Here is a 52,575-nt window from a genome sequence, read left to right as displayed (position 1 = left end):
GCCCCATCAACACCTCAACTTGCCGTAACTTCGAAACTATCTCTTCCGGCTTCGGTCGCTTGTTTGCCATTCTTGGTCCTCCGTTTCCTAAACATAGGGGCGGACCAGTTCAGTTGGGGAGGCTCAGGACAAAGAGCGAAAACACCTTTCCCAGAAAGGAGGTTATTGGGATTGTACAAGAAAAGACTGGTGTGAGCCACAAACAGGCTCTCAATGCGGTGGACAAGGCTTGGCTGTACGTGGTTCGTGGACGTTCAAATGGAACGAAGTGATCTTTGAGGTTCTACCGTTCCAGGACCGAACCTCAAAACACGGCAACGCACGCCTACTTTCTTCAACCGAAGGAACTCGGTGCATCGAAAAATGAAGAAGGTATACCTAATTTCACAAGGCTTTAGTCGAACGGCTGACCATCACGTGCGACATGTCGCTCAAAACGCTCATTTGTGGCGGTGAATAGCCTTCCAATTCTATCCTTTGCACCGTCGGTCATTACGGCACCCGGATCAGTTCCCATTTTTCTTAGGAAGAGCCGCATGGGGCGGGTTTTGTTGAATTCCAGGCCAACTTCCTGGAAGGCTTGTTCCATTCGTTTCGCCAAGCGAGGGATCCGCTCGTTGATTTTCAGAGTTTTTCCTTGAAGTTCCTTCTCGTAGCTTTCCCTAACGAGGGCCTCATATACTGCAGCATCCAGAAGATCCTCTACGTCTGCCTCATTCGGACGGCTCTCTTCCAGGAATGCATCAGCGATCGACACGACGTTCTGATCTCTAAGTAGTTTGCCTTTGATCAAGCCATTCTTGGTCGCTGCGGCATCCTTTTCATGATCAAGGAGAACTATGACGTCGAGGTTTTCAGAGACGAGCAAAGAGACCATGTATGGGATCTTTTGTGCACCTCCTGCGGGTGTCAGAGTGAGCCTGGAATCGAGCCCAACGCCACCAATCTCGGAAAGGTATTCAGATGCTGCTGACAACAGCCAATAGTCGGTGACGCCCTCAACTACCAGATTGGCACCGCCAAGAAAAAGGCTTTGCGCCAGATCGTATCCAAGCGCGGCTTGTAAAGGAAACAACGTACGAGCATCTCCAGTGGGATCGTTCGTAACCGACGTGCCCTTGTCGACGCTGATATTTACGGTGCGCACCCAGTCGAGATGGTGCGTCGGTACCATAAAGGGCGAATGCGTCGTATAGAGGATCTGGTTCTTGAAATCATTTTCCAAGTGTCGCAGCAGATCCCCTTGAGATTTGGCGTGAAGATAGAGGCCTGGCTCATCGAGCAACAAAATGGCGCCGTCTTTTTCGCCGCCCTGAGTGTCGGCCGAGAAGATCATGTAGAAACCGAAGAACCACTGGAAACCTCTACTGCGCTCATCAAGGTTGACCTCAACGTCATAGTTATCGGTTACCTCGGAGACCATGGTTTCCAAGTGATTGCCATCTGGATTGAAGCGGACCTTGAGCTTTCTATCGGTCCAAAGGCTCTGAAGTTCGCCAGAAATGACGGCACTTGCACGGTTCGCCAGCTGGTTGCGCTCCTCGGTGTTCGAGTTCACCAACTCTTGCAGGCGCTCCGGATCAAGGTCGGCAACTCTGCACATCTTTTCGAAATTGATGTCCGCATCCGTTTGTTGGTCTTGTTGTTTCCGCTGAAGAAATGCGGAAATATCTTGGTGCCCTTCGATCTCAGGATAATCAGCAAGATACACGAAGGTGGGAAGATGTTGACCTACCCAGTTTCTTGCAGACTGGTGCGCGGTTTCATCATTCAGGATCTGTTCGGCAAGATCTGCAAGGCTCGACAATGCGTCATCCTGCTTTTCTGAAAGCTCTGCATCAGCAGCTGCCAAAGCAATGCCAAGTGCCTCAGTTGCGGACTTCAATGCAGAAGCCCATGTTTTGGCGCAATCTCCAGGTGCAGACTGTTCCGCGAATGCGTCAGCCGCAGCTACAAGAGACAACTTGGCGCCCTCCTCCAGCTTGTCTGCAACTGCCTTGGCGGCCAACGAAGTTTTTTTGACGACCGAAGAAATGTGCTTCTGATCGAATTCGATAGGGTTCGCAGGAATACTTACCCATCTTCCCTTGGCGTAATTGCGGCCAACACGGACAGGCTCTCCAGCCTTTGCGCGCGGCCAGATTCCCTGCAAAAGGTTCCACTCTTGCTCCGTGAGTTCCCAACTGGTCTCCACCACAGGTGTGTCAGGTGTACATTCACTTAGGCGCCGATTTCGCGGAAAATCCTTAATTTTAGACAGTTCCGAGATCCCCTCAGGCGGCTTCAAACTCGCCAGTGCCCGAAGTAGGTTGGTTTTCCCGCTCTCATTCCGCCCCAGAAGAGCAGTAATTCGAGACGCCATGATTTCGCCACTATCTGCGATGGAACGAAAATTTTGAATCCGAAAAGACGACAACTGCATGCACTAACCCCTTCAAGAAATTTGTAAAAAATGTAGTGATCACCGTTTCACTGCGCAACCCAAAGATGAAAAAAATGACATTACTCTTTCCTATGGCTCCCAGTTCTAACTGATCTTGAAGAAACCCATGGTTCGTTGAGTGATCGAGGTTGCATCTTCTGCAATTCCGAACTGCACGTCCGTGTTTTTTGAGCTTTTTTGCACATCGTCGACTATGCCGCGTCCGCTTGGTTGATGGCGCGCACAATCCCGATAATTTCCTTCACCTGAGACACGGAAAAAACGCCTGCAATTCCCATATCGTCAAGATCCGTGAACGGGCTGTCGTAGAAGAGCTTAGGATCGACGGACCCATTTTCACACAGGAAATCGATCAGCAGATCAATGAACTCGGCCTGGTCCCCATTGAGTTGATGGTTAGCAGAAAACTCGGAAAATGCTGCCTTGGCTGCTGAGCGATCCAGTCCAGTCAAAGACCTCAAGAAGTTCGCCAAACCGGTATCGGTTCGAATCTCTTCCAAGTGGCTTTCTTCTGCCACTCCCAACTCAACAAGCATTCCCTCAAGTTCACTGAGATCCTGTTCCGTCACTGGGATCGCTCTCCTGATCCGTTGAAGAGCTACATGATCGGAGTGTTCTTCGATGAACCGCCGCACCTTCATCTTGAAGCGAGCCTTGTCAAAACCGCTGCCGACATCAGGCAAATCGATTTGATCGCCTCGCCCAATTTCGTCCTCAAAGTCCGTGATGACGATTTTGCGTTCCTGGGGTTTGATAAGGTCTGCAAGCAGGCGAAGTCGTCTCCGGATGTCTTCCAGAATCTCAACGGTTACATCGACCCAAAATTCATCCGTCTGAATTTCCAGGATGAGCTCCATCTCCCGAGAAACCGCAGGTACATTGGGCAGCGTCGCCAAGGATGCCGCAAACTTGACAATCCGGTCCTGGAGGCGGGCAAACCCTGTGTCCGCACGCAGAAGCATAAGTTGGGCATTGAGAAGCAACAAATCGAACTGTTTAGCGGGTAGCCCATCATCCTCAAAAGAACTTGGCAGCCCAGCGACATCGTCGCAGAGCGTCATCCGATCGTCGAAACTGAGATGCTCCCAATTTTCTGAATTCTGGAATTCCTCGACGGCACGCCTTTTGGCGCGCACCAGGAAATTTTCCGTGTTCATGCCCCGTACTTCTTCCGACAACCGGGATTTCAACTCGGAAACAAGCTCTTCGTGCGGCTCGTCCTGGTCCTGAATTTCGCCTATCAGGTCGACCCTTGCTGTGAACAAACGTTCTCCGATTGGTCTTGCCACCGCTGCGTCCATCGCCTTCGGGTTTTCGCGGAAAAATTCCAGGTTCTGGCAAAAGTCAAAAATCAGAAATTCCTGCTTGTCCTCCCCTGGCCCGAACAAGTCCGGACACAAGCGTGTACCTCGGCCAACCATCTGCCAGAACTTCGTCTTGGAGCGAACAATCTTGAAGAATACGAGGTTTAACACTTCAGGAACATCGATACCGGTGTCCATCATGTCGACTGAAACGGCGATGCTTGGGTTTTTCTCAGCCTCGGAAAAATCGTCAATCAAAGACTGAGCATAGGGAACGCTATAGTCTATAAGCTGGGCAAATTTTCCCTGGTAGTGCGGGTAATTGGCATTGAACCTTTCGACGAGAAACTGGGCATGCTTGCTGCTCTTGGCAAAGACAATAGTTTTTCCGAGCCGATCCCCACCGGAAACTTTGATACCATTGACCATCAGGTGCTCCAGGACCTTGTCCACGGTATCTTTGTTGAACAGCCATTCGTTCAAATCTCCGGCATCAACGTGGTCGGGAACATTCCCTTCCTCGTCCCACTCAAGGTTGTCCCACTCGTCTTTTTCTTCTTCGGAAAGTTCGTCGTAAGAAATGCCGCTTCTCTGGAACTTCAAGGGAACAGAAATTGATTTAGGTGGGACAAGGTAACCGTCGGATACCGCATCATCCAGATCATATGCATCCGTAGGAACTCCCCGCTCAAGCTGGAAGAGTGAGTATGTATCCCGATCAATCTCGTCCCTTGGGGTAGCAGTAAGCCCAACCAACAGACTATCGAAGTACTCAAAAATCGCTCGGTACTTCCGGTAAACTGAGCGGTGGGCTTCATCGATGACGATCAGGTCGAAATGCCCTGGTCCGAAGCGTTTTTCGCCCCCTTTCACCTCATCGATCAATCCCATCATGGTCGGATAGGTCGAAAGCATCACGCGCGCGCCGGCGTGATCGTTTTTTGAAGGATCATGGCGCTCCAAGAGGTTCGCGCTTGGTGCAGAAGGCAAATGGGTCTTGAAAGCGCCATGAGCTTGTTTGACCAGAGCCACCCGATCCGCAAGGAACAACACCCTACGCACCCAGTTCGCGCGCATAAGCTGGTCAATCAAGGCGATGACTGTCCGGGTCTTTCCGCTGCCGGTAGCCATGACCAGAAGGGCCTTGCGTTGCCGGTCTTTTTCGAAGGCCTCCCCGACGCGACGTATGGCCCGCTGCTGGTAAAAACGGCCTGCGATATCCTCGTCTACAGCGATCTTCCCGAGGTTTTTCCTGGTCGCACGCCGTTGCTGAAGAAGGACCAGCTCGTCTTTCTTCAGGAAACCCGACACCTGTCGAGGCGGGTACATTTTGTCATCCCAGAACCAGTGCTCATACCCGTTCGTCGTAAAAATAGCCGGACGCTGACCATACATCTTCTCAAGGCAATCTGCATAAAGTTTTGCCTGCTGTTGCCCAATTCGACTGTCTTTCCTGGTCCTCTTCGCTTCAACAACCGCCAAGGGCCTTCCATCATCGCCCCATAGCACGTAGTCAACAAATCCTTTGCCAGATTGGTTTGGCATGCCAAGAACTGGAAACTCACGGTCACGTTCCTGGTCGAGAGGCCAGCCTGCTTCCGAGAGAAGAAGGTCGATGAAAGCATCCCTTGTTGCGGCTTCGTCATAATCATGAGGATCAGGAACTGCCTGATTGGCTGCACGTGCAGCAGCGACCTCAGCCCTCAGGGAGGCCAGCTCCTCCTCAAGAGCCTTCCGCCCTTCCTCCGAGGCTCTACGGGCTTCTTCGGCATCCTCCAGAGCTTTCTGGGCCGCTGCGTGCTTGTCACCAAGTTCCTTAATCTGTCGAACAGTGCTCGCCGTGATTGTCAGCGTTTTTTCCAGCTTCCCAGCATCGAATTTCAGAGCTGGGTCTGGTTTCGCACCCTGGGAGTAGGTCCGCGCAATCCAGTAACAGACATGGAACAACTCTCTGACAGTCGAAGCAGCATCCTGGGAGCTGATCTTTTTTCCGCTGTCGTGGGCCGCTCGGTTGCCCTGATCTTTGATGTACCGCGCTTTGGTGACAATTCCTGGCCCAGTCAGAGCTGCAAGGCTTGGTTCGGCAATCAATGCTGCAAGAGTAGCATTGTAGGGCTTTCTCAATGCAGGATCCCGGCGGTAGAGCCATTTCATGGCGGTTTCAAGCGTCAGCCGCGCCCAGAAACAGGAGCCACGAGGATCCGAAAGTGCGGCCGTTTCAGCCTTGCCGGACAGCTCGAACAACTGGGTAAATTCTGCTTCAAGAAAGCGAAACTGGCTCATATCGCCGAACCCTCTCCAAGTTGCCGATCGAGTGATTGGCGAACCAAGCCAATCACGTATGGCAGTTGCTCAAGGCATGTCATTTTGACCTCTGTGTTTCCGTTTCCCCACCGCCCGACACTTGAGACATCCATCGCCAAATTGTGTGGATCATTCAGATCAGGCAAATCGATGTTAAGTGAAATCCTCAGAGCTTTGGCCTGCGGGACGACATCAACAAAATTGGTTTCCGCTTTGTAGGCGACGTAGAGCTTCAGGAACTCTTCCGACACGCATGGATCCAGGGCTGTCACTTCTCGCCTAAATCCTTCGAATAGATCTCGGATTACTCCTCCCGCCAAGTTCGGGTGATCTTCTATGGAATACTTCTCCGATTTCTCGGGCTGGCTTTGGTAACTTTCAAGAATTGAGGGAGACAGCTCGGGTGCCGTCCAAACGACGACAGCGTGCTGGACCATGCGTTTAGCGCGGTCCAGGATGGCAGCTTCATTCCAAAAATCTATTCCGGCCAAGCCTTTGTTCACACGAAGTGGACTTTCTTTGAAGCCGCCTTCCATGTCCCGCTTTTCTTGGAATGGCCTATCGCTCATCTCTGAATTGTAGCCCGTCAAGGTTAAGTTGCCGATGGTATGCAACCATTTTTCCTGGACTGATTTCCAATCTGCACCGAGTGAACTGCGCCAAGCCGGAGAAAGGTTATCGTTCTGCGGAAGGATGTGTTCGATGGTGTAGTCATCAACGTGAACACGTTCCTTGCGGCCATAGTTTTCGAAGCGGCGTAGCCAGTAGGATCTGCTCCGGAAATTGTACAAATCTCGTTCTATCAAGCGCGACGCAAATTCTTCGTCTCGTGGAAACCTGCGATAGGACTTCATGTTCATGAAATGAGCCATCACACTTTCAAGATACCGGTCCTTTTTCAATGACCTGCTGAAAGTGGCAAAAGTCTTGTTCAGGGAGTTTGTTGGCACCGCACAGACGGCTCTCCGGAAGACATACGACTCGATCAAGCGAACAATCTTGTGAAAATCTTCGCCATCCAGCAGCCCATCTTCGAAGTCGGCATAGACTTCCAATAGAAATGGGTATGAAACATCCACACGAAGCTCACGAAGGTCCTTGAATGCCGTATTGAGCTTTTGGTCTGCCTCCTGTCCCAACGCAATCGCACAATAAAAGCGAGCGAATTTTCGCAATTCCTGAACAAGGTCTTCTGTCACTTTGCCTTCCGCAGATTTGCGGCGCGAGTAGTCTTTGAATGCTTCGTAGACATCATCTCGGCGAGGCAGGTTCCCGGTGGCCACGGCCAAATAGTGACGCATGAAGCTGTCAAAGTGGCTGGCGTAGGCGATTTGCCCAAACCCCTCTTCCATCTTGCGCCAATACTGTTCGTAGAGTCGGGTTTGCAGTTTTGGTTCAAGCCCCATAAGGATGAAATTCCTGATGAGATCAGCCTGAGACAGCTCCTTTCCTGTCGAGTTCATGCTTTCAAAAATCAGCTGAGGATTGTCGTGTTCGCGGCTCAGGGCGACATCGACAATCATGAGCTTCGCCAGACCTGCACATATATCAGCCACCACCGTGTTGTCCCCAGACAACCAATCCGAAAACAGTCGAAAGTTCTCCTTCACACGATACGACGCCGGTTCGGGAAATTCATCGCCGGCAACAACCGAATTCAGGGTTGTCCGGTCAGTCTTGGAAAGCAACAACTTGAACTGCCTTTCGCCAGTCTCATCCGGATCCATCAAGTATCGGTTTCGGATTTTCTTCCTGGAGAAACCGTCAACAGGTTCGCTGTCACCAAGCGCATTCGCAAGCGCAGCAAGCAGAAGAGAAACCGACGTCAGCCGTTGCTGACCATCAATGACCAGCAATGGTGCCCGGCTGGATGCGTTCGAAAGGCTTTCCTCAATGTACACCACTGACCCCAGAAAATGGACCGGGATATGGTCGCTTCGCCCCGCACGCAGGATATCATCCCAGAGCTGTCGGCATTCTTTCTCTGTCCAAGAATATGTGCGCTGGTAGATCGGAATCACAAACTGTGGGGCCGCGTTAATGAAGGCTAAGAGGTTTGCGTCAGTTGCTTTCATGAATAATGTCTCAAATACCGTTCTTAAGATCAGGAAATTCCTGGCAGAAATGCTCTTTCACTTTTTCCATGACGACTCATCGAGCGGCCTCCTGCAATGCACTTTATTCAGAACATCATAATCGACACTTTTCAACGTATCGGCGAGTTTCTTTTCCAGGGCAGCGACGACATCCCGTCTTGGTCAGTGCGCCTCAAAGTCATCCACCTCGGAAAAATTGATCCATAGAAGGAGAAATCCCAATGGTCGATTAGCGCCGGATCGTCGTCGAAATCCCTTCCTGCTGTGTTCAGCAAATGGCACAGGATCCTATGGCTCACCAAGGTCACAACCACCATTGCGACGATGATTGCCAAATCCACGTAGCTCGCATTTTGAAAAAGTGTCGTCTTTCACATCGCTCTCTGAAACCAGGCACCAGCACACCGTTTTGCAGAATACGCATATCAGGTTTCCAGGGGTGGCAGACTCTACATCATGGTGAGGGATTTCGCGGGGGGACAGATCATGAGAGTTCGACCTTCATTTCGCTGTCCCGTCCATTGTTAGATAGTGTCCAGCGCTGAAATCTGAGGATGCTTCCATCGTCACACATGGTCCTGGTTAATGTCGATTTTGATTCAGGATGCAATACGATCCAGAGGAGGCCAAAGGCTGCCTCTCGCTTGCCGTGTTCAATACCGTGCATCTTCAGAATCTTGTTAATTTCGTACATCCGCGCTCTATCATCCATCAGTCATCCTTCCTCTACTCTCTTCCCCAGTCCGCCCAACTTAGAGCAAAGTGGCTGAGCCGACCTGCTGCCGTCACACGTAAAGTCGGAAGCCGCGTTCCAACATGGGTCCAGGAACCGAAAGGGAATGCGGTTCTGGTTCCAGCATCAATCACTCCGCAAAGATGGCATCCGCGTTCAAAAGATCGGTCAGGTATGGTGTGAAACCGGCCAGGACAACGGTCATCGCCACCATGTCCCGCATATCGATTTCGCGCTTTCTGCTGGCGGGTGTACCTCCATGACGCAGACCAGGATAATCGGATGCGAACTTGTAGATCGACTTGGCAGAATTCAGGACCTCATCATGTGGACAAACATCGGCCTTTGCGCACATTGCCCCAAAAGTGTTGATATGCTTCCTCTGCTTACTGCGACTTGCTGTTGCGTTGTGCGCATCGACCTTTCGATTGTGCTCAGCGACATCCGGATACTTCTGAAGCAAGGCCTCCAGGATGTTGAACTGGGCTGAAATGCACTGCTTGATTTTTCGCGGTGTTCTTTCTGACTTGAGGTCTCGTACGCTCTCCTCGAATTCATGCATCAGTTCAGCGAGATCAGGATCCGACGCCGTAGCATCTCGAAGGTTAGACACGAGGCGCGAGAAGATGCCAGGCAGTGTCGGGTGCAAACTGAAGGGCCTACGAAGATCATATCGAAGACTATATTTCTCCATGAAAGCTTCGACGTTGCCAAAGAAGGCATTTGAAAGCTCGCCTCCTCCAAAATCGTCAACAACTTCAAAGGCACCCTCCAGAGCTTTGACAAGCTGTGCCTCGGACGTTTCAGGGTCGAGGTAAAAGCTACGCAGATACTCCCATGCAAGATCTTCTTGCGAGGAAGCATCATTAAATGCCTCCTTTTGTTCCTGATACCGGGCAAGAGCCTGCTTGTAGGCGTCGAATGCCTCTATATCTCCTGGAAGGTAAATTTGACCTTCTTCATTGAGACTTAATGGCACGGGTGCAACAGGCGCCTTTGGCGCTGATACCGTATCGCGTAAGACATCCAGGAACAGAGAATCATCAACGTCTTCCAGATCCTGGAGCGGTAGGAAAATCTCATCGAGAATTTCGGCTCGAACTCCGCAAAACTCGCCGCGCACGTAAGAGTTCTCCCCGGAAAGCTCGATGTTGCAACGAAAAGAAGAGTTCACCTGCTTTGGCGACAGCCGACAATAACCTTTCCCCCTGGGGTTCCAGCTTGTCTATCCTATTGGCGTACTGATCCTGTAGGTCTTTAGGTGGCAGAGCAATTTTGATCCTTTGAAATTCTTTGGCGTTGATATTAGCCATTCCAACAATGTTCTTGCACATCCCCATCAGCGTTGCCTTACCGTGAGGACTATTCAGATAACCGCTGATGTAGTCGGTGTTCCCGTTAGCATTTGCTCTGGCACGCACCAAATATCCAGCAATGGCCAGCGGCTCCTCCTGCTTTACAACCGCCGACTTTCCAACCAGTTCCTTACTGTTGGTGCGGTTGAAAAGCAGGTCTCCACGCTTCGTTGTGTACTTCTCGAAATCTCGTTCAGACAGTTCAATGTGTTTCAGGTCTGTTAGATCAATGCGCCCATCGTATGTGACATTTCCCATGCGAAGGATCGGCAAACCATTTCCTTCTGCATTGGCCTTCGATGATGTCCCATACTTTGCTTCCTCAAGTAGGTCACCGATGCAGCCAACATCCCACCCGTACGGATTGGAACCAGGATCCCCAAACATCTCATGAAAGATCGCCTGGCCGAGAGTATTTAGCTTGTCGAGGGCGCGGGTGCGGAGACGGCGCAGGGCGTCCGCCTGATCCAGAATCCCCGCTATCCGCTTCTGCTCCTCCAGTGTGGGTAGTGGGATTTCGATCTTCGCGGCCTGCCCCTTTGTTAGCTTCGCCCGCGTTGTGCCGGAAATGTAGGGCGACAGATCGTAATTTTCGAGCACCCTGGTCAGAAACGAAATGTCCACGCAAGGCTTGGGACGCAAGACATGAGCATGGTTGTTGACCCACGATTTGCCCTCAATTTGGTAGGCTATTCCTCTATCAGGATTTGCAAAATGGCCACCGTCCTCCGCTACCAAAACCAGAGGTTCGTCGAAAATGTATCCGTCGATGGTACCTTGTTGTCCGTTTGCCCCAAAGTACGGGTAATCTCCCTCTATCCGATCGGTTTGCTTTACAGGTCTCCGCATGTGATCCAGAAATTCGACGACTTCACCTAACGGCTGCACTGGAAAAGCAGCGCGCACGACATTGCGCGTAATCATCCCAGCATCCCCTTGAGCGTTTCCAGCCCTTCTGAAATTTCCCTTTCGATTTCTCGCAACTCCGCGATGATCTCGGCAGGAGCCTGATGCTCGACCTCTTCGTGCTCTATCTCCTTGTAGCGATTCAGGGACAGGTCCCAGCTACCGGTGGCAATGATATCCTCTTTGGGCACCATGAAGCTCTGTGCCGTACGGGGACGCTCTGCCTCGCCATCCAAGTTTTCCCATCGCGCCAGAATGTCCGGCAGGTTGTTCTTGGTGTGCTCATCTTCTGACAACTGCGCCTGAACGCCCAGCTTGTCGTCATCCAACAGCGACGTGCGCTTGTCATCCAAGCTGAACCCATCCGCCGCCATATCATAGAACCAGACGTTTTCCGTGCCGCCGATAGTGGTCTTGGTGAAGATCACGATAGCGCAGGAAACCCCGGCATAGGGCCGGAACACGCCCGAGGGCAGCTTGATGATGGCCTCGAGCTTGTGATCCTCGACCAACATCTTGCGAATGTCTCTGTGGGCCTTGGAAGAGCCGAACAGCACGCCATCCGGCACAACCACCGCGGCCCGACCACCGGTGCGCAGCAGGCGCAGGAAGAGCGCCACAAACAGCAGTTCGGTCTTTTTGGTCTTCACCACCTTCAGAAGGTCCTTCGCGGTAGTGTCATAGTCCAGCGAGCCCGCAAAGGGCGGGTTTGCCAGGATCAGCGAATAGGCTTCCTTATCGCTGCCCTTCTCCTCAGCCAGGCTGTCCCTATAGGATACATCCGGGTTGTCGACCCCGTGGAGGGTCATGTTCATCGCCCCAATCCGCAGCATGGTGGTGTCGAAGTCGAAACCATGGAACATGCCATTGTGGAAATGCGCGCGCTGTTCCTTGTTTCGCAGCATCTGAGGATAGGTATCCCGAAGATATTCACCGGCTGCGACCAGGAAGCCGCAAGTACCCGCCGCTGGGTCACAGATCACATCCTCAGGCTTTGGCGCCATCAGATGGACCATCAGCTGGATGATGTGCCGGGGGGTGCGGAATTGGCCGTTTTGCCCAGCACTGGCGATCTTGCCGAGCATGTATTCATAGACGTCGCCCTTGGTGTCGCGGTCGTCCATGTCGATCTCGTCGAGCATCCGGACCACCTTATCGAGGAGTTTAGCGCTCGGAATACCCAGACGCGCACCTTCCATGTGGGCGCCAAAGGAGGAGCCCTTTTGGCCAAGCGAGCCCATGAAGGGGAAAACATGCTTGTCCACGATCCGGAACATCTCGCGGGACTCGAAGTTCTTGAACCGGGACCAACGCAGATCGTTGTAGGGGCGGTCTTCGTAGTCATCCAGGTCGGGATCATCCGTCAGTTTGTATTTGAACGTCCCTTCGGGAAAAATCCTGCGCTCCATCTCGACACCAAGGGTCTCTGCCTTGCTTTCCTCGCGGGTATGAAGCTCGTCCAAGCGTTTGATGAACAACAGGAAGGTCAGCTGCTCGATCACCGAGAGCGGGTTGGACACGCCCCCTGACCAGAAGGCGTTCCAGATTTGGTCGATTTGAGTGCGGATGGCGCCTGTCAGCATGGAATCACGTTTTCTCTATTTCTTGTTGGCGCCCAAGCTATTGGCAGGGGCAGCCATTCGCAATCAGGGACTGTGCAGACCTGGAGGGCCAGCCCAGGTTGGGCCCTGGGCAGGTCAATTAGACTGTTTTTACCTTGCGGTTTCCTGGGTCGCCTGAAGGCAGTCGGCTCTGAATTGAAGTGATCGAAAAAGCCCTGAAACTAATCGATCAGATTCTGCTGATCGATGGGAGCATTAACATACCAACACACTGCGTTCCTGTTGGCGAATTCAGCTCGTATTTTCCGGCTCAGATCAACGCATCGTGCAATTCTGCTGAGCCCAGCAGTGACTACAACCATCTTCTGGCCTTGCCGTGACTTCAGGAAATCCATCATGCTCTGGAGGCCAGGTCGGTCGCCTTCTACGCCGCTTCCTATGTCTTGAAATATTCTCTCAACTTGGAGCCCAGAACCATCGGCTCTGTCTTTGCACTCCGAAATTTGAGCCTGGATACCAGCAGGGGTTTCTGTGGCCGATCGTGCGTAAATCACAGCGTAACGAATTTCGTCTGACATTTATGTACCTCATCTATAGCAAATATCTTGACGCAGCTGCCCGAGTGGTCGGGACAACATGCTTCAAGAGAGGGTTTTGTTGAAATCACTGCCTGTTTGACAGAGCAGACCAGTCAACTGGCGGACGAACGCGCCTGTCGTTCTTTGAAGCGCATCCAACGAATGGCTGTCAGTCGATCCTGCACCAGGCTGTGCTGGTAGGCCAACTCTACATAGCAGACCATCGCATGATGCAGGTGCCTCAGCTCACGATCCATGATGTCATGTGCATCCGAAAAGCGGGTGAACTCCTGGTCACCAAATCCGGGCCGCAGCCGGTTCATGGCATCTCGGATCAGAACACAAAGCTCTTCGAGTGACTGAAGCTCCTTTATGCACAGGATCTCGCCTTCGTGGAGGCGTTCCATCAGATGATGGAAGTCCCGAACCATTTCGTCCGGGACTGATATGTCGGCCTGCTCACAGGCATTGGCGAGTTGCCGACCGACACGCAGGCAATTGAATGCCAATTCTTCCAAAGTTTGCTCGAACATAGATACTCCTTTCGCAATTGGTCAGGCGTAAGACCTGCCCTCAAGAAGCCAGCCGAAAACGCAGCTGGCCCGTGCCTGCGTCAGGCAACCATCAGGTATTCAGCCAAAGGCTGACCAGGATCGAGTTCGAGCCGATAAAGAATATCCGTAAGTGCCTCGGTCAACAGGCAGATATCTTCGATGAAGGGGTCGCAAAAATCGATCTCAGCAAAATACGCGGCTTCAATACGATCCGGATCGTGCCCATGATAAAGCGACAGCAGCTTGTGAATATCGACGATGCCCACCTGCAGCCGCCGAGTGATTGTTCGGGAACTGAGGATATCGTCCAACAGCGATTGAACACGCTTGAGGGCAAACGGCCCGGCAAGCAAAAGCGCTGCATTCTGAAGACCCTCATAGTGAAAGCGGGCATACTCCTGGAGTTCAACGAGGGAACGAGGAATGGTTGAGCACATAAATTTCTCCTGTGCCTATGGCGCACCAACAACTGGTGGCCTTCTATCAAGAGCGCCGTCTCTCTCCTTTCTGGCGCTATAAGGATGTGATTGAGCGAAACCTTCATGGGGTTCACAACAAAACCCCTTAAGGTTCGATCATCTCACATCAGCTTTTCCGGGCTTTTGCCGCAGTCGATGCTGATCCGCGCACTGTTTTCACGAGCAATGATGTTGATCACGCGATCTTTTACCACGACACTGTCCAGAAACGCTTGGATGTATCTTTTTCGAAAACCAACGGGACCAGCCAACAGCACCTCGCTGAGGAAGTGGCCAAACTGGGCCACCTTCTCCGGGGACATCTGCATGCGCATACTCCGGTTTCGGGTCAGGGCCTCGATCTTAGCTTTTATAATATCCCGCTCTGAACGGGCGGTTTGGTATTGCACCTGGAACAGTTCGTCGTCGAGGTCGAACAGCCCCTTCTCGACACCCTGAAAAAGGCGAGTCACAGCCTGTTCTTTGTCTTTCAGAACGCGCCGAAGCTCGGCTGTTCGTGACTTTTCGTCAACGTCCCGAGCATCCATCCGCTGATTCAGCGCCTCGAGCACAGCTTGGCTTCGCTCGGTATCATCGAGTGCCAGGATCAGCGCATCAGTCACGATGTTGTCGAGTTCCTCCATCGGTACATTTTGTCCCTGGCACACAGATTTGCCTTTTCGCTTGTGATTGCTGCAGGTGTAGTATCGATACCGGTTACTCTTTCCAGTCGCCAAAACCATGCTGCCCCCGCAGTGGCCACAGCGGGCTGTGTCGGTGAGCAGGACCGGGCTACTGACTTGTCGGGGGGCCTTAAGGATTGGATGGTGTTCGCGCAGTCGCGCTTGGACCCTGTCGAAGGTAGGAGCATCTATAATCGCTGGCACCTTCACGATGACCTGTGAATCCTTTGGCTTCTTCTTCCCAAAGAGGTAATCCCCTACATATACTGCATCGGTCAGGAGCCGGTGAAGTTGACCCGTGGTCCAGTTCCTCCCTCTCCGAGAATGACCATGAGAGTTCATCCATTGCGCTACTTTCTTGACGCCCATGGGGCCGGTTTTGCCGTCACCGTCGAGATATAATGTGAAGATCAGCCGCACGTCCTCAGCTTCGTTAGGGTCTACCGCCAGTTTTTTCTTTACCTTCTTCCCGCGCATACCGGCGACAGCCGAGACGTAGCCAAAGGGCGGCAAACCCCCATTCCAGAAGCCGTGCTCGGCATTGAACTTCATGGTTCTCGTGACATGCTTGGCGATTTCGTTCGATGTATATTCATCGAACACATTGATCATTTGGCGAAGCAGGCCACCTGTAGGTGAATCTTCGATGGGCTGCGTAATGCTGACGATCTGCACACCGAGTTTTTCCAGCTCTCGCCAAAGCCATTCAGCTTCGTAGGATTCCCGTGCCAAACGACTGAAAGAATGCACGATCAGCAGATTGATGGTCACAGTACCGGACTTGATTATGTCCAATATCTCCCCCAAAGAACGCCCATCCAATGAACGTCCGGAACGGGCATCAGAGAACTCGTGCGAGACAGTGATCCCCGCCTGTCGACAGTGTTTTCGCATGCTCTCCATCTGATCAGGAATGGATAGATCCGATTTAGCCTGCTCGGCTGATGACACTCTGGCGTAAAGGATCGCGTTAAGCTGGGTACCAGGGAAGTCTTGACCGAAGGGAAAACTCATTTACGTCCCCCCTTCTTATCATTCAGCAGATCACTCATATCCTTTTGGTAAAAGGTTTCGAGCGCGCGGATCTCCTCTTCTGTCACGAACCGAACCGACTTGAGCTCGTTCACGACAAAAAACCGGGACGTTTCCCTGAAACGGCTTTTCTGTGTACTCGCGCCCGCCGAAAGCGCGTCTTTCGACAGATCATGTGTGTATTCAGACATTGTGTCTCATCTCCATAGCTTTGGCGTTCCAGCCGAAGCCGGTTCGCAGTTGACTAATGAGACCGACCGATCGGCAGGCCCCAGTGCAGGGAGAACCCTGCTCAAGAGATGGACACATTGGCATCGCCGTTGTGCGCCAGTTAGTTGGCCTCAGGCTACAAGCCGTTCAAGCCCCACAACAAGCTGTTTTTTTATGTTTTTGCTCTTCGGATTTAGTAATTTCGGCCAACGCACGCGCGCGTTGGAGCACTGAGCCTGGAGCTTTTTCTTGGTGCGTTCAAATTGAAATGCACCAAGAAAATGCATCCAGCGCTAAGGGCTCAACAGGAACAAACGCGAACATTCGCTTGAACCTTGATTCTTACACTGGCTATTGTTGGAGCCGATCCAGCACACATTTTTCGCCTCGAACGCGATTCCATGGAAGGGTATTGCCGTGCAAAAGCAGTTTGTCGCCTCACCAGGCAGCCGCGCCGTAATTTATCTGAGAGTTTCGACAGGCAAGCAGGCCCAAAAAGATCTTTCCATTCCAGATCAACGCAAACAGCTCAAGGCATATTGCAAGCATAGCGCTTACAGCATCGTCGGTGAGTTCAAAGACGCCAAGAGTGGCACAACCGACAAGCGGCCAGGCTTTCAAGCCATGGTCGATGCCATCCTTTATGGCGGACTTGAGTGTGAACTTATTGTCGTCCACTCCTACAGCCGTTTTTTCCGGGATCAGGTCGTCGGCGAACTCTACATCAGATCGTTGGCCAAGCGCGGTGTGCGTGTGGTCAGCCTGACTCAGCAAACCGATGAAAGCCCTGAAGGCAATTTGATGCGGCGCATTCTGGCTATTTTCGATGAATATCAATCACTGGAGACAGCAAAACATGTCAGGCGAAGCCTCCACGAAAACGCCCTGCAAGGTTTCTGGAACGGCGGCAACACGCCCTTCGGGTACAAAATCGTGGAAGTAGAACGGCGCGGAAAGACCCGGAAAAAAGGTTTGGTGATTGATGAACGCGATGCAAGCGTGGTGCGTCGCATGTTCGATCTTGCTCTCAAGGGTGACGGGTCCTCCGGCCCCATGGGCATCAAGGCAATCGCATGCTGGCTCAATGAGAGAGGGTATCGCACGAGAAGAGGCAATAAATGGGGCGTGAGCGGTGTTCATCGTCACCTTACCGATCGGACATATACTGGCGAGTTTACATTCCGCAGCGGTGAAAATGGAGGTGTGGAAATCCCGTTGCGGGTGCCGACCATCGTATCCGAAGATGAATTCCTGCAGTTGCGCGACTTCCTTGAAGCCAGGAATCCAAAGAAGACCCCGCCGAGAGTCGTGACCGGCGATGTCCTCCTAACGGGTCCGCATTGCGGCAATGGGATGACCACGCAAACAGGAAAGGGTGGTCGCTATCGCTACTACTCCTGTTCCAATCATATGCGTACGGGCAAGTCAGGTTGCCAAGCTCACCGTGTACCCATGGGCGCACTTGACGAACTGGTTCTTCAGCATGTTCGAGAAGATCTGCTTACTTCCGAGAAAGCGAATGCACTTCTCGACCCATTGCGCACACGCCAAGAGAAAGCCGAAGAGGATCAAGCGGAGCGGCTGGCAACTCGTGACGCCGAAGTGCAAGCGGCCAAGAAGAGCCTCGACGCCTTGTACGACATGATCCAGCACGGGCTGGTGGACCTTGCTGAAGAAGACTTCAAGCAAAGATTCCTGTCAGCGAAGGAACATCACCTGCGCGCCCAAAAAGAACGGGATCAGGTTGCCGCTGAACTCGCACCTGAAGCTCGCGTCAGCCACCAAAAGGTCTCAGCGTTTGTTTCCGGGATCCAGAGGCCCTTGCGGAGCCATCAATAGCAGGAAAGCGGGATTCCTTCGGGCGATCATTGACGAGATCAAAGTAGGTGTTGATCAGATTACGATTTTGGGTCGCAGGTCACAATTAGAGCGAGCCATAGTGAGCGGCGAAGCGATCGCTTCCACAGTTCCCACTTTTGTTCGTAAGTGGCGGAGGAGGTGGGATTCGAACCCACGGTAGACTTTCACCTACGTCGGTTTTCAAGACCGGTGCATTCAACCACTCTGCCACTCCTCCGACGCAGACGGACTTAACGATAACGAATTGATTCTGAAAGACTGATTTCCACACTAAATACGGTCACATTAACAAACTGTGACGCTGACAACGCGCATCGACCTCTCTCAATGCATCAAAATCGTATCGTTGCCGTACATGACGTAGCACCCAAACCGGCCAACATGCGGGGAAAATTGCCGATTGTCGCTTGGGTCGCGGGCTTGTGGGTTTTCTTGACACTAACATGCGGCTAAGGTTCGCCATATGTGGCCGCTCAGCAGGCAGGACAGATCGGTCTAAACCGACGCAGCGGATTGAGCGAAGGACAGAGGCAAGAGACATGATCGACAAAACAGCACGGCGCAGCCCCTTGGCCCGCGTCAAAGCCCGCAGCGCAGCTGGACTGATTGTTTTGGGCGCTGCATTTACCCTTAGCGCCTGCGAAGAAGGTGCAAACGGGTCCCTCTTTCCTTCAGCGCCGCGCGAAGAGGCGGCGGACACGGTCACCCTTGTTGAACGCGACATCGAGGCGCCGGATGTGTTCCAGCAGACCGAAGCAGGCCTTTGGGACGGTCGCCCGTCGCTGGGCGGGGTCTGGGTCGCTCATCCCGATGTCAGCGAGCCTGAGCGGGTGATCATCCGCAATGAAGCAAACGGTAAATTCGTCATCGGCGCCCTGTTCCGCCGTGAACGCGCCAATCCAGGGCCGCGTTTCCAGACCTCATCCGATGCCGCCGCAGCGCTGTCGATGCTGGCCGGTCAGCCAGTGCAATTAAACGTCACCGCCCTGCGCCGCGAAGAAGTGCCGACAGAGGCACCTGTCACCCCGCCCGCAGATCAGGTGGCGGCTGCCGCCAAACCGATTGAAGAAACCGCACTCGATCCGATCGCCTCGGCTGCGGCTGCGATTGACAACGCAGCTGCCGCCAAACCTGCGGCCGTTGCCGCACCGAAACCGGCCGTGAAACCTGCGCCGAAACCGAAAACGTCCAGCCTGGAGAAACCGTTCCTACAGCTTGGCATCTTCTCGGTTAAAGCGAACGCTGAAAAGGCCGCCAACCAGATGGAAGCGGCTGGCATGCCGTCGCTGGTCAAAGAGGCCAGTCTGAAGGGCAAAACCTACTGGCGTGTTCTGGTCGGTCCCGCCCAATCCAGTGCCCAGCGCAGCAGCCTGCTGGATAAGATCAAGGCCAAAGGTTTCACCGACGCATACGCGGTGCGCAACTGATCCCTTCGGGGCTTGGCTGCCACTCGCATCCTGATTAACGGAGGTTGATCCATGATCCCCCTGCTACGTAAATCCGCAACCGGTGTTCTGGCCGCCGCGCTCATGGCGACCGGCGCCCATGCGTTTGATACACAGGCCAAATCCGCCTATGTGGTGGATCTCAAAACCGGGACAGTTCTACTGAACAAAAACGCCGACGTGCCGCTACCGCCGGCATCGATGTCCAAACTAATGACGCTCTATATCGCCTTCGAAGCGCTGCGCGACGGACGTCTCAATCTGGATGAAAAGCTACCGGTCTCTGAGCACGCGATGAACTATGGCGGTTCCACCATGTTTCTGGACACCACCGACCGCGTGCGAGTGGAGGATCTGATCCGAGGGATCATTGTCCTCTCTGGCAACGACGCCTGCGCCGTGATTGCCGAGGCGCTGAGCCCCGACGGGACCGAAGCAGGCTTTGCCCGCTATATGACCCAGCGGGCGCAGAAAATGGGCATGACCAATTCGACCTTCGCCAATTCCAACGGCTGGCCCGCTGTTGGTCACCGCATGTCGATGCGCGATCTGGCTCTTCTGGGCACCCGCTTGATCGAGGATTTCCCACAATATTACCCGCTGTTTGCCGAACGCGAATTTGCCTTCGACGGCCGCGCGCCGCAAAACACTCGCAACCGTAACCCGCTGTTGGGTCTGGGTATTGGTGCCGATGGGCTGAAAACAGGCCACACCCAAGAGGCAGGTTATGGCCTTGTTGGTTCTTCCCTACAGGGCGACCGCCGGGTGGTTTTTGTCATCTCCGGTCTGGAAACCGCCAGGGCACGCGCCAAAGAGGCGGAAACCATCGTCAACTGGTCCTTCCGCCAGTTTGTGCTGCGTGATGTGGTCAAACAGGGGGAGGTGATCATGAACGCCGATGTCTGGATGGGCGATGCGCCCAGCGTCGGACTGACACCTGCGGCGGATGTCTCTGCCCTCTTACCCGCGCTCGACAGTGAAAAGGTTGCCGCCGAGGTGGTGTATCAAGGCCCGATCGAAGCCCCGATTGCCGAAGGTCAAGAGTTGGCGCAACTGATCATCACCCCTGAAGGGTTGGAACCGCTTTCCTTCCCGCTGGTGGCAGATCGCGCTGTGGCCGCAGGTGGTTTCCTGACCCGCGTCACCACAGCCGCAACCACCCTGCTGCGGCGTCTGGAACAAGGCCCTGAGGGGGCATCGTGACCACCACCACATCAAACAGCGCCCCAAAAGGCATGTTCATCAGTTTTGAAGGCATCGACGGATCGGGGAAATCGACCCAATGCCTCCGCCTTGTCGCCGCACTGGAAACGCAGGGGCGTGAGGTGGTGCTGACCCGTGAACCGGGCGGATCGCCGGGGGCAGAGGAAATCCGCGCACTTGTGCTGCAGGGCGACGCTGACCGCTGGTCGGCAGAGACAGAGATCCTGTTGTTCACAGCAGCCCGTCGCGATCATCTGGAACGCACCATCCTGCCTGCGCTGGCCGCTGGCAAGGTGGTAATCTGCGACCGATTTGCCGACAGCACACGGATGTATCAGGGCCTCAGCCGTGGGGACCTGCGGGGCACGGTTGATCAACTGCATGACCTGATGATCGGGCGCGAACCGGATCTGACCATCCTCATCGACATGGATCCGGAGGTGGGCCTGTCCCGCGCCCTGTCCCGTCAGGGGGTGGAGGAACGCTTTGAAAGCTTTGGCGCGGATCTGCAGCGGCAGATGCGGGCGGGTTTTCTGGCCCTGGCTGATGAATTCACGGACCGGTTCCGCATCATCAACGGCGCGCAGGAAATGGACGGCGTTGCTGCCGACATTCTGGCGGCTGTAAACACCAAATTGGCAGAGGCGTGATACGTGGCCGAGGTGAACCTGCCAGATCCTGACCGCGTAGAGGGCGCGCCGCATCCGCGTGAAACCCATCACCTGTATGGACAAGACGCTGCGCAGACCGAATTTCTGCAGGCTTTCAATTCCGGCCGCCTGCACCACGGCTGGCTGATCACCGGTCCCAAGGGCATCGGCAAGGCCACGCTGGCCTGGCAAATCGCACGGTTTCTGCTGACCCAGCCCATAGATCAGGGCGCGGGCCTGTTTGGGGCACCGGAAAAGCCAACCAACCTTGCAAGTCCCGAAGACCACCCCGTGAACGCCCGCATTCAGGCGATGTCGGAACCGGGCCTTTTTCTGTTGCGCCGTGGTCCGAATGACAAAGGCGACAAGCTGGCCGCCGAAATCCTCGTCGGCGAGGTGCGCAAGCTAAAAAACTTCTTCGCGCTGTCGGCCGCAGATGGCGGGCGGCGCGTGGTCATTGTGGATGCAGCGGATGAAATGAACGTCTCCGCCGCCAATGCGCTGTTGAAGGTGCTGGAGGAACCCCCCGCAAACACAACCATGCTGCTGATCTGCCACCAGCCGTCGCGCCTGCTGCCGACGATCCGATCGCGCTGTCGCGAATTACGGCTGGCCCCGCTGAACCAAGAAGCGATGGAACGGGCCCTGTCGCAGGCAGATGTGCATGAAATGGAACAGCCCGCCGCACTGGCCGAACTGTCCGCCGGATCGGTCGGTGAGGCGATCCGCCTGACCAGCCTCAACGGCCTTGGCATTTATCAATCGCTGGTGGATCTCTACGCAACCCTGCCCCGTCTGGACCGTGGTCGCGCATTGCAACTGGCCGAAAGCGCCACCGCCCGTGGCGCAGAAGCCAAGCTGGACCTGTTGTTTGCTCTCAATGACCTGCTGCTGTCACGGCTGGCCCGTTTCGGCGCCCTCGGCATGCCGCCGACGGTCGAGGTAGCGCGGGGCGAGGCAGAACTGATCGCCCGCCTATGCCCTCACCCTGCGAAGGCCCGCGCATGGGCCGAGCTGGCGCAAGAGGTCGGCGCGCGCAGCAGACATGGCCGGTCTGTCAATCTTGACCCTGCCGCGCTCATCCTAGATACGATTTTTAAGATACAAAAAACCGCATCCGCCTAAGGGCACAGTTTCAGGCGACAGGCAGAGACGATAAATGACCCAGACCATCCAGATCACCGACAGCCACTGTCATCTCGACTTTCCCGACTTCGACGAAGAGCGCGACCTGATCGTTGCCCGCGCGGTTGAGGCGGGCGTGACCCGCATGGTCACCATCTGCACCAAACTGGAGGCCGAGCCGCGCGTGCGCGCCATCGCAGAGGCCTATGAACCGGTGTTCTACGCCGCAGGCACCCACCCGATGTCCGCCGCAGAAGTACCATTGGTCACGGTCGAGGAACTGGTCAAACTGGCCGCACATCCGAAATTCGTCGGCATTGGTGAAAGTGGTCTGGACTACCACTACACCGCCGACAGCGCAGAGATTCAAAAAGAGAGTCTGCTTGTACATATCGAGGCCGCACGCCAGACCAAGCTACCGCTGATCATCCATGCCCGCGCAGCAGATGAGGACATGGCAGATATTCTATCCTCGGAATACCGCAACGGTGCCTATTCCTGCGTGATGCACTGCTATTGCTCGGGCCCTGAGCTGGCGAAATCCGTACTGGATCTGGGGTTCTACCTGTCGATGTCCGGCATCGCCACCTTCCCCAAATCGCAGGACGTGCGCGACATCTTCGCAGCCGCGCCTGTGGACCGCATTCTGGTGGAAACGGATAGTCCCTATCTGGCACCAAAACCCTTCCGCGGCAAACGCAATGAACCGGGCTATAGTATCCATACCGCGCAGCTGGGGGCCGAGGTGTTTGGCATGGCTTACGCCGATTTCGCTGCACGCACGCAGGAAAACTTCAACCGGCTGTTCTGGAAAGCCGCAGCCTATGAGGTAGCCGCCTGATGGCTCAGTTGCGCTTCACCATACTTGGCTGTGGATCGTCGGGCGGAGTACCGCGACTGGGCGGCATCTGGGGGGATTGTGACCCCGAAAACCCCAAAAACACCCGCCGTCGCTGTTCGATGCTGGTGGAACGCGTGACCGACGACGGCATAACCCGCGTGCTGATCGACACGACGCCCGATATGCGCCAACAGCTGCTGGATGCGGGCATCGGTGAATTGGACGCCGTGCTGTGGACCCATGCCCATGCCGATCACGTGCATGGTCTGGATGATCTACGCATGGTGGTGTTCAACATGCGTGCGCGCCTGCCCGTCTGGGCCGATGCACCAACGCAGAAGAACCTGTTTGACCGTTTCGGCTACGCCTTCGTGCAACCCGAAGGAAGCTCTTACCCCCCGATCCTCGACATGCACACCATCGATGGTGATGTGGTGATTGAAGGCGACGGTGGTCCAATCACTTTCACGCCGTTTTCGGTCAATCACGGCAGCATTGACGCGCTGGGGTTCCGTATCGGTGGGCTGGCATACCTGCCTGATGTGGCCAAGATTGATGAGACTGTGGTGCATCACCTTAAGGATCTGGATGTCTGGGTTCTGGACGCCCTACGCCGCACGCCGCACCCGACCCACCTGCACTATGATGCAGCGTTGGAATGGTTTGAACGTATGCAGCCCAGGCGCGGCATCTTGACCAACATGCATGTGGATCTGGACTACGCCACTGTAGAGGCAGAGACACCCGAACACATCAACGCCGCCTATGACGGCATGATCATCACATTAGCTGATTAACACCGGCGGCACCGCCCGCGCGAGGGCCAAACATGAAAAGCCCCTGAGCCATGCAAGATCTGTTCAACATCATCCTGCCGGTCTTCCTCGTGATCGGGGTGGGCTACGGGGGCACCCGTAGCGGCTATATGAGCCGTGAACAGATCGACGGCTTGATGAAGTACACCCAGAACTTTGCCATCCCCTGTCTGTTGTTCACCGCAATCGCCCGTCTGGATCTGAGCCAGAGCTTTGACTGGCGACTTCTCACCTCTTTCTACGTTGGCGCTGGCACCAGCTTTGCCCTTGCGATGCTGGGCACACGGTTCCTGTTCAAGCGTAATGCGATGGACAGCGTTGCAATCGGCTTTATCGGACTGTTCTCGAACTCGGTCCTTCTGGGACTGGCCATTACCGAACGCGCCTATGGAATGGAAGCGCTGGCGTCGAATTTCGCCATCGTGTCGATCCACGCGCCGTTTTGCTATTTCCTAGGTATCACAGTGATGGAAGTGGTGCGCGGACGTGCCAATGGCGGCGGTCAGGGCATGGGGCGTACTGCCCTGAACATCGGCAACGCAATGTTCAGAAACGCGCTGGTGGTGGCGCTGGCGCTGGGGTTCATCGTAAATCTCACCGGATTGGTGATGCCGGAACCAGCGCAGGTAGCGCTGGATCTAATCGCGCGAACCGCCCTGCCTGCGGCGCTGTTCGGGTTGGGCGGTGTGTTGGTACGCTATAGGCTGGACGGGGATCTGCGGCTGATGGGCTATGTCTTGGCTATGTCGCTGATCGTACATCCTGCGCTGGTGATCACCCTGGGCACTGTGCTGGGACTGAGCGATGCGGCGCTTCGTTCAGCCGTGGTGACGGCGGCGATGGCACCGGGCATCAACACCTACCTCTTTGCCTCAATCTATGGGGTCGGGCAGAAGGTTGCCGCATCGTCTGTCCTGATCGGGACGGCGGCCAGTATCCTAACAGTCTGGGCTTGGCTACAACTGTTACCGTAAACCCTTTCTGATCCAGCAAGAAGCGACGGAAAGCACATCACTTTCCGCGCAGTACACCCCGCACACCGCCACCTACAGAGACGGCAAGAAAGATCATCGCGGCAACGCAGACGATGCTTGGCCCTGCGGGCGTATCCAACACCAGCGCCCCCTGCAGTCCGCCAAGGACTGAGGCCACGCCAATCATCGCCGCCAAAACCGCCATTGTCTCAGGCGTTTTGACCAGAGGTCGCGCCGAAGCCGCAGGGACAATCAGCAAGGCCGCGATCAGCACCACTCCCACCACTTTGATCGCCACCGCAACCACAACCGCCAGTGCCACGGTCAACACCAGCTGTTCACGTTTGGGATCAATACCGCTGGCATAGGCCATGTCAGGGTTCAGCGTTGACATCAGCAGCGCAGACCAGCGCCAGCAAACCAGCGCCAAAACCAGCAAGGCCCCGCCCCAGATCACCGCCAGATCCCCACGGCTAACCGCCAGAATATCGCCAAACAGATAGGCCATCAGATCAATGCGCACGCCCTGCAGGAATGACACCGCCACCAAACCAAACGCCAGCGCCGAATGACTAACTACCCCCAAAAGTGTGTCCATCGCATAGCCACGCCCAGTCAGGGTGCTGACCGTCACTGCCATCGCCAGCGACATGCCCAACACCCCGACAAAGATCGAAATTTCAAAGCCCAGCGCAATCGCAACCCCCAGAATGGCTGCATGCGCGGTTGCGTCGCCGAAGTAAGCCATGCGCCGCCAGACCACGAAACAGCCCAAAGGGGCAGCGGCGATCATTACGCCGATACCGGCCAGCATGGCGCGCATCATAAAACTATCGAGCAGATCCATCAGTGAGCCTCTTCATGTTTTACAGCCACACCATGCGCGTGCGTATGGTTATGCCTGTCCTCATGGCCACAGTCATGATCGTGCAGACAATTGCCTTCGCTATCATGCGAATGATCGTGGTCATGGCGGTAAAGCGCCAGCGCCCCACCAGTGCCGGACCCAAACAGCGCGCGGTATTCTGGCGCAGAGGCGACAATTTCAGGCGTCCCGTGGCAACAAACATGGCCGTTCAGGCAAATCACCCGATCCGAGGCGGCCATGACAACATGCAGCTCATGACTGACCATCAGCACCGCGCAGCCCTCTTGCTGACGGATTTCTTCGATCTGACGATAGAACGCGGCGGAGCCCGGTTGGTCCAAGCCTTGCGTCGCTTCATCCAAAATCAGCAAATCCGGTTTTTCCAGCATCGCCCGCGCCAGCAGGACACGCTGGAACTGCCCACCAGACAGCGCCGCCATCTGGCGGTCCGCCAAATCCGGCACCCCCGCCTGTTCCAAGACGGCACAGGTCGTCTTGCGCGGCAAACGCCGCGGCAGGCCAAGGAACCGCGCCACCGTGATGGGCAGCGTCGGGTCGATCTGCAGACTTTGCGGGACATAGCCGATGCGCAGACCGGGCGCGCGGGCAACGCGACCGGAAATAGGCTTCAACGCACCAATCACTGTTTTCATCAGGGTGGACTTACCCGACCCATTGGGCCCCACTACGGTCACAATCTCCCCACGGTCAATGTGGAAATCAACGTCACGCAAGGCGACCACCGCACCCTGATGGACAGCGGCGCCTTCAATCTCGATCAAGCGGGTCATGTCAGTCTCCGTCGTTGCAATCCGGGCAGAGCCCTTCGACTTCGACCACCGCCTGTTCAATCTGAAACCCGACAGCGGCGGCGGCCTGGCCCAGTTGGCCTTCGGTGCCGGGCGCCTCTGCCTCGGCGACCTTGTTGCAGGAGCGACAGATCAGGAAAGCCGGACTGTGATCCGCGCCCGGATGGGTACAGGCCACAAAGGCGTTCAAACGTTCGACCTTATGCACAAACCCATGGGTGCTGAGAAAATCCAGTGCGCGGTAAGCCACCGGCGGCTGCGATCCCAACCCTTCGGCACGCAGTACATCAAGGATTTCATAAGCCCCCATCGCACGATGTTCAGCCAAAAGGATTTCCGCCACGCGTCGGCGCACCGGCGTCAGTTTCAGCCCATTATCACTGCAGTATGCCTCCAATGCGGCGACGGTGTCGGCTACGCAGTGGGCGTGATTATGGGGCTGGAAGCTCTTTGCGGGATCTGCGGGTTGCGCATCACTGGACATGATCAATCCTCTCTAGATCAAAGGACTTGTAATGTTATGTTATACACTCTACAAGCCCATTCTCAAGATATGTTATAAGATAACAAAGGATCCTCCGATGGCGAAGTCCCTGTTCCGGTTCACCCTTTCTTCTGCCGCATGCCTTGCGGCCAGCACCGCCGTGGCAGAGGTGCCTATGGTCGTCACTGACATCGCGCCCGTGCATGCGCTGGTTTCACAGGTGATGGGCGATCTGGGCCAGCCGGAGCTGCTGGTCGATCCCGGCAGCTCACCGCATTTTTACAGCCTGCGCCCCTCGCAGGCCGTAGCGCTGGAACGCGCCGGTCTGGTGGTTTGGCTGGGTGAACCCCTGACACCGTGGCTGCATGACCCGCTGGAGACGCTGGCCGGTGGCGCCGCACATCTGGAACTGCTCGAGGCAGAAGGCACCATTCTGCATGAATTCCGTGAAACCGTGGTATTCGGCGACGACGAGAATGGCCACGAAGAGCACGATCATGACGGTCATGATGACAAAGACCATGACACGCATGATCACGAAGAGCATGCGCATGATGATCACGGGAATCACAAAGATAAAGAGCACGGGCACGACGAGCACGGTCATGATGATCATGGCCATGAAAAGGACGCGCATAAAGATCACGAAGAGCATGATCACGAAGAACATGGGCACAAAGAAGAAGCTCATGATGATCACGGCCATGACGACCACCACGATCACGCCCACGAAGGTGTTGACCCCCACGCATGGCTAGACCCGGAAAATGGTCGTGTATGGCTGGGCGTAATCGCCGCAGAACTGAGCAAGCTGGATCCAGAAAACGCCGAAATCTACCGCGCCAATGCCGCTGCAGGTCAGGCTGAACTGGCCGATGTGATCACGCAGGTTCACGCCAAACTGGAACCGGTCGAAGGCAAGCCGTTCGTCGTATTCCATGACGCCTATCAGTATTTTGAGAGCCGTTTCCACCTGCAGGCGGTTGGCGCGATCAGCCTTGGCGATGGTGCCTCCCCCAGTCCCGCGCGCGTGGCGGAGATCCAGCACGCGGTGCGTGAAAATGGCATCACCTGTGCGTTCTCCGAACCGCAGCTGAACGCCAATCTGATCGCGACGGTGTTTGATGGCGTTGATATCCAGACCGCACAAATGGACCCCCTTGGCGTCGACCAATCCGAAGGTGCGGCACGCTATCCAGCCATCATCAAATCACTGGCTGACGCAATCACCGACTGCCTGAAATAAGGTTCGCAGCAACCACCAGGTCAGAGCAACTGAAACGTTGCAGGTAGGGCCGAACATTGAACCGGCCCTACCCCAAAGGCACAGGCATCGTTGCGAATCCGGCATTTTTCTGCTTATTTTCCGTTAGAACGTGGTTCTGCCTCACAATTACCTTTAGCGTGATCGCACGCGGCCTGACCGCGTGATTTGTTTTGTCGCTACGGTAGCTATCCCTTGTCCCGAAAGCCCTATCATCGTCCTGTGCGCGTCTTTGCCTGCGTGCTTACCCTTGGCCTGTCGCTGAATGTCCAGTCTGCTGATGCAATGGACAGTCTACGGTTTTCTGTGCCTGACGGCACACAGGACACGCTGCGCGGACGCTTGCGGGCGGGATCACTGTTGCGCCAGAACGAACGCGAAGACCTGACAGAGCCGCAAGACACCTTGGCCGCCGCGCTGGCCGATTACCGCCGCCTGACGGAGGTGCTATATGCCAACGGCTATTATTCCGGTGTGATCTCCATCCGCATTGACGGACAAGAGGCTGCGCTGATCGCACCGGGCAGTGCGCCGAACCAGATTCACGAGGTGACCGTGAATGTTGAGCCCGGCAAACGGTTCAAGTTCGGCCGCGCCGACCTTAGCCCGCTGGCGCCGGGTACAGAATTGCCCAAACGCTTCCGCACCGGCGCACCTGCCCGCGCAGACACCATCGGCCGCGCGGCCAATGACGCCATCAATGCTTGGCGCGCTGCCGGTCACGCCAAGGCCCGCATTACCACACAGGATGTCACCGCAGATCACGCCGCCGCCCGTCTGGATGCGCTTTTGCGGATCGCTCCTGGTCCATCTGTCACCTTCGGTGAGTTGCGCCACAGCGGCAGTGCCAATTTGCGAGGCGGCAGGATCACCGAAATCGCTGGCCTGCCCACCGGCGCCCCCTTTAATCCCGCCGAGGTGGAGCGCGCCGCAACCCGCCTGCGCCGCAGTGGCGTCTTCAGTTCTGTCGCGCTGAACGAGGCAGAGGAGCTGGGCCCGGAGGCAACATTGGATATTGAGGCCGCGCTGGTTGAATCCCGCCCGCGCCGCTTTGGTGCCGGTGTAGAGGTTTCCACACAATCTGGTCTGCAGCTCAGCGGATTCTGGATGCACCGCAACCTCCTCGGCGGGGCCGAACGGCTGCGGGTTGAGGGCGAGGTGCGCGACCTCGCACTAGATGGTGGTGAAGTGGACTATGCCCTTGGTGTGCGCATTGATCGCCCCGCCAGTTTCGGCGCCGACACAACCGCCTTTGCAACGCTGGACCTGCGGTCTGAACAGGAACCGCTATTTGATCTGGACCAGATTGACATGAGCATCGGTGCCACCCGCTATCTGACCGACAATGTCGTCGCTGAGGCGCAACTGCGCTTTTCACGTGCGCAGACAAATGACGCTTTCGGGAACCGCCGCTTTACCCTCTTGTCCACGCCTGTGCGCTTTAGCTGGGACCGCCGGGATGACACGCTGAACCCGCAGAAAGGCCAGTTTTTGGAAACCATCGCAACCCCCTATCTGGGTCTGGATGGCAGCGAAAGTGGCACCCAGTTTGTTGTGGATGGCCGCCGTTACGAACCTCTGATGGATGGCCGGGTGATCGCCGCCGCACGGGTGCAGCTGGGATCGGTCGCAGGCTCCTCGTTGGCGGGCACCTCGCCGGATCTGTTGTTCCAGTCGGGCGGCGGTGGCACCGTGCGCGGCCAACCTTTTCAGTCACTTGGCGTCACCAACGGCACAGAGGAAAGCGGCGGTCGCAGTTTCATCGGTCTGTCCGGTGAAATTCGTGCCGAACTGCGCAGGCGGCTGGGGCTGGTGGGCTTTGCCGATGCAGGCTTTATCGGGGCTGGCAGCGCCTTTGAGGACGGCGCATGGCACGCAGGTGCCGGTCTGGGGCTGCGCTATGACACCTCTGTCGGGCCGATCCGCTTTGATGTCGGCGTGCCAGTATCGGGCAATACAGGATCCGGTACTCAGTTTTACATCGGGATTGGGCAGGCGTTCTGATGCGACAGATCTGGCGACATCAAACCCGTTTATCGGCCCTCAGCTGCTGTGTTGCCGTCATCGTCGCGCTGACACCGTTGCCACAAGGCTGGGCGCAGGATACGGCAGAGGACGGCAGCTATCTGGAAACCCTGCTGGAAGACACGCTGTCACAGGCTGGCCGCAACGTCGAGATCACGGGTTTTCGCGGCGCGCTCTCCTCAAAGGCTGAGTTGGACAGCCTCAGCATTTCCGATGACACTGGTGTTTGGCTGCGTCTTGAGGGGGTTGAACTGGACTGGACCCGCAGCGCCTTGTTGCGCGGCGCTTTGGAGGTCAACAGCCTGAACGCAGACCGCCTGCATCTGCCGCGCCTTCCGGTCACACCCCCAAGTGCACCAAGCCCAGAGACCACAGCCTTTGCCCTGCCAGAGCTTCCCGTTTCGGTCAACATCGGCAGTCTTGGCATCCGCGAGGCATCGATTGGTGCGGATGTTCTGGGGCAGGCTACAGTCATGCAACTGGACGGTGCACTGACACTGGCAGATGGCGCTGCACAGGGGCGCCTGCGGCTAGACAGGCGCGATACCATCACGGGCCACTTCGATCTGCAGGGCAGTTTTGACAACGCCAGCCGCCACCTTACGCTGGATCTTTTGCTAAACGAAGGCGCAGGCGGGCTGATCAGTCAGACGCTGGGATTGCCCGACAGCCCCGCGCTGACGCTGGCCCTGAACGGCGCAGGGCCGCTATCAGATTTCAACGCCACCACCCGCCTCAGCACCGACGGGGCGCAGCGCGTTGGCGGATCGCTGTCCCTGCAACAGGATCCAAAGACGGCGGATGTACAACGGTTTGAGGCCGATCTTGGCGGTGATCTGACACCGCTGTTTGCACCGGAGTATCGTGCCTTCTTTGGCCCCGACACCGCCGTGCAAGTTTCGGGAATAAAGCAGGGTGCAACCCTTCGGCTGGACCACCTTAGCCTGCGCAGCGATGCGCTAAACCTAGGTGGCAAGGTCACGCTGGAGAACGGTTGGCCACGGCTCATTGATCTCAGCGGTCAGATGCAGCCACCGACAGGCAAACCATACGATAGCGTATTGTTACCCCTGCCCGGCGCTGACACCCGTGTGGCAAAGGCCGCGTTCCAAATCACCCACGATGCGACACGCGGACCAAACTGGGCGCTGGATGCAACGCTCACCCAGTTGCAAACGCCCGCACTATCATTGGCAACTGCACAGTTGACCGGCGAAGGACAGATCAACGCCGCCGCGGTTGCCGGGACGTTCCAAATTGCAGCCGAGGGGATCACCGCAACCGACCCTGCGCTGCAAACCGCCATTGGTCCGACTTTGCGTGGTGCGGGACGATTCACAGGTGATCAAGCGACGGGCTTTACCTTATCGAACCTGTCCCTCAGCGGCGTGGACTACGGGGTAAACGGCGGGGTGCGCATTCACGCGGGCGCAGGTCAGCCGCTGACCGTGACGCCAGATCTGCAGCTCAAGGCTGCGGACCTCAACCGGTTTGAGGGGCTCAGCGGCAGCGATCTGGAAGGCCGCGGCGATCTGCGCATCAAAGGACCAATCACGCCACTTAATGGCGGGTTTGACCTGACCATCGCAGGTGAAACGCAGGATCTTGGCCTTGGCCTACCAACATTGGATTCGCTACTGGCTGATCGTACGCAGCTGGATATGAAGGTTCGCCGCGATAGCGCAGGCCTGAACCTATCGCAGCTCATCCTGTCAGCGCCCAGCGCCAATATGAACGCCAGCGCGCAGATCAAATCCCAAGGCAGTCGCGCTGAACTGGACGTCGTGCTGCAAGATGCCAGTACACTTGATCCCGGCCTGCAAGGTGGCGCAAGCCTGACGCTCACTGCAAAGCAAGGCGACACCGAAGAAACAGCGCAAATTTGGCAGGTCAACACGGACTTCAGCGGTCCGCGTGATAGTACTCTCACCGCGCAGCTCACCCTCAGCGACCTCACTGAAGAAAGCGTCACCCTCAGCGGCACCGCAAGCGCGGCTCTGCGCGATCTGAAACCATACGCCACCGTATTGCGTCAGGCCCTTCCGGATCTGCCACCCGTATCAGGTGGGGTGACACTCGCACTTAGCGGCAGCAGCCAGCCCAAACTCCAGCAGTTTGACCTCATCGCCGACGTGACATCGCAAAACCTTGCCATCGCAAATCCACAACTGGATGCGCTGATAGCGGGGCGTGCGAGCCTCACCGCCTCGGCCAAGAAGGATCCGGGCAAGCCGATCTTTCTGCGCCAGTTGGACCTGACCACGCCGGAACTGACCGTTGCCCTGACTGGCGTACAGAATACGGATGCCACCGCCGATATCCGCTACACAGCGCGCCTGCGCGATCTGGCCCGGCTGGGTGCGGGCGTCGGTGGAGCCATCGAAAGCGAAGGCCGTGCAGAACTGCGCGGCGGTCAATGGCGCATCGCGACCCGCCATCAGGGACCGGGTAACACACGTCTGGCGACCAACGGCACCGTTGCGCAGGATTTCACCACTGCGTCACTCAGCACAGACGGTGTATTCCCGCTGGGGCTGCTCAACCCATTGATCCAACCACGCAACCTGCAAGGCAATGCACAGTTGGCGCTGCGCCTTGACGGGCCGCCGCGCCTCCAATCGCTGAGCGGTCAAATCCGCACCAGCGGGGCTCGCTTGTCACTGCCAACATTGCGCCAGTCGATTGAAGAGATAACCGGTCAGGCAAACCTTAGCGGTGGTCGCGCCACGCTGAACCTCAACGCGAAACCTGCATTGGGCGGCAGTGCCGCAGTGACGGGCGGGATGGACCTTTCGCCTGCGCTTAACAGCGATATCACCCTGACGCTGCGCGATTTTGTGGCCGAGGATCCCAGCCTTTACAGCAGTTCCATCTCTGGTGCGCTGAGCATCAACGGTGCCTTGGCACAGGGAAGCGGGGCGATCACCGGCACAATGGAACTGGGTCCGACAGAGCTGCGCATTCCCGCCAACGCAGCGCCACGCTTTGCCAGTCTGCCGGGGCTAAAACACGTCAATGAGCCTGCCGACGTGCGTCGCCTGCGCCGCTGGGCAGGATTGCTGGAGACACAGGCAGGCCCAAAGGGGCCAGCGATTGCCATCGACATCTCGCTTAGTGCGCCAGATCGGGTGTTTGTGCGCGGACGCGGACTGGACGCAGAGTTGGGCGGTCGCCTGCAGCTTTCAGGCACCACCCATCAGGTCATTCCAGAGGGACAGTTTGAACTGATCCGCGGGCGACTGGATATCCTGGGCAACCGGTTGACCCTGACCGAGGGTCTGATCCAACTGCAGGGCGCTTTTGATCCCTTCATACGCTTTGTCGCCGAAACCACGGCTGAGGCGGTAATCGCCCTGATCACCATCGAAGGCAACGCCAGCGCCCCCAGCCTGCGCTTTACCTCTTCGCCGGAATTGCCAGAGGATGAAGTGCTTTCGCTGCTGCTCTTCGGGCGCGATCTGACATCGATTTCGCCGCTGCAGGCCGTGCGGCTGGCCAGCGCGATTGCCACGCTCTCTGGCCAATCGGGTGGTTTTGGCAACGGGGTGCGTCAGGGGTTGGCACTGGATGATCTGGACGTCACCACCGCCGAGGATGGCAGCGCACAGGCCCGTGTTGGCAAATACATCAGCGACAACATCTATACAGAAGTAACCGCCGACACGGCCGGCAACACCCGCATCGATCTGAACCTACAAATCAGCCCCTCAATCACCGCCCGAGGGCGGTTGGGATCGGATGGGGATACCGGAATCGGCCTGTTCATCGAACGCGATTACTGACCGACGCCGCTGCGTCGCGGGGCGTTTCGCCCTGCGCTCCTTGACTTTCCCTTGCGCCAGCGTCATATGCAGGCGATCACTGCGCTGTCGCGTGACCAGCCGGCTGATGCATGACGATCCGCATCCGGCCCCAGTGACCCTACCTTTAGTTCCCCATCACGCAGGGTTCTTGACGCAGAACCGCCCGCCGCATGTGGCGCCGGGACCATCGGTGTTGTGTGAAACCTCGTGCTGCCGCGCCTCACGCGGCCCCCCTGCGCTGCGTGCCTCAGAAGGCTCAGCGCGAAAGGATATGATTTGTTTGATTTCGACATGCTGGGCCTAAGCCCGGCACTGAACAAGGCGCTGGCCAAGGCCGGTTTGACCCAACCCACCCCAATCCAGAACCAGGCGATCCCGCTGGCACTGGAAGGCCACGACGTTCTGGGGCTGGCCCAGACCGGCACGGGGAAAACGCTGGCCTTTGGCCTGCCGCTGATGGAACAGCTGCTGAATGATCCCGCCAAAGCGGCCCCCAAGACGGTGAAAGCGCTGGTGCTGGCCCCAACGCGCGAACTGGTAAACCAGATCGCTGACAACCTCAACATGCTGGCCCAGCACACCAATATCCACGTACGCACCGTCGTAGGGGGCCAATCGATCAACCGCCAGATCGCGGTGCTAAACCGGGGCACAGACATTCTGGTAGCCACCCCCGGCCGTCTGATTGACCTAATGGATCGCGGTGCAGTCGATCTGTCTAAAACCCGCCATCTGGTATTGGATGAGGCGGATCAGATGCTGGACATGGGCTTTATCCATGCGTTGCGCAAAATCGCGCCCAGACTGGGCACCCCGCGCCAGACCATGCTGTTTTCGGCCACCATGCCCAAACAGATGGAAGAGCTGTCGCAGGCCTATCTGAACAATCCCCGCCGCGTGCAGGTCTCGCCCCCCGGTAAGGCGGCGGATAAGGTCACGCAATCGGTGCATTTCCTTGACCGTGACACCAAACCCAAACTGCTGCGCGACATCCTGTCGCGTGATCTGAACGTGCTGACGCTGGTGTTCGCCCGCACCAAATGGGGCGCGGAAAAGCTGATGAAGTCGCTGGTGCGTGATGGCTACAACGCCGCCTCGATCCACGGTAACAAGAGCCAGAACCAACGCGACCGCGCCATCAAAGGCTTCCGCGATGGCAGCATCAAGGTTTTGGTTGCCACCGATGTCGCAGCGCGTGGCATCGATATTCCGGGCGTCGCCTATGTGATCAACTACGATCTGCCCGACACGCCGGATAACTACGTCCACCGTATTGGCCGCACCGCCCGTGCAGGCCGTGAGGGCGAAGCGATTGCCTTCTGCACTGCGGATGAGGCCGAACAGCTGCGCGACATCCAAAAAGTAATGAAGCTGGAGATCCCCGTGGCCTCCGGCACGCCCTTCCTGCCAACAGAGGCGCCGAAGAAATCCGGCAGCAACCGCCGTCGCGGTGGTCGTGGCAATGGTGGTACAGGCTGTGGCGGCAATGCTGGCAACGGCGGGGGCAACCGTCGCGGCCGTGGCGACAACAAAGCAAAGGGCCGGTCCCAATCTGAGCGTTCGCAATCTGATCGCCCCCAATCCGACCAGCCAGCCAGCGCCAAGCGGCGGCGCCCGCGTGGGCGCAAACCTGCACCAGCGCAAAATTAATTTCTGCCTGCAGTTTTAACGAGAACATCTAAAAACGTGCGCTGATTTCAGCGCACGTTTTTTATGCAGTTTTCGCCAAGCAGAACAAGTAAAGCGCGAAGATCCTCCATAATCGCGGCACGATTGCAATATATGATTGAATTCATTCTAGCCAAAACTTCTAAAACTGCCTGATTAAGCACCGTTCATCTACCTGAAGAACATCGGTTTTTCGACATTTCCCCTGCCGCGCCCCATTCCAAAAGGCGATGCAGGTAATTTATCGCCTGTACTGAAAGGTAACGAGTAATGAGATTTAGAACGAAGATCCTGGCTGCCCTGCTGATCCTCGGACTCACCCCTGCTGCGGTGCTAACCTATCTGAACATCAAACGCGTCTATGGGCTGTCCGAAGCCTCTGCGACCAGCGCTGTCGAAGGCGCGTTTGAGCTGAAGCGTACCGCGATTGAAGATTATTTTAAATCTCTCAGCGGGATCGCAAAAACCATGGCCAGCAATGGCACTGTGCTTTCGGCCGTGACAGATTTCACTTACGCCGCACGCGGTCTTGCCAATCGCAACGACATCGCGGCAGACCTGCCACCTCTGGACGCGCGGTATAAATATCAGGGCGAAAACACCCCGGGTGTCAGTGACGCAGATCTGGCCCGTTGGCAGGAACTAGACCCGCTGGCCCGCCAGTTGCAGCGTCTCTACATCTCTGGCAATCCGGAAAAGATAGGTGAGAAGCAAAACCTGCAAGATGCCGCCGACGGCAGCCGCTACAGCGAGCTTCACGCCGAATATCATCCCTATTTCAAAGAAACACAGGAACAGTTCGGCTTCTACGATATCTTCCTGCTGGATCCTGTTGAAGGGCGCGTTGTCTATTCCGTGTTCAAAGAGGTCGACTATGGCACCTCTTTCCTCACTGGTCCCTATAGCGGCTCCGGCTTTGGCCAAGGGGTCAGCACCATCCTGAAAGGTGACACTCGGACTCCGATCTTTGTGGATTTTGAACCTTATGAACCCTCCTACGGTGCAGATGCCGCGTTTTTGCTGCAGCCACTGCAACAGAACGGCAAGCTGACCGGCATCATCGCCTTTCAGGCACCGATTGATCGCATCAACGCCATCATTGGTGCCCCGCTAAAGGGGTTTGACACCGCAGAATCCCTGCTGATAGGCGCCAACAAACGACTGCGCGCCGCGCCACCACTGTCTACTGAACTGACGGTCGGCGATGAAGTCGATGGTCAGGTCATCGACGCCGCACTGGCCGCAGACAGCGGGTTCCGGCGCGGCGGTGACCACAAGGGCGCCGAAAGTTTCAGCGCTTACGGCAAACTCAACCTGCAAAGTGTCGATTGGTATCTGGTCACCAGCGTTCACACAGCAGAGGCGCTGGCCGGCGCGGATGCTGCCGTTCATCAGACCATGATGATTTTTGGCATTATGGTTGCGGCGATTGTGACAGTGGGCCTGATCCTCGGCACCTCGCTACTACGCCCCATCCGCAGGCTGACCGCTGATTTCCAGAACATGGTGATCACCTCGATGGACACGCTGACAGAGGCTGCCAACCGTTCCAAGGCTGCGGCGGAATCCCTTGCCTCGATGGCAGAAGAGGCCAGCGCGCAGGGGGCATTGGTCAAAGAAAACTCCATCGCTGCGGCGGATAAGGTATCGGGCACAGCCTCAGCTGTGGAACAGATGTCCGCTTCCATTCAGGAAATCGCTGGCGGGGTCAGCCGCACCTCGAATCTGTCGCTGGACGCCAACACTAAGGCCGAACACGCTACCGCCACCCTGCAAGAACTAGAGGCCGCAACTGCGCGGATTTCCAACGTGGTTAGCTTCATCAATGGCATCACCTCCCAGACCGACCTCTTGGCGCTGAACGCCGCGGTTGAGGCCGCGCGCGCAGGTGAGGCAGGCCGCGGTTTTGCCGTGGTCGCAGAGGAGGTACGCAAATTGGCCGAACAGACCGCAGAATCCACCGTCCAAATCAGAACGGAGATTGAGGCGGTAACCTCTGGGGTGGAAAACAACGTGATGGCGATGAACGACATCTCCGAGGCAGTGGCCGCAGTGCAGGCGCAGGCGGCCAACATGTCCTCTGCCGCCGAACAGCAAGGCGGTGTGACGCTGGAGATGTCAAACTCGATGGCAGATCTATCGAACCGCGTCGATAACGTGTCACGCAACATCATCGGGGTCGAAGAAAGCTCTACCGTGGCGGCCAAAGCGGCGGCGGATGTGATGAATCAGATGTTCTCGGTAGATGATGCAGCCGCCAACACTAACGCTGCGATCAAAGAGTTCATGCAGAAGATAAAACACCTATAAGGCTACATAATCAAAGATCAAATACTACCATAAGCGGCCCATTCGGGCCGCTTATGTGCTTTTCGCCATATCAACCTCTAAAAGCGCCGCTCCAATTCTTGACAAATTTTATCGAGCAAATAGAAGCGCCACTGCACACCAGCACGCTTCATAGCCAGCTAGACCGATTCTGCGCTCTGCCTGCGCAGGGATCTCAAACGCATTGAGGGGACTATGAAGCGTAATTCTACCATTGCGGTGGCCGTTGCCGGCTTGACCGCCCTACCCGCCCTTTCGGGTGCCGTTCTGGCACAAGACATTAACCAAGAGAGCGACGACGTCATCCAGCTGGACGCGATCCAACTGAATGCCAGCCGCCGCGGCGTGCAGACAGACACCGCCACCTCCAAGACCGTGATCGATCAAGAAGAGATTGAGGCACGTCAGGCCACCTCTTTTGGTGAGCTGCTGGATTCTGTCCCGAACGTGAACCTGATCAACGGCTCCCTGCCGCAGGGTTCGGCTGTCAACATCCGTGGCCTTGGCGGCCAGGCAGGTTTTTATGGCACCGACGGTAAAGTCGCCGTTGTTGTTGACGGTGTTGCTTCCGGCGCAGAAGAGATTTACCGCAATGGCTCGCTGCTGGCGCTGGAACCTGAGCTGTTCCGCGAGGTTGCTGTAACCCGCGGCCCGTCCGAAAGCTTCCGCTACTCCTCCGGTGCATTCGGTGGCACCATCGAAGCGGAAACCAAGGATGCGACCGACTTCCTGCAAGACGGCGACACCTTCTCGCTGCGGCAGAAGTTCGGGTATGAGAGCAACGGTGATGGCCTGCTGTCGACAACCATCCTGTCTTTTGCACCGAACGACCGCTTTGATGCGCTGGCGTTCTTTGGTTACCGCGATGTAGGCGAAAGCGAAGATGGTGACGGTGAAACCCGCCGCAACACCGATTTCGAAGGTCCCTCGGGTCTGGTAAAGCTGAACTATAAACTGACCGACGACGCAACGCTGACTTTCGGCCACACACGCACCGTCCTGCCTGAAACCGATGTGCCCTATAACGCACAAGATCCAGATTGGAATGGCGTCACCGTAGACCGCGACACCGAAGACCGGACGACCTATCTGTCGCTGAACTATGATCCGGTAGACAACAACCTGATCGACCTTGAGGTCTTCCTGTACCACAAGTTCGAAAAGCTGAAGATCGCGCATGAGACGCTGACCAGCGGCATCTTCAACGCCGACCACGAAACCGAAAGCCTTGGCCTGCGTCTGGAAAACGTTGCCCGTTTTGTCACCGGTGCGGTTGATCACGAATTCACCACCGGCATCGAGGTGAAGCGCCGTGAACGTTCTGCCGAACTGCTGTCTGGCACCTATGCCGGCCGCAACGACGCCTCTGCCCCTGGTGGTTTTGACCGCAGTGTCAGCTTCTACATCGCGGACAAGATGGAAATCGGCGACAAGCTGACCCTGACCCCGCAGCTGCGCTACGAAAGCCAAGAGCTGGAATCGCAAAACAACATCGACATGCAGCAGTGCTTCGGCCCGACCTCCTGCCGCACCTCTTTGGGTCTGCCTGATGGCACCACCTACGATGCAAATGCATGGACCGGTGCCCTGTCGGCTCGATATGCTGTGACCGATGAATTCGCGGTCTTCGGTAGCGCTGCCTACAACGAGAACCTGCCGATCCTTGACGATCTGCGTTCGACCACAAACCGCGAGAAGTCGGAAAAAGCCACCACTTTTGAACTGGGTGCATCCTACGATGGCACCGATGTTGTGATGGAAGGCGACCACCTGCAAGCCAAGCTGACCGCCTTCCGCACTGAGATCTGGGATGGCACCAGCTACTCCGGTATCGATGAAACCGATCTGGAAGGTGTTGAACTGGAACTGAACTACGCCAGCGACCTGTTCTACGCCGACTTTGCTGCCGCACGGACCCGTGGCAACATCAACGGCACCGCTGCTCCGTTCAACTACACCCCTGCGGACACCGTACAGCTGACACTTGGTAAGAAATTCCTCGATGAACAGCTGGATGTTGCGGTTGAGGCGAAACATGCCTTTGCCCACAGCCGCACCACCTCCACCAGCGGTGCGACCGCACCTTCGGAGGATTGGACCACCTATGCCCTGTCGGTTGGCTACAAGCCTGACAATGGCGCACTGGAAGGTACGGAACTGCGTCTGGGCATCGAAAACCTGTTTGATGAGACCTACCGTCCCTTCCTGACCAGCCCGAACCGCAACGCCAAGGGCCGCAACATCAAGTTCACCTTGGCGAAAACCTTCTGATCCTCACTTTGGATCCTTTCGGGTGGCCCCACTTGCGGGCCACCCCTTTCCTATTTTCGGGATCTGGCCCGACTGGCGGCCTTTTCCCACACACAGCCTCAGAGGTAGTCCGATGACCCAGAAACCAAATCCCGCTGACATTCGTCAGGCCAAACGCGACAATCCCAAAATGCGTGACCGCGATCTGGCGGATCAGCTGGGCATCTCCGAGGCCGAACTGGTCGCCGCCCACCTTGGCGCACGTGAAGGCGAGGTGATCACCCGCATCAATCCCCATCCCGATCAGCTGATGCCCGCTGTCAGCAAACTGGGCGAAGTGATGGCACTGACGCGCAACATCTCGGCCGTGCATGAACGCGTTGGCACCTATGGCAAATACACCTCCGGCGCCCATGCCGCGATGGTTGTGGGCCATGAGATTGACCTGCGCATTTTCCCCAAACACTGGGTGCATGGTTTCGCCATTGAACAACAGACCGAACGCGGCCTGCGCCGCACCTTGCAGGTGTTTGATGCCGCTGGTGACGCGGTCCACAAAGTGTTCATGCGCGAAGGATCAAACCACGACGCATGGGAGGCAGTCGTCACAGAGCTGACCGTTGCCGACCAGTCCGAAGGTATCGAGGTCGCCCCGGCCACCCCAATTGAACCGGCGAAATCGAACCCGGCGAAACGGGACATCCTGCTGGACGAATGGGGCAAGATGACCGACACCCACCAGTTCATGCGGCTGACGTCGAAACTGGGCATGAACCGTTTGGGCGCCTACCGTCTGGTGGCGGGCGAAAAATGGGTGCGCCCGCTGGAAATCTCAGCCGTGGAGACCTTGATCAACCGCGTGTCCGAACTCAAGCAGCGCACCATCCTCTTTGTCGGCAACCCCGGCAACATCCAGATCCACTGGGGCCGTCTGGACAACATCAAAAATATGGGGCCATGGGTCAACGTGCTGGATGACCGATTTGACCTGCACCTGCGCAACGATCATGTGGCCGAGGTCTATGCCGTCGAAAAACCCACCAAACGCGGCCCAGCCGTATCGCTAGAGTGCTTTGACAGCCGTGGAATGACCATCATGCAGATCTTTGGCATGCGCGACCCGAACAATGATTCTGACGATCTGGCTCAGTGGCATCAGATCATCGCCGACCTGCCCACCCTGACGAAAGAGGAGGTTTCTGCATGATCCGCTCCCTCACCCTTGGCGCGGTGACCGCGCTTAGCCTCTCTGCCATTGCCTTCGCTGCCGATGACCACGACCACAGCTACCCAGAGGCAAAATCCATCGTCTCTGTCGGTGGGCCGATCACTGAAATCCTCTTCGCCCTTGGCGCCCAGGACCGCATTGTCGCCCGCGACACCACATCGACATATCCGGCGATGGTGAACGACCTGCCCGACGTCGGCTACATGCGCCGCCTGTCGCCTGAGGGCGTTCTGTCCGTTGCCCCCGATCTGATCATCGCGCGCCATACCTCCGGCCCCGTGGAAACCATGGACCTGCTGCGCGAAGCCTCTGTCCCGATCGTGCTGATCCATGACGGTTTCAGCGCCGAAGCCGTCACAGACGCGATCCGCACCGTCGGCCACGCCATCGGCGAGGACGCGCAGGCAGATGCACTGGCCGGTAAGGTTGAGGCGGAACTGGCAACACTCGCCGCCAAGGTGGCCAAAGTGGAAACCAAAAAGCGCGTGATGTTTGTGCTGTCCAATGACGGCGGTCGCCTGAATGTGTCAGGTCGTGACACAGGTGCGAACGGGCTGATCGAACTGGCTGGCGGCATCAATGTCATGGCCGAAGATTACGTTGGCTACAAACTTGTCAACGACGAGGCGGTGATAGAGGCAAAGCCCGATCTGGTGCTGATGATGACCGGCCGCACCGATCACGAAGGCCGCGCCGAGGAAATCCTGGCCCTGCCCGCGCTGGCCCCTACACCGGCGGCGGCAAACGGCGGGTTTTACAGCATCGACGGTGCCGCGCTTGGCTTTGGCCCGCGCACAGCCGCCTTTGTGAGCGAGCTACATCAGGTGCTTTACGGCGCGGATGAGGCGCTGAACTGATGGCCGTCGCGGATGCAACCAACCTGCGGGCGGGCGCATCGCGCGTGGCAGGCGATCGCCGCCGGTTTTCGCGTCTGCTGACGGGCGTTTTGGCCGTGGCATTGGCGCTGGCGATGCTCCTCAGCCTTGGCTGGGGGGCGGCGGATCAGACAGATGTTCTTGCGGCCCTGATCGGCGAAGGCTCTTTGCGCGATCAGATCATCATCTGGGACATCCGCATGCCGCGCATGTTGACTGCTGTGCTGGTTGGCGCCTCCCTCGCGGTATCAGGTGCAGTGATGCAGGGGCTGTTTCGCAACCCGCTGGCCGATCCCGGTCTGGTCGGCGTCAGCGCTGGCGCCGGTTTTGGCGCGGTGATGGCGATTGTACTGGGCAGCTACCTGCCCGTTGCCGTCGCCGCAGCGGTGGGAAAATTCACCGTGCCCTTTGCGGCCTTCGTCGGGGGGTGGGTCACCACGCTTCTGCTCTACGCGATTGCCACCCGTGGCGGGCGCACCTCTGTGGCGACGATGCTACTGGCAGGCATCGCATTGGGCGCGCTGATTGGCGCCTTCATGGGGTTAATGATTTACTACGCCGATGACAACCAACTGCGTGATCTGACCTTCTGGAGCATGGGATCGGTGGCTGGCGCAAGCTGGGAAAAACTTGGCGCCTCCGCCCCGCTGATCATTATCACCCTGATCGCCGCGCCCTTCCTTGCCCGCGCACTGAACGCGCTGACCTTGGGCGAGGCTGCCGCGCATCACCTTGGCATCGACGTGCAAAAGATGAAGTTCATCGCGATCATGACCGTCGCCGCCTCCATCGGTGCCTCCACTGCAATCACCGGTGGCATCGGGTTTGTCGGCATCGTTGTCCCGCACCTGCTGCGTCTGGTGCAGGGGCCGGATCACCGTGGTCTGTTGGTCAATGGCGCGCTCTTGGGCGCGATTATCCTGCTGTTTGCTGACGCAATATCGCGCGTGCTCATTGCGCCTGCGGAACTACCCATCGGGATCGTGATGGCGGCCATCGGCGGGCCGTTCTTCCTGTGGATCCTCCTCAAAAACCGCAATCTGGTGGAGATGTAAGATGCAGCTGACCGCCACAGACATCCACGTCAAACTGGGCCGCAAAGAAATCCTGCACGGCGTCGACTTCACCGCACAAGCAGGCGACGTCACCGCAATTGTCGGGCCTAACGGATCGGGCAAGACCACACTGCTGCGCGCCATCACCGGTGAATTGGCGTATACAGGTCAGGTGCAGATCAACGGGAAAAACTGCGCCGCAATGAAGCCTCACGAGCTGGCAATGACCCGCGCAGTACTGCCACAGGCAGCCAACCTTGCCTTTCCCTTCACCGTATTGGAGGTAGTGCGCCTTGGCCTAACCGCTGGTCTGGCCAGCACCCAGCCCGACAACACCGATGCCCTGCCCCTGCAGGCACTGGCCCGTGTCGGCCTGACGGGGTTTGAGGGACGTTATTTCCACGACCTTTCGGGCGGCGAAAAACAGCGCGTGCAGTTGGCACGCGTGCTGGTACAAATCTGGGAGCCAGTGCTAGACGGCCAGCCGCGCTGGCTGTTTCTGGATGAACCCGTGTCGGCCCTTGATATCGGGCATCAGCTGGTGGTGATGCAGCTGGCGCAGGACTACGCCCGCGCAGGCGGTGGGGTGATCGCAGTGATGCATGACCTCAACCTGACGGCGATGTTCGCCGACCAAGTGACGTTAATTGACGCGGGTGAAATTTGCGCGACAGGCACACCGGCACAGGTGATGACCAACGATACCCTCAGCCGCGCCTACCACTGTGCCCTTCAGGTAAACACCGCCCCTCCGCAGGGTGGTGCATGGATCCTACCACAGGCCGCAACGGTACAATAACCGCATCAAAATCACTTAAAAACATGATGAAGCCCCTATCTGATTTCAGGTAGGGGCTTATTTTTTTATCGAAAAATTAGTTCGTAGAATTCAAAAACTTAAATTCAAATCTATACAAATATCACTCAACTATACCTGAAATCTATCTATGCGCGATCTACAACAGGAAGTCCGCGTGCCGTAGTTGATTATGACGCAGATATGCGCGCCGCTGCCTTGGATAGCGGCGTAGTAATCTAACGACCCCAAACCCTGTTCCGTGTGAGTACCCCAATGCTATTTTCAATCAAAGGCCGACTGGCCGCATCGTATGCATTACTGTGCACCCTTCTTATTATTACCAGCTGGCTGTCGCTGAAAGAAATGGCCATTTTGAAAGATCGCACCGACAAAATCGTGCATGAAGATTTTCGCGCTTTACGCGATCTGGACGAATTGGCGATCACACAGGAGCGGATCCAAAACCTGATGCGCGATTATGTACTCATTCCCCCCGGTCCCCTGCACGCTGAAATAGAGGCAGAGCTGATCAAACTGGAACATGAGGAGGAGGCGCTATTATCTAGCGCCTACGCCCATGCATCCGCCAAAGAGAAGAAAGTGCTGGATGAGTTTAAGTCCTTGCGTCAGCAGATCGAGGCCGTGAACACACGGGTGATCAGTCTCTACAAGTCGAACGAACTAGAAAAGGCCGCGCTGACGCTGGTGCAGGAAGGAGGAACCTTAGACAAGGCGATCTTGCGCCACATTCACGATTTTTCAGAGGCGGAAACCGCATATCTCGACGGTGAGGTTGCGAAATCCCAACATGAATATGAAATCGCGCGCTTTGAGCTGATCGCTCTCAGCGTCGGGGCACTTATCTTCTCGGCACTGGTGGCAACCCTGATGCTGCGTTCGCTGAATCATGGTCTGCAGGCTGCAACAGGATTGAGCCGTGAGGTGGCCAATGGGAACCTCTCCCAACCGGAAGCCCACGGTCGCCGGGATGAATTCGGTGTCTTGCTGACTGATCTGCAGACAATGGTGCAGGAACTACGCCGCACCGTTGGCGATGTCACCCACTCTGCTGCCAATGTGGCTGCTGGGGCGATCCAGATTTCCTCGACCTCAACCCAGCTGCAGGAGGTGGCGATCAACCAATCAGCCGCGACCGAAGAAACCTCTGCCTCGGTCGAAGAGATCTCTGCCAGCATCGCCAGCACCGCGGACAATGCGCATCAGACCGAGCGCACTGCAGCATCCTCCGCCATTCTGGCCCGCAAAGGCGCAGATGTAGTGCAGGACGCCACCAAACACATGGGGCAGATTGTGGAAAAAATTCACATAATTCAGGAGATTGCCCGGCAAACGGACCTGCTGGCGTTAAATGCTGCAGTGGAGGCCGCACGCGCAGGTGAACACGGGCGCGGCTTTGCCGTCGTCGCAGCCGAAGTGCGCAAACTGGCCGAACGCAGTCAGGACGCAGCGGCGGAAATTGATGCGCTGACCACTGTCACGGCCTCTTCATCCGATAAAGCGCGGCAAATGATGGACGAATTGGTCCCCAGCATTACCACCACCTCTGGTCTGATTTCCAATATCGCCAAAGCCAATGACGAAATCACCAAAGGCATCGAGCAAATTGGCGTTGTGGTTGGTCAAGTCGATAATGGGTCGCAAACCAACACCGCCGCATCGGAACAGCTGGCCGCCACCGCAGAAGAACTGGCCAGTCAGGCACGGGTGTTACAAGATGCGATTAAGTTCTTTGATCTTGGCACTGGTGCTACCGCTGGCAAAGTTTCGACCACAGGGCCCGCGCCTGCAGCGGCGTCCAACGTCGCCACAGCTCAGCCCGCAGAGCAACTGCCACAAGCTCGGTCCGAAGGGGCACTGCCTGACACACTGCATCCTACCAAACACAGCCGCGAGAAAGAACCGGTTCTGGATTTCGACGCTCTGCTGGCCGCAGACGATGCAGAACCCGATTTCATCCCCAACCGTAGCAACGCTGCCTAAGATCCAGTCGGCGGTTCAGTCCTGCAAGGCAGTGCTGAGTGCCGCCGCAAATGGGCGCCACACATATTGCGCCAGTGTTACCTGCCGCACCTCTACGATCAGCTGGACCGGCATATCTTCGGACAGGCGCAGATCAGCGAGCGCCGCTTGCAACGTCGCGGCCGCCTCCGGTGTTAGGTCGGCCCGCACGCTGTAGCCCTGCGGCTGTCCATATTCATCCAGATCCGCACGCGGCGAAATAGCGGTGATCTGTGCCATTATTTGCGGCATGGCCCGTTGCGGCAGGCTGGGCAACACCAGACGGCCAGCCATACCCACCTGCAACTGATCAATATAGATCGGTGGCACCATCAGATCCAAATGCGGATGTGCCAGAGGTTGAGCCAAGGCAATCAATGTCTTGCCCTGCTGGGCATAGCTGTTCTCCGCCTCCAGCTGTAGTTGGGTGATCATACCCGGCATCGGTGCGCGGATCACCGCATGTGCAATGCGATCTTCTAGGGACAGCAGAGTGTTGCCCACCTCCTCCAACTGGCGTTTGTTGCGCGCCCGCTGACTGATCAGCCGTTCGCGCAGTTTCACCATAACCAGATCTGCCTGTGTTGCGATTTGCTGACGGCGATCCTGTAACGCCTCCAGATCACCGCGATCTGTCTGCAACTCGGCTTCGACCATCAGGATCTGTTCCGCAAGCGTGTCGCCCACGTCGCGTTTCTGCAGTTTCTTCGCAATAAGCTGCGCGTGCCGTTCCGCCCGCTCAATCATGCCGGCCCGCTGTTGGTCGACCAAAGCGACCTTATCTTCCAATCGGGCAATCTGTTCGCCAAGGCTCTGGACGGTCTGACGTTTTCCCCGCTGGTCAATGCGCGCCATTTCCGCCTGCAGCAGATACTCTGCCCCCGGCTGCCCCTGTGGCAAGGGCACGTTCCCCCCATCATCTGCATCCGTTGATCCGTCGATCAGCGCCTCCAAGACGCTGTTTTCCGACAACAGTCTAGCCTGTTGCGCCAGCAAGTGATCGCGTTGCTGTTGTTCCAGACGCGTGTCCAGGCGCAACAACTCCGCACCCTGCGCCACCAGATCATGACGCACCACCCTGACAGCCGCGACCGGCCCGCCATAACGGTGCTGCAACAACACCTCTGGCCGCTGCGACACCACCGTCCCAGTAAGCTGCAAGGTCGAGGCCATCGGCGCAAACCCCGCCAAAGTCGCAAACCCAATGAGAAACAGGACCACCAAAATGCAGCCGCGCAACAGAAACCGGCCGATCTGTGGTGGCAGCGACGAGGGCGTGCCGTTTGAGGGTGATGATGGTCGCATTACTGTGCTCTCCACATATTTGCGGGCACGCTGCCCTCCTCAGTTGCGCTAACCGCAACCTGATAGGCGCAAAATTCTTCCTGACGTTGCAATGTCACCGACCGCCCTATCTGTTCCAGCGCCGCCAGAGCCTGTTCATCACGCGACAACCCGCCCTGCGGCGCGTGCCCCGCCGCCAAGTATTTGCGAACGCTTACCATTTTTTCCCCGAGATCCAACGACGCATCCCCAACCATGCGCAGCTCACACTCGAGGTCATTAAGGAACTTCAGCGAAAACTCCAGCTCCTGCGGTGGGCTTGATTGTGACGCACTGACCTCCAGCGCCAAATGAAACAGCTCCTGCGCAACAATCTGCGCTTTCTGACTAAACGGTTCATCACTAGCCCGCGTGAACTGTGCCGCAACCCAATCGCGCAGATCATGCAATGAGGTGGCCAGAGGCGGCACACGCAAACGCCGGTGATTGCCACTGAGACGCGCCAGAACCTCGGCCCGAGGCCCGAAATCAACCACCCGCCCCTGGTCCAACTGCAGGATCTTATCCGCCATCCCCATCAGGCCAGATCGGTGCAACACCATCACAATAGTCGTTCCCGCCGCTTTCAATCGCAGCAGCGTCTGTAGCAAAGCCCGCTCTCCGTCCCCATCCAGGAGCGCATTGGGTTCATCCAGAAACAAATAGCGCGGCTGACGGTAGAGAGCCCGCGCCAACGCCACCCGTTGTACCTGTCCAGCAGACAACAAATGTGGGGACACGCTGAGGTCGCTTTCGTACCCTTCAGGCAGCGCCGCAATCAGCCCATGCACCCCTGCCGCCGTCGCCGCTGCAATCACTTGGCCATCCTGCCGGTCAGGGTCGAAACAGGCGATATTGTCAGCCAGCGATCCAGCGATCAGATCCGCGCGCTGGGGCAAAGTTCCCACCCAATGCGACAGTGCCGCGGGCGACAGACTGCGCAGGACGCTTTCGTCATAAAACACCGATCCGATGGGGGCCATCCGCTGGCCGGACAGAGCGTGCAGAAGGCTGCTCTTACCTGATCCGGCAGCGCCGACAATGACAAGACACTCCCCCGGAGCAAGGGCAAATCCAACCCGATCGAGATAGGGCATCGCGCCGCCGCCACGCGGAAAGGTCAGGGTTTCCGCGCGAAGCGCACCGCTGAAATCCGGCGTGTCCATTGGCGGGCCCTCAGGAGCATGGCGATAGCTGCGCAGGGCGCGGTAGTCCGCCAGTGCTTCCTTCAACGGGGCGGACTGTTTCATCACTGTCTCAAAACTGCCATAAGCCCGGCTAAGCAACAGAGAAGCCGCAATCATACCGCCAGCGCTTAACTGGTTCAGCGTCACCAGATAAGCGCCAAGGCCAAGCGCCATAATCTGCGCGGTGCTGCGTAAGAAGCTGCTGCCAGAAGATGCCAGCACCTGATGCCGATCCACATCGGCCATCAGACTGTGACGTTGCCCTTGCAGCTGCAGGGCTTGCTGCAGCAGATGCACCGTGGCCACCGGCATGCCCAACCGACTGCCCTGCGCTGGCGCCGTGCGAAACAGAGACTGTTCGCGGTTTTGCAAATGATGCGCCTGCACGTTGCGCGCCCCCGCCCAACGCGACATCGCCTGATCCAACACAACCATCGCCAACACGCCAGCCAGCAGCAGGCCGACAAACCCAACATGTATCCACAACAACACCAATACAAAGACAGGCAACCATGGCAGCGACAGCCCGGCCTGCGCCACCGGCCCACGCAACGCCTGTACCAATCGCGCAACACGCTGGCTGACCTCTGCTCCTTCAGATCTACCGTCGTGGTATCTGTTGTCCACATCGGCGCTCAGCGCGACGGCCTGCTGACTGCCCGACGCCTCCAGCCATATACCGAGGCGGCGCAGCGCCAGATCACGCCCCCACTCTACCAGCGCCTGCAACGCCAGTGCCCCAAGCGCCAGCAAGCCAAGCAACAAAAGGGTCGCTGTATTGCCGCTGGGGACCACACGGTCCAACACCTGCATCATGAACAAAGGGCTGATCAGCACCGCCAGATTGCTGATCAATGAAAACAGCAAGAGCGGTGGCAAGGCACGGTGAATGGTCTGGAGTGCGGTCAATGCACCCTCCATTTTTGGCGGTGCCCAAGCCATGCAACGCAGGCACACAGGATAGGGAAGAGCAGTGAAGAAGCAGGCTATATTGCCCAGGTTCAGAGAATGAAGTTACCTTCATCCAGGTCGTCAACATCAACGGATTTCAGAAGCAGCTTGTCACCACTGCCATCACCAGCCAGTGCGCTCAGATCCAATTCGGCGGCCCAGCCACGATCGGTCAGCGCCGCCTCAACATCGCTGAACTCCAGCCCATATGCCGACAGGTCGATACGGTCGTGATCGGCTTCAAAGTCATGGATGATATCGCGACCGGCATTCTGAGAGACCACAAAAGTATCCGTTGTCCCATCCCCGCGCCAATTGCCGCCCCAAAGGTGGTCATTGCCTGCGCCACCTTCCAGCGTATCCGCGCCAGTGCCACCGACCAGCTTGTCCGTTCCTGCACCGCCAGAAAGTGTGTCATCCCCACTGCCCGCGTTTATGTAGTCCCGCCCCTCGCCGCCGCTAAGCGCATCTGCCCCCTCTTGGCCCCGTAAGGAGTCGTCTCCGGTCCCGCCCGACATGGTGTCATCACCAGTGCCACCGCTGATATTATCATTGCCTTGGTCCCCAGACAGCCGGTCAGCACCTTCGCCACCATGCAAGGTGTCATCACCAGCATTGCCAAACATCTGGTCGTTACCAGCACCACCGCGCAGATCGTCATTGCCGCCATCGGATTGGATCAGCTGAGGATTGCGCAGCAGCACAGGAGAGTCAGCGTCGATTTCAGTGAACGCATCTGCAGATCGCGGATCCACAGTACCGTCATTGGACCCGGTCGTTTGCGATTCAGACATGAACTCTGAATAGGCCTGACCTGTGTCCCAATCCACCTCTACACGGAAGATCGCCCCCTGTGCATCAGTGCTGGCATCCAGATCATGATCACCGCTGTTCAGCCCATAATAGAGGTTGCCATCCCCATCAACGAAGACGGCCCCATAGGCGCCTTTGGCCATGCCGCTTTCCATCGTGTCGCCATAGAGTGTGCCAGTAATTGCCACTTCGTTAAAGGTCGGGTGACCGCCGCCTGCGACCTCGCTGATGTCGATCTGCACAACCTTACCCGCCTCGCCATTGCGACCGGGGGAAACGACTGCATAAAAATGACCGTCCTCACTGTTGTAGGCCAGATCATAGGTCCGGTCGTTGAACAGCCCGCGCGGCAGGTGGAAATGCTGGATTTCTGGATTGCCCTCGGCATCGCGGTTGTCCACATCGACGACACTGATCCGGTCCAACGTGCTGTGGAAGGTCCAAAGATTGCCGCTGTCGTCAAAATCGCCCACATAATCGCCGTAAAAACCATCGCCCACGCGGTAGGCATCTCCCTTAGCGTCAATCATCACGATGTCGTTGCTATTCACCGAATTGCCAAGGGCATCCACCCCATTGGATTTCGCCACGCCGTAGATCAGGTCATCTTCAGTGTTGAAGCCAACGGCATTGATCTTGAACCCTGGCGCATCGCCAACGTCGACATAGCTGCGCTCCTCTGGGTCAAAGGCTTTCAGGTGGCCATCAATCACCTGATAAAGCGTCGATTGCCCTGGCGCAAAACCAGCAACCTCAACCTCCTGACCATTGAGGCTAGTGGTGGTTTCATAACTGGCCACCGGACCGCTAAAGTCATAGACAACTGCGCCCTCTGGCGGCACTGCGCGAAAGCTTAGCTGCCCTTCTTCGCCTGTGCTGGTCACCTCTACTTGATGGGTTTCATAGACGCCCGTTGTGGTTTCAACCACGCTGACCACTTCGCCGTTCCACAGCACCTCAACCTGACCGCAGCCATGCCCACCAGAGAGGTTCGCAGCCAGTTCAAACGAGATAGTGTAGCTTTCCCCGGCGACCGTGTTCGCGGATTGAGAAATGGTTTCAACACCATCCTCGTCCTCCATCACCCAGCCAGCACTCTGACCATATTGCGAGAAACTGGTCAGCCCCTGATCATCACCAGCCAGGATATTACCACCACGCAAATCGCCATAGACGACATCGTCGCCGTCGCCAGCATTGATCGTATCAGCCCCCAACCCGCCCTCAGCCGTGTCGTTGCCCTGTTCCAGATTCAGCAGATCATTCCCATCGCCACCGTAGGCCACATCATCACCGCGACCGGCATTGATCGTGTCAGCCCCACGCCCCGCGGCAAGGGTATCATTGCCGCCATTGCCCAGCAGCACGTCATCACCATCACCAGTGCGAATATCATCGTCATATGATCGCAGCAGACCGACATCGCTGACCTGAACAGCCGCAGGGTTATAGACCCATTTGCCGTCTACATAGGCCCATTCATCCCCGACCATGTCACCAGCGGCCAGATCATTGCCTTGTCCTGTGCTGATCGTGTCATCACCGGCATGTCCATTGACCTTGTCCACATTCGCGAGGCGTTCACGCAGCGTTTGACCCTGATCATTTTGCACACCGTCAACCAATTGATCATCCGCCGTTGAGCCGTTGAATTTTCTTATTTCTTCATTGTTTTGAGCTTGTTCATTGTTAGAC

General features: G+C 57.0%; 37 protein-coding genes and 1 tRNA gene. 20 read left to right on the top strand and 18 right to left on the bottom strand.

Annotation, left to right across the window (positions count from 1 at the left end; translation table 11 throughout):
• A partial coding sequence (locus MHM86_RS16790) for a hypothetical protein (RefSeq protein ID WP_239201678.1) occupies nucleotides 1-272 on the top strand: 272 nt, incomplete at its 5' end.
• A gap of 122 nt (nucleotides 273-394) precedes the next feature.
• Here MHM86_RS16790 and MHM86_RS16785 read toward each other — a convergent pair.
• The 11 genes from MHM86_RS16785 to MHM86_RS16740 form a co-directional block, all read right to left on the bottom strand.
• Complete coding sequence (locus tag MHM86_RS16785; protein ID WP_239201676.1) at nucleotides 395-2,422, bottom strand: AAA family ATPase; 2,028 nt, start codon at nucleotides 2,420-2,422, stop codon at nucleotides 395-397.
• A gap of 212 nt (nucleotides 2,423-2,634) precedes the next feature.
• A complete protein-coding gene (locus MHM86_RS16780; RefSeq protein ID WP_239201674.1) occupies nucleotides 2,635-6,030 on the bottom strand; it encodes a DEAD/DEAH box helicase family protein in 3,396 nt (1,131 codons plus the stop codon).
• Nucleotides 6,027-8,126, bottom strand: coding sequence for a DUF262 and DUF1524 domain-containing protein (locus tag MHM86_RS16775; protein WP_239201672.1), 2,100 nt, complete (start codon nucleotides 8,124-8,126; stop codon nucleotides 6,027-6,029). The genes MHM86_RS16780 and MHM86_RS16775 overlap by 4 nt, the downstream gene beginning before the upstream one ends.
• An 884-nt stretch (nucleotides 8,127-9,010) precedes the next feature.
• Nucleotides 9,011-10,003: a hypothetical protein gene (locus MHM86_RS16770; RefSeq protein WP_239201669.1), complete on the bottom strand. Its 993-nt coding sequence runs from the start codon at nucleotides 10,001-10,003 to the stop codon at nucleotides 9,011-9,013.
• A complete protein-coding gene (locus MHM86_RS16765) occupies nucleotides 9,960-11,159 on the bottom strand; it encodes a restriction endonuclease subunit S (protein WP_239201666.1) in 1,200 nt (399 codons plus the stop codon). The genes MHM86_RS16770 and MHM86_RS16765 overlap by 44 nt, the downstream gene beginning before the upstream one ends.
• Complete coding sequence (locus MHM86_RS16760) at nucleotides 11,156-12,724, bottom strand: class I SAM-dependent DNA methyltransferase (protein WP_239201664.1); 1,569 nt, start codon at nucleotides 12,722-12,724, stop codon at nucleotides 11,156-11,158. The genes MHM86_RS16765 and MHM86_RS16760 overlap by 4 nt, the downstream gene beginning before the upstream one ends.
• Before the next feature lie 200 nt (nucleotides 12,725-12,924).
• Entirely contained in the window at nucleotides 12,925-13,281 is a 357-nt protein-coding gene (locus tag MHM86_RS17200) for a recombinase family protein (RefSeq protein ID WP_370644210.1), read from the bottom strand.
• A gap of 113 nt (nucleotides 13,282-13,394) precedes the next feature.
• A complete protein-coding gene (locus MHM86_RS16755) occupies nucleotides 13,395-13,814 on the bottom strand; it encodes a hypothetical protein (RefSeq protein ID WP_239201661.1) in 420 nt (139 codons plus the stop codon).
• An 80-nt stretch (nucleotides 13,815-13,894) separates the two neighbouring features.
• On the bottom strand, nucleotides 13,895-14,272 hold the full coding sequence (locus tag MHM86_RS16750) for a hypothetical protein (RefSeq protein ID WP_239201658.1): 378 nt from the start codon (nucleotides 14,270-14,272) through the stop codon (nucleotides 13,895-13,897).
• A 143-nt stretch (nucleotides 14,273-14,415) separates the two neighbouring features.
• Nucleotides 14,416-15,990 carry a recombinase family protein gene (locus tag MHM86_RS16745; RefSeq protein ID WP_239201655.1) on the bottom strand — a complete coding sequence of 525 codons (1,575 nt, stop codon included), beginning with the start codon at nucleotides 15,988-15,990 and terminating at the stop codon, nucleotides 14,416-14,418.
• Nucleotides 15,987-16,199: a hypothetical protein gene (locus MHM86_RS16740; RefSeq protein WP_239201636.1), complete on the bottom strand. Its 213-nt coding sequence runs from the start codon at nucleotides 16,197-16,199 to the stop codon at nucleotides 15,987-15,989. Before MHM86_RS16740 ends, MHM86_RS16745 begins: the two co-directional genes overlap by 4 nt.
• A 436-nt stretch (nucleotides 16,200-16,635) precedes the next feature.
• Between MHM86_RS16740 and MHM86_RS16735 the strand changes: the two genes are divergently transcribed.
• Nucleotides 16,636-18,057, top strand: coding sequence for a recombinase family protein (locus tag MHM86_RS16735; protein WP_239201635.1), 1,422 nt, complete (start codon nucleotides 16,636-16,638; stop codon nucleotides 18,055-18,057).
• 148 nt (nucleotides 18,058-18,205) lie between these two features.
• Here MHM86_RS16735 and MHM86_RS16730 read toward each other — a convergent pair.
• Nucleotides 18,206-18,295 (bottom strand) — tRNA-Ser (locus MHM86_RS16730).
• A 322-nt stretch (nucleotides 18,296-18,617) separates the two neighbouring features.
• On the opposite strand from MHM86_RS16730, the gene MHM86_RS16725 reads away from it, so the two are divergent.
• From MHM86_RS16725 to MHM86_RS16695, 7 genes are read left to right on the top strand one after another with little or no spacing between them, the layout of a single operon-like run.
• Nucleotides 18,618-19,505: an SPOR domain-containing protein gene (locus MHM86_RS16725; RefSeq protein ID WP_239201632.1), complete on the top strand. Its 888-nt coding sequence runs from the start codon at nucleotides 18,618-18,620 to the stop codon at nucleotides 19,503-19,505.
• A 51-nt stretch (nucleotides 19,506-19,556) separates the two neighbouring features.
• Complete coding sequence (locus MHM86_RS16720) at nucleotides 19,557-20,726, top strand: D-alanyl-D-alanine carboxypeptidase family protein (RefSeq protein ID WP_370644209.1); 1,170 nt, start codon at nucleotides 19,557-19,559, stop codon at nucleotides 20,724-20,726.
• Between the two features lie 32 nt (nucleotides 20,727-20,758).
• Nucleotides 20,759-21,376, top strand: a complete 618-nt coding sequence (gene tmk, locus MHM86_RS16715; RefSeq protein WP_239201681.1) for a dTMP kinase — start codon at nucleotides 20,759-20,761, stop codon at nucleotides 21,374-21,376.
• Nucleotides 21,377-21,379: 3 nt separating this feature from the next.
• Nucleotides 21,380-22,501 carry a DNA polymerase III subunit delta' gene (locus MHM86_RS16710; protein ID WP_239201631.1) on the top strand — a complete coding sequence of 374 codons (1,122 nt, stop codon included), beginning with the start codon at nucleotides 21,380-21,382 and terminating at the stop codon, nucleotides 22,499-22,501.
• A 34-nt stretch (nucleotides 22,502-22,535) separates the two neighbouring features.
• Nucleotides 22,536-23,342 carry a TatD family hydrolase gene (locus MHM86_RS16705; RefSeq protein ID WP_239201630.1) on the top strand — a complete coding sequence of 269 codons (807 nt, stop codon included), beginning with the start codon at nucleotides 22,536-22,538 and terminating at the stop codon, nucleotides 23,340-23,342.
• Nucleotides 23,342-24,139, top strand: coding sequence for an MBL fold metallo-hydrolase (locus MHM86_RS16700; protein WP_239201629.1), 798 nt, complete (start codon nucleotides 23,342-23,344; stop codon nucleotides 24,137-24,139). Before MHM86_RS16705 ends, MHM86_RS16700 begins: the two co-directional genes overlap by 1 nt.
• A 50-nt stretch (nucleotides 24,140-24,189) precedes the next feature.
• Entirely contained in the window at nucleotides 24,190-25,131 is a 942-nt protein-coding gene (locus MHM86_RS16695; protein ID WP_239201628.1) for an AEC family transporter, read from the top strand.
• Nucleotides 25,132-25,168: 37 nt separating this feature from the next.
• On the opposite strand, the gene MHM86_RS16690 is transcribed toward MHM86_RS16695, so the two are convergent.
• From MHM86_RS16690 to MHM86_RS16680, 3 genes are read right to left on the bottom strand one after another with little or no spacing between them, the layout of a single operon-like run.
• Entirely contained in the window at nucleotides 25,169-25,978 is an 810-nt protein-coding gene (locus MHM86_RS16690; protein WP_239201627.1) for a metal ABC transporter permease, read from the bottom strand.
• A complete protein-coding gene (locus MHM86_RS16685; RefSeq protein ID WP_239201625.1) occupies nucleotides 25,978-26,790 on the bottom strand; it encodes a metal ABC transporter ATP-binding protein in 813 nt (270 codons plus the stop codon). The genes MHM86_RS16690 and MHM86_RS16685 overlap by 1 nt, the downstream gene beginning before the upstream one ends.
• 1 nt (nucleotide 26,791) lies before the next feature.
• Nucleotides 26,792-27,292, bottom strand: coding sequence for a Fur family transcriptional regulator (locus MHM86_RS16680; protein WP_239201624.1), 501 nt, complete (start codon nucleotides 27,290-27,292; stop codon nucleotides 26,792-26,794).
• A gap of 97 nt (nucleotides 27,293-27,389) precedes the next feature.
• On the opposite strand from MHM86_RS16680, the gene MHM86_RS16675 reads away from it, so the two are divergent.
• From MHM86_RS16675 to MHM86_RS16625, 11 genes are all read left to right on the top strand, one after another.
• Complete coding sequence (locus MHM86_RS16675) at nucleotides 27,390-28,538, top strand: zinc ABC transporter substrate-binding protein (RefSeq protein WP_239201623.1); 1,149 nt, start codon at nucleotides 27,390-27,392, stop codon at nucleotides 28,536-28,538.
• A gap of 213 nt (nucleotides 28,539-28,751) precedes the next feature.
• Nucleotides 28,752-30,560 carry an autotransporter assembly complex family protein gene (locus MHM86_RS16670; protein WP_239201622.1) on the top strand — a complete coding sequence of 603 codons (1,809 nt, stop codon included), beginning with the start codon at nucleotides 28,752-28,754 and terminating at the stop codon, nucleotides 30,558-30,560.
• Complete coding sequence (locus MHM86_RS16665) at nucleotides 30,560-34,363, top strand: translocation/assembly module TamB domain-containing protein (protein ID WP_239201621.1); 3,804 nt, start codon at nucleotides 30,560-30,562, stop codon at nucleotides 34,361-34,363. Before MHM86_RS16670 ends, MHM86_RS16665 begins: the two co-directional genes overlap by 1 nt.
• Nucleotides 34,364-34,660: 297 nt before the next feature.
• The gene (locus MHM86_RS16660) at nucleotides 34,661-36,034 is read left to right on the top strand and encodes a DEAD/DEAH box helicase (protein ID WP_239201620.1); all 1,374 of its coding nucleotides are present in this window, start codon (nucleotides 34,661-34,663) and stop codon (nucleotides 36,032-36,034) included.
• 288 nt (nucleotides 36,035-36,322) lie between these two features.
• On the top strand, nucleotides 36,323-38,362 hold the full coding sequence (locus MHM86_RS16655) for a methyl-accepting chemotaxis protein (RefSeq protein ID WP_239201619.1): 2,040 nt from the start codon (nucleotides 36,323-36,325) through the stop codon (nucleotides 38,360-38,362).
• Nucleotides 38,363-38,575: 213 nt separating this feature from the next.
• Nucleotides 38,576-40,651, top strand: coding sequence for a TonB-dependent receptor domain-containing protein (locus MHM86_RS16650; RefSeq protein ID WP_239201618.1), 2,076 nt, complete (start codon nucleotides 38,576-38,578; stop codon nucleotides 40,649-40,651).
• A 112-nt stretch (nucleotides 40,652-40,763) separates the two neighbouring features.
• A complete protein-coding gene (locus MHM86_RS16645; protein ID WP_239201616.1) occupies nucleotides 40,764-41,837 on the top strand; it encodes a hemin-degrading factor in 1,074 nt (357 codons plus the stop codon).
• The gene (locus MHM86_RS16640; protein WP_239201615.1) at nucleotides 41,834-42,715 is read left to right on the top strand and encodes a hemin ABC transporter substrate-binding protein; all 882 of its coding nucleotides are present in this window, start codon (nucleotides 41,834-41,836) and stop codon (nucleotides 42,713-42,715) included. Before MHM86_RS16645 ends, MHM86_RS16640 begins: the two co-directional genes overlap by 4 nt.
• Complete coding sequence (locus tag MHM86_RS16635) at nucleotides 42,715-43,788, top strand: iron ABC transporter permease (RefSeq protein WP_239201614.1); 1,074 nt, start codon at nucleotides 42,715-42,717, stop codon at nucleotides 43,786-43,788. Before MHM86_RS16640 ends, MHM86_RS16635 begins: the two co-directional genes overlap by 1 nt.
• Nucleotide 43,789: 1 nt before the next feature.
• Complete coding sequence (locus MHM86_RS16630) at nucleotides 43,790-44,587, top strand: heme ABC transporter ATP-binding protein (RefSeq protein WP_239201613.1); 798 nt, start codon at nucleotides 43,790-43,792, stop codon at nucleotides 44,585-44,587.
• 273 nt (nucleotides 44,588-44,860) lie between these two features.
• Nucleotides 44,861-46,588, top strand: a complete 1,728-nt coding sequence (locus MHM86_RS16625; RefSeq protein WP_239201612.1) for a methyl-accepting chemotaxis protein — start codon at nucleotides 44,861-44,863, stop codon at nucleotides 46,586-46,588.
• Between the two features lie 15 nt (nucleotides 46,589-46,603).
• Here MHM86_RS16625 and MHM86_RS16620 read toward each other — a convergent pair whose 3' ends face one another.
• From MHM86_RS16620 to MHM86_RS16610, 3 genes are all read right to left on the bottom strand, one after another.
• The gene (locus MHM86_RS16620; protein WP_239201610.1) at nucleotides 46,604-47,911 is read right to left on the bottom strand and encodes an HlyD family secretion protein; all 1,308 of its coding nucleotides are present in this window, start codon (nucleotides 47,909-47,911) and stop codon (nucleotides 46,604-46,606) included.
• Nucleotides 47,911-50,025 (bottom strand): ATP-binding cassette domain-containing protein, encoded by a 2,115-nt coding sequence (locus MHM86_RS16615; protein WP_239201609.1) that lies wholly within the window; start codon nucleotides 50,023-50,025, stop codon nucleotides 47,911-47,913. Before MHM86_RS16615 ends, MHM86_RS16620 begins: the two co-directional genes overlap by 1 nt.
• Nucleotides 50,026-50,117: 92 nt before the next feature.
• Nucleotides 50,118-52,575: calcium-binding protein (locus tag MHM86_RS16610; RefSeq protein ID WP_239201607.1), on the bottom strand; the 2,458-nt coding region annotated here is incomplete at its 5' end.

The sequence above is a fragment of the Thalassobius sp. Cn5-15 genome (assembly GCF_022347685.1).
Lineage (GTDB): Bacteria > Pseudomonadota > Alphaproteobacteria > Rhodobacterales > Rhodobacteraceae > Thalassobius.
Note: the sequence above shows the minus strand (reverse complement) of the source record. Positions and strands in the feature narration are given on the sequence as shown.

What these genes read in the sequence shown, in the direction of transcription:
- MHM86_RS16785 (WP_239201676.1), bottom strand. Translation starts at nt 2,422, where the DNA reads ATGCAGTTGTCGTCTTTTCGGATTCAAAATTTTCGTTCCATCGCAGAT.
- MHM86_RS16780 (WP_239201674.1), bottom strand. Translation starts at nt 6,030, where the DNA reads ATGAGCCAGTTTCGCTTTCTTGAAGCAGAATTTACCCAGTTGTTCGAG.
- MHM86_RS16775 (WP_239201672.1), bottom strand. Translation starts at nt 8,126, where the DNA reads ATGAAAGCAACTGACGCAAACCTCTTAGCCTTCATTAACGCGGCCCCA.
- MHM86_RS16765 (WP_239201666.1), bottom strand. Translation starts at nt 11,159, where the DNA reads ATGATTACGCGCAATGTCGTGCGCGCTGCTTTTCCAGTGCAGCCGTTA.
- MHM86_RS16760 (WP_239201664.1), bottom strand. Translation starts at nt 12,724, where the DNA reads ATGCTGACAGGCGCCATCCGCACTCAAATCGACCAAATCTGGAACGCC.
- MHM86_RS17200 (WP_370644210.1), bottom strand. Translation starts at nt 13,281, where the DNA reads ATGTCAGACGAAATTCGTTACGCTGTGATTTACGCACGATCGGCCACA.
- MHM86_RS16755 (WP_239201661.1), bottom strand. Translation starts at nt 13,814, where the DNA reads ATGTTCGAGCAAACTTTGGAAGAATTGGCATTCAATTGCCTGCGTGTC.
- MHM86_RS16750 (WP_239201658.1), bottom strand. Translation starts at nt 14,272, where the DNA reads ATGTGCTCAACCATTCCTCGTTCCCTCGTTGAACTCCAGGAGTATGCC.
- MHM86_RS16745 (WP_239201655.1), bottom strand. Translation starts at nt 15,990, where the DNA reads ATGAGTTTTCCCTTCGGTCAAGACTTCCCTGGTACCCAGCTTAACGCG.
- MHM86_RS16740 (WP_239201636.1), bottom strand. Translation starts at nt 16,199, where the DNA reads ATGTCTGAATACACACATGATCTGTCGAAAGACGCGCTTTCGGCGGGC.
- MHM86_RS16725 (WP_239201632.1), top strand. Translation starts at nt 18,618, where the DNA reads ATGATCGACAAAACAGCACGGCGCAGCCCCTTGGCCCGCGTCAAAGCC.
- MHM86_RS16720 (WP_370644209.1), top strand. Translation starts at nt 19,557, where the DNA reads ATGATCCCCCTGCTACGTAAATCCGCAACCGGTGTTCTGGCCGCCGCG.
- tmk (WP_239201681.1), top strand. Translation starts at nt 20,759, where the DNA reads ATGTTCATCAGTTTTGAAGGCATCGACGGATCGGGGAAATCGACCCAA.
- MHM86_RS16705 (WP_239201630.1), top strand. Translation starts at nt 22,536, where the DNA reads ATGACCCAGACCATCCAGATCACCGACAGCCACTGTCATCTCGACTTT.
- MHM86_RS16700 (WP_239201629.1), top strand. Translation starts at nt 23,342, where the DNA reads ATGGCTCAGTTGCGCTTCACCATACTTGGCTGTGGATCGTCGGGCGGA.
- MHM86_RS16695 (WP_239201628.1), top strand. Translation starts at nt 24,190, where the DNA reads ATGCAAGATCTGTTCAACATCATCCTGCCGGTCTTCCTCGTGATCGGG.
- MHM86_RS16690 (WP_239201627.1), bottom strand. Translation starts at nt 25,978, where the DNA reads ATGGATCTGCTCGATAGTTTTATGATGCGCGCCATGCTGGCCGGTATC.
- MHM86_RS16685 (WP_239201625.1), bottom strand. Translation starts at nt 26,790, where the DNA reads ATGACCCGCTTGATCGAGATTGAAGGCGCCGCTGTCCATCAGGGTGCG.
- MHM86_RS16680 (WP_239201624.1), bottom strand. Translation starts at nt 27,292, where the DNA reads ATGTCCAGTGATGCGCAACCCGCAGATCCCGCAAAGAGCTTCCAGCCC.
- MHM86_RS16675 (WP_239201623.1), top strand. Translation starts at nt 27,390, where the DNA reads ATGGCGAAGTCCCTGTTCCGGTTCACCCTTTCTTCTGCCGCATGCCTT.
- MHM86_RS16665 (WP_239201621.1), top strand. Translation starts at nt 30,560, where the DNA reads ATGCGACAGATCTGGCGACATCAAACCCGTTTATCGGCCCTCAGCTGC.
- MHM86_RS16655 (WP_239201619.1), top strand. Translation starts at nt 36,323, where the DNA reads ATGAGATTTAGAACGAAGATCCTGGCTGCCCTGCTGATCCTCGGACTC.
- MHM86_RS16650 (WP_239201618.1), top strand. Translation starts at nt 38,576, where the DNA reads ATGAAGCGTAATTCTACCATTGCGGTGGCCGTTGCCGGCTTGACCGCC.
- MHM86_RS16645 (WP_239201616.1), top strand. Translation starts at nt 40,764, where the DNA reads ATGACCCAGAAACCAAATCCCGCTGACATTCGTCAGGCCAAACGCGAC.
- MHM86_RS16640 (WP_239201615.1), top strand. Translation starts at nt 41,834, where the DNA reads ATGATCCGCTCCCTCACCCTTGGCGCGGTGACCGCGCTTAGCCTCTCT.
- MHM86_RS16635 (WP_239201614.1), top strand. Translation starts at nt 42,715, where the DNA reads ATGGCCGTCGCGGATGCAACCAACCTGCGGGCGGGCGCATCGCGCGTG.
- MHM86_RS16630 (WP_239201613.1), top strand. Translation starts at nt 43,790, where the DNA reads ATGCAGCTGACCGCCACAGACATCCACGTCAAACTGGGCCGCAAAGAA.
- MHM86_RS16625 (WP_239201612.1), top strand. Translation starts at nt 44,861, where the DNA reads ATGCTATTTTCAATCAAAGGCCGACTGGCCGCATCGTATGCATTACTG.
- MHM86_RS16620 (WP_239201610.1), bottom strand. Translation starts at nt 47,911, where the DNA reads ATGCGACCATCATCACCCTCAAACGGCACGCCCTCGTCGCTGCCACCA.